The organism is Mesorhizobium sp. B2-6-1, assembly GCF_006440475.1.
Taxonomy (GTDB): Bacteria; Pseudomonadota; Alphaproteobacteria; order Rhizobiales; family Rhizobiaceae; genus Mesorhizobium.
This window is the reverse complement of the sequence record NZ_VFUH01000003.1, coordinates 229165-284467: the sequence shown is the minus strand read 5'-3', so window position 1 is coordinate 284467 and position 55303 is coordinate 229165. Positions and strand designations below refer to the sequence as shown.

The window sequence follows — 55303 nt, the reverse complement described above, 5'->3', positions numbered from 1 at the left end:
GTAGGGTGGACAACAAGACGACAAAAGGAGGAATGCCCAATGAAACCAATGAACATTGCCAAGCTTTTCATCGCCGGCCTCGCACTGGCCGGCCTCACCGCCGCCGCCAGCGCCGGATCGCTCGACGACATCACCAAGCGCGGCGAACTGCGTGTCGCCGTGCAGACACAGGGACCGCCCTTCTCGCTGGTCGGCGCCAATGGCGAACGCACCGGCAGCTCGGTGGAACTGGCCGAACTGATGGCCAAGGAAATGGGCGTCAAGATCACCTTCCTCGACTTCGACTGGGACGGCCTGATCCCGGCGCTGCTTTCGGGCAAGGCCGACCTTCTGGTCGCCGACATGACGCCGACGCTGGCACGCGGCATGAAGGTCGCCTTCACCACGCCTTACATGTATACGGGCAGCACCGTCTTCACCAAGGCCGACGGCAAGTTCAAGACCGCCGACGACTGCAAGGCCAAGGGCACCAAGATCGCCGTGCTGCTCGGCGCCACCGGCGAGAAGGAAGCCAAGGCAGCCTTCCCCGATGCCGACATCAAGAGCTACAAGGGCGGCGGTCCGCTGCTGCTCGACGCCGTCAACAACGGCCAGGCCGATTGCGGCGTCAACGACGTCTCGGCGGTCAAGGGCCAGTCGACGGCTTATCCGGCCGGGACCTTCACAATCATGCCGGACCTCCTCTCGAAGGAGCCGCTTGCCTTCGCCACCCGCTATGACGAGCCGGATCTCCTGATCTGGATGAACCTGTTCCTCAACCAGGTCACCATCGACGGCCGCCTGCAGAAGAACCTCGACTACTGGGTCAATTCGGAAGACTGGAAGAAAGATCACTGATTAGGGATTAGGGAATTAGGGATTAGTGAGTAGCGAATTAGTGAGTAGTGAATAGGGAATTCCGGATCCGCCTCACTACTCACTGCTCACTACTCACTACTCCCTAATCACCATTCACGCCCATGCTCGAGAATTTCAGCTTCCGCACCATCGTCGAATACCTGCCCCTGTTCGGGCAGGGCCTGGTCACGACCGTGTGGCTGTCGGCGCTGTCCTTTTTCGGCGCGCTCGCGGTCGGCATCCTGCTGTGCGCGATGAACCTGCAGCGCGGCTGGCTGTTTCGGGTGCCGGCCAAGGCCTATATCGACGCCGTACGCGCCACGCCCTTGCTGGCGCAGCTCTATTTTCTCTATTTCGGCCTGCCGCGCCTCGGTTTCGTGCTGCCCGAACTCGTCGTCGGCATCCTCGCGCTGTCACTGAACAGCGGCGCCTATGTCGCTGAAATCATTCGGGCCGGCATCCTGTCGATCCCGCGCGGCCAGGTTGAGGCCAGTGTTGCTTCGGGCATGACCTATGTCCAGCGCATGCGCCTGGTGGTCCTGCCGCAGGCGTTCAAGGTGACGATCCCGCCGCTGCTGGGACAAGCGATCGTGCTGGTCAAGGATTCGGCGCTCCTGTCGCTGATCTCCGTTGCCGAGCTGACGCGCGCCGGCCAGTTGCTCGCCTCCGACCGTTTCATGCCGGCGGAAGGATTTCTCACCATCGCCGCCTTCTACCTCATGCTCTATTACGGCCTCAAAGGGCTGGCGGTTCTCTCCGGCCGCTGGCTCGGCTCGGCGGGAGCGCGCATATGATCTGGCAGCAGTTGCAAAGCCTTGCGGGCAGCTATCCGCTGGCGCTGCGCGGCCTCGGCATGACCGTGGTGCTGTCGCTGATCAGCCTGGTGCTGGGCACCCTGCTCGGCTTCGGCCTCGGCATCTTGCGGACTGGCGGCAACCGGTTGATCGCCGGCGTGATCGGTGCCTGGGTAGACCTCATCCGGGGCACCCCGTTCCTGGTGCAGATATTCCTGATCTTCTTCATCTTGCCGGAGCTGGGCATCGAGCTCGACGCCTTCACCGCCGGCATCATCGCGCTGACCAACCTCGCCGCCTGCTTCATCTGCGAGATCGTCGCCGCCGGTATCCGCTCGGTGCCAACAGGCCAGGTCGAGGCGGCGCTGGCGTCCGGCCTGTCGCGCTGGCAGCGCATGCGCCAGGTGGTGCTGCCGCAGGCGATGCGCATCGTGCTGCCGCCGCTGGTCGGGCAATATGTGCTGCTGATCAAGGACTCTTCGGTCGTCTCTGCGATTGGCCTGACCGATCTCACCCGCGTCGGCTGGCTGGTGGTGCAGCGCGTGCCGAACGGCCTGCTGGTGTTCTTCCTCGTCGGCGTCGGCTATTTCATCGTCTGCTATCCGCTGATCATGCTCGCCCGCCGGCTCGAGCGGCGCATCGGTGCCGCCCATGGCGAGGTGCAGATATGACATCGAACCCAAAGGTTCCGACCACATGACCAAAACGGGCATGATCGATTTTCGCGGCGTCAACAAATGGTTCGGCACGCTCAACGTGCTGAGGGACATCACGCTCAGCGTCGAGCCGCGCGAAGTGGTCGTCGTCTGCGGCCCGAGCGGGTCGGGCAAGAGCACGCTTATCCGCTGCATCAACGGGCTGGAGACGATCAAGGACGGCGACCTTGTCGTCGACGGCCAGCGGCTCGGCCACCCCGCCACCAACATGACGAAGCTGCGCACCGAGATCGGCTTCGTCTTCCAGTCCTTCAACCTCTACCCGCACAAGACCGCGCTCGAAAACGTCACGCTGGCGCCGATCCATGTCCGCAAGATCCCGCGCGCGGAGGCCGAGCAGGCCGGCCGCGAACTGCTGGCCAAGGTCGGGCTTGCCGACAAGGTCAACGCCTATCCTGCGCAGCTTTCAGGCGGCCAGCAACAGCGTGTGGCGATCGCCCGCTGCCTCGGCATGCGCCCCAAGATCATGCTGTTCGACGAGCCGACCTCCGCCCTCGACCCCGAGATGATTTCGGAAGTGCTCGACGTCATGGTCGCGGTTGCCGAGGAAGGCATGACCATGATGGTGGTGACGCATGAGATGGGCTTTGCCCGCAAGGTCGCCCAGCGCGTGGTGTTCATGGATGCTGGCGCCATCGTCGAAAGCGGCACGCCCGACGAGTTCTTCTCGCACCCCAGGACCGATCGCAGCCGCGCCTTCCTGAGCAAGATCCTGCGGCACTGACCGGCGCCGCCGCCTCAAGTGACCGCCAGCACCTTGCCCGTATCGTGCTGGCGCACGAAATCCACGTGGCGGCCGTCCCAGTGGTAGCTGTAGTGCCTCCCCTGGACGGGAACAGTTATTGCATCCGGCCAGAAGATGCCGATGCACTGCCCGCTCGGCATGCGCACGCTGCTCCACACCAGCCCGTCGCTGCCGGCCGCGCGCAAGGCGCGGCCTTCGGCCTGCGAGGCGGTGTAGTCGTCCGGGTCGAGCGCGCCGGGCACCGCGTTGACGTCATCGAGGTCGCGATCGACGCTGCCGATCAGCACGCGGAAATCCGCGGTCCAGCCCGGCTCCTCCTTGGTGGCGCGCATAAAATTCTGGTGGTGGTGGATGGTTTCGGCCAGCGCCACCTCCTCGCTGTCGCCGGCATAGTAGATGCCGTAGCTGCCATCGGAAAACCGCCCGGGCCGCAAGGTCGAGCAATGCACGAAGGGCGCCATCACGAAACTTGCGCCGGGTCCGGACACCCGCCTTTCGGCAGGAACCTTGCCGAGGTCGCCGAGTTCCAGCCGGATGCGTGGATTGGTCTTCTCCTCGACGGCGGCCAGCGCTTCCCAATCGCGCGGGTCGGCAATGTCCTCGAAGAGGTCGATAGGCGGATGGATGGAGCGGATGATGCGGAAGGTCTGGGGCCAGTGGACGCGGCGCCGGACCGCGAGCCCACTCACCATGCACCACGCTCCGCGTCGAGCCATTCACGCATCGCGGCAAGGTCGGAGATTTCGCCGCGCAGCATCAGGTCGAGCGCCGATTGGCCGCCGAACGTGGCATTGGGCTTGCGGATCCAGGCATAGCCGCGCGCCGGCTCGGTGAAGAGGTAGCGCAGGCCCTTGTGGATGCCCATCAGATGCGCCATGCGGGTGCGCAGATCGCGGTCGATCCGGCCGATGCCGCCTTCCTTCCAGCGCGCCCAGGTGCGCGCCGACATGCCGCCGAGCAGGATGCAGGCCTCGAGGTCGGTGAGGCCCCACGCCTTGAACAGATTGACCGTGGTGCGCGCCAGGGCGCCCGCCTCTTCATCCGAGATGGCGCTGCCGACCGCGGCCGGCGTGGTGACGATGGACTGAAGCTGCATTTTCTGCTCCCGCTACTGGCAGACATATAGCATGCATTTGCCAATTGGCAAGGAAACAGGACCAGAGCGGTCACCTAGGTGGTGCGGCATAACAGAACCAGGGTTCCTCGCCCCCACGAAGGTGGGGGAGAGGTGGCTCGGCGAAGCCGAGACGGAGCGGGGGAATGGCGCGGCGTGGATATGCCGTGAAAACCTTCCATCGCCGCAGCCCCCTCTCCGACCGCTTCGCGGCCACCTCTCCCCCGCTTTGCGGGGGAGAGGAACCCACGTTCTGTAAGGGCGGCTCTTGTCCGCCTACTCCGCCGCCTCATACCCCGCTATGCCCTTGATCTCCAGAAAATCCTCCAGCCCGTATTCGGCGTATTCGCGGCCGTTGCCGGATTGCTTGTAGCCGCCGAAGGGCAGGCCGGCGTCCCATTGGGGATAGTTGATGTAGACGTTGCCGGAGCGCATGCGCGCCGCGACGTCGCGCGCCTTCTGGATATCCTTGGCCTGGATATAGGAGGCAAGGCCGTAGACGGTGTCGTTGGCCTGCTCGACCGCCTGCTCGACCGTGTCGTAGGGCATGATCGCCAGCACCGGCCCGAAAATCTCCTCGCGCGCGATGCGCATATCGTGGGTGACATCGGCGAACACGGTCGGCCTGACATAGTAGCCACGGTTGAGTTCGGCCGGACGGCCGGGGCCGCCCGCGACCAGCGTGGCTCCCTCGTCGATGCCGCTCTGGATCATGTCCTGGATCTTGTCGAACTGGGCCTGGCTGACGACAGGGCCGAGCTTGGTGCCGGGAGCGTCGGCCGGACCGACCACGAACTTTTCCGCCGCCGCCTTGGCGTAGGAAGCCGCCTCGTCATGACGGTCGCGTGGCACGAACATACGGGTTGGCGCGTTGCAGGACTGGCCGCTGTTGCTGAAGCAGCCGGCGACACCCTTGGTCACGGCGGTGGCGAGGTCGACATCCGGGAACAAGATGTTGGCCGACTTGCCGCCAAGTTCCTGGTGCACGCGCTTGACGGTGTCGGCGGCGGCCTTGGCCACCAATATGCCGGCCCGGGTGGAGCCGGTGAACGACATCATGTCGATATCGGGATGGCTGGACAGCGCCTGGCCGACGCCGGGGCCGTCGCCATTGACGAGGTTGAACACGCCCTTCGGCACGCCGGCCTCGTCGAAGATCTCGGCGAAGACGATGGCGTCGAGCGGCGCGATCTCGGATGGCTTCAGCACCATGGTGCAACCGGCGGCAAGCGCCGGACCCACCTTGCAGGTGATCTGGTTCAGCGGCCAGTTCCATGGCGTGATCAGGCCGACGACGCCGATCGGCTCCTTGACGATCAGCGAGGAGCCCTTGACCTGCCGGAACTGGAAGCTCTTCAGCACTTCCGCCATCTTGGCCAGATGCGCGAGCCCGATGCCGACCTGGCTGTCGAGCGCCATCCGGCGCGGCGCGCCCATCTCGCGCGACACGGCGAGCGCAAGGTCCTGGCTGCGCTTCTTGTAGACCTCGATGACGCGGTTGAGGATGTCGAGCCGTTCCTCGACCGAGGTGAAGCCGAATGTGCCGAAGGCCCGCTTCGCGGCGGCCACCGCCTTGTCGACGTCGGCCTTGGAACCAAGCGAAATCTGCGCGAAGCTATCTTCGTTCGACGGATCGATGACATCGAGCGTGTTGGGCACGACAGGATCGACCCACGCGCCATCGATGTAGAACTGCAGATTGTGTGACATGATTTCTCCTGAGGGGCGCCGCACAGCCGTCCGGCGTGATATCTGGTTAGAAATAACGATGCGCGACCGGCACTGTCAAACGCAACCCCGAACTGGTGAGCGAGCCGCGAGCGGTTGAACCAGCCGGGCGGGCGATAGCTGGAGCAGAACGAATTACAGCAGAGTATGCCCGGCTTCGCCTAGAAGCCGTGTCGCCGCGACCCGATCGGCGGCTTTCACCAGCAGGTGATCGCCGTCGAAAGTCGAAACCACGAAAATGCCCAGCTCGTTTTCCGACAGCGGCCTGATGACCGACAACACGATGCCGGTTTCATCGAAAGCGAAAGGCCCTTGGAGCTTGAAGGCGACCCACTCGTCATCCCGCTTGACGGCATCTGGAACGCGATCCTGCAGACAGACGATCGAAAGTTCATCCTCGGTTCTGGTGATGCTGACGAAGCCTGGCCCGTCCGCCCAACCGGGAATGCTCGCTCCAGGCTCGAGCCGCGAAATCGCGTACAGCCCGGGCAGTTGCTTCAGCCTGATTTTGGCAGCCATTGTCGAACTCCGATTGCGGTCTATCCAGCGAGCCTCTTGCTCATATAAACAGTCGTACCGTTCATGAACGGCTCCTCCCGGTCGATCCTATAGCCGTGCCTCTTGTAAAGCGACACATTGGCCGCGAAGGCGCCATTGGTCAGCAGGCGAAGTTCGTTGCGGCCCGCTTCGCCCGCCTTGCGTTCAGCCCGCTCCAGCAACAGCCGGCCGATCCCCCTTCCCTGCGCATGCGGCGCCACGCAGACATTCTCGATCCAGACATGATCGTCGGCTGGCATGGTTTCGATCACGCCGACGATTTCGCCCTGCTCGGTCGCAAGGTCGAACTCATGCTCTGCAACCGCTATGTCGTAGTCGGCGCGCATGGGCAGCGGTTCGCGGCCGATTAGCGGCACCCATTTGGCATAGGCCAAGCGCACGATGTCCCGGATGGCGGTGGCGTCCGCCGGCCCGGCCTGCCGGAACTGGATGGAAGGATTGATGCTCATCGAGAGGCTCCAGACATGAAAAGCCCGCCGGCGGTTGCGCGAGCGGGGCTGGGAAGAACGAACCGGAATTAACGGGCCACTCCTCGTCGTCGCGCAATCATGCCGCCTCGCAGTGTACAGGTTCGGCGTCGCATGACATTGGCGCGGGAAGAACGAACATGGCGCCAAGCTGGCGCAGCATGAGTGGCCCGTCAAGCCAACGCCAAGCCACTTTCTGGCGGTGCCCAGCCCCTTTGCCGCGCTGCCTCACCAACCCTGATTGGGGCATGCCGTCTCGGCCCTTGGCCGACGACGGCATTTTTGGTCACGCAAGCCTGAAAACCGTCCTGAAAAATCGATCATTCTAACGAAAATAATTCATTGGAAAGATTAGTTGGGGAATGGCATTCCCCGGGCGAAGTCGCCTGGAGCATGACGTTGTCTTCCTTATCCCACATTGCGAACGATATTCCAAAAAGCCTGATTTCCGCCGAACCCGCGCAGCGCCGCAAGGCGCTCGACTCGACCAAGGCCGGACCCGTGTCCGGTGTGATATTGGTCGCGATGATCACTGCGGTGGCCTTCTCGGCCCACAACGTCTCCGGCTTTGCCCTGTTCAGCCCGATGATAATAGCCGTCGTCGCCGGCATGATCTACTCCAACGTGCTCGGCACGCCGGCGCACGCCAAGGCCGGCATCGCGTTTTCGCAGCGCCGGCTGCTGCGCTTCGCCATCGTGCTGCTCGGTTTCCAGCTGACGCTCGGCCAGGTGGTGTCGATCGGCGCCGGAGGTGTCGGCATCGTGGCAGCCACCCTTGGCGCCACCTTCGTCTTCACCATCACACTCGGCCGGCTGATCGGCGTCGACGCGAAACTGGCGCAGCTGATCGCCGCCGGCACCTCGATCTGCGGTGCCTCGGCAATCGTGGCCACCAACATCGTCACCGACGCGCGCGACGAGGACGTCACCTACGCCGTCGCCTCGATCACCTTGTTCGGCACCGTCGCCATGCTCGGCTTCCCGCTGCTGGCGCCGCTGCTCGGCCTCGACCAGCATGCTTTCGGTCTGTGGGCGGGCGCCTCGATCCATGAGGTGGCGCAGGTCATCGGCGCCGGCTTCCAGAACGGCACCCAATCGGGCGAGATCGCCACCGTCGCCAAGCTCACCCGCGTCGCCATGCTGGCGCCGATGGTCATCGCGCTGGGCCTGATGGCGCGCCGCAAGAGCAGCAGCGACCAGCAGGCGGCGCGCCCGCCCATGCCATGGTTCGTCGCCGCCTTTGTCGCCGTCGTGGCTCTGAACAGCCTTGTCGCGATACCCGCCGAAGTGAAATCGGCGATGGCGCTCGCCACCACCATCATGCTGACCATGGGGCTGGCCGCCATGGGCCTGCAGGCCGATATCTCGCAGCTGCGCTCGCGCGGCCTGCGCCCGCTGGCGCTCGCCTTCTCGGCCTTCCTATTCATCGGCGGCTTCAGTCTGATGCTGGTGAAGTTGGCCTAGGCCCCAAAGGTAGCGCTCTACGGCGCCCCTTCTGTCCGGCAGGAAAGCGCCTAATCCTCGAACGAACTCGCCGCCACATAGATCGCGGCCAGTGTTTCGATGCCGGCCTGGTCCGCCTTGTCGAAGCGGCCGGGCAGCGGGCTGTCGAGATCGAGCACGCCGAAGACGCCTTCATCGTCTTCGAGAAGCACGACCAGTTCCGAACGCGAATCGGCGTCGCAGGCGATGTGGCCGGGGAAATCGTGCACGTCCTTGATAAGCATCGAGGTGCCGAGTTCGACCGCCGTGCCGCATACGCCCTTGCCTACGGCAATGCGCACGCAGGCCGGCTTGCCCTGGAACGGACCCAGCACCAATTCCTCGTCCGAGGCCAGGAAATAGAAGCCCGCCCAGTTGAGATCGGGCACCATCTGGAAGATCAGCGCCGCGGTGTTGGCGGCATTGGCGATCGAGTCGCCCTCGCCCTCGAGCAGCGCCTTCAGTTGCGCGGCAAGATCGCGGTAGAACGCGGCCTTGTCCGAAGTGTCGATGGCTTTGGCTGCGAACATGGCTTGTCTCCGAACTGAGAATCGCGGTTCCGTTTTCCGCAGGCGCTCTGCACCAAACGACCACCGGAACAGTCTACCGTGAATCCTACCCGCCACGAAAGCCGCAAGATCAGGATCGCTGCCGGCGTCATCGCGGATGCGTCGGGCCGGCTGCTTTTGGTGCGCAAGCGCGGCACCAGCGCCTTCATGCAGCCCGGCCGCAAGATCGAGCCGCGCGAGGCCCCGCTCGACACCCTGGTGCGCGAACTGCGCGAGGAACTCGGATTGGCGGTCGACCCCGCCACCACCTCCCGGCTCGGCCTGTTCTCGGCCACGGCCGCCAACGAGCCGGACAGCACGGTCGAGGCGGAATTGTTCGCGCTCTCCATCGACGGCCAGCCGATAGCCGCCGCCGAGATCGAGGAGATCATCTGGCTGGAGCCCGGCTCGACCAATTCCGTCGAACTTGCGCCGCTGACGCGCGATGTGGTGCTGAGGTTGAGCGGAATGTAGCGGCGGCGGCGCCGCTATTACATCGGACGCTTGGGGTCGCCCTTTTGTGGCGTTGCCGGGTCGGGCTCGGATTTCTTGTGCTTGTCGGCGGCAATCCTGCGGATGCGGTCGAAGCGGCTTTCCTCTGTCGTTTCGGTCGTGACGACCGTCTGTGGCTTCTGCACGAACACGATCATGGATCGATCTCCTGGGCCAGAGGCCTGCGCGCCGGGGGAGAATCCCCCGGCGATAGTCGTCTCGCCTGCGGCAAAGGCCGGTTCGGCGAGATACGGATTAGGTCTGAAAGACGGCTTTTATGAAACCACCTTCGCGAGCCGGCCGAATCCTAGTAGCCGCCCATGCCGCCACCGCCGCCCGCAGGCGCGGCATCCTTGGCCGGAATGTCCGAGATCATCGCTTCGGCGGTGATCAAAAGCGCGGCGATCGAGCCGGCATCCTGCAACGCGGTGCGCACCACTTTCGCCGGATCGACGATGCCCGCCTTGATCATGTCGACATACGCCTCGTTCTGGGCATCGAAACCCTGGTTGTGATCCTTGCTGTCGGAGAGCTTGCCGACGACAACGGAGCCTTCAACGCCCGAATTCTCGGCGATCTGGCGGAGCGGCGCTTCGAGTGCCCTGAGCACGATCGAGATGCCGGCGGTGACATCGGCATTGGCGCCGTTCAGGCCGGCAAGCGCCGTCCTGGCACGCAGCAGGGCCACGCCGCCGCCCGGCACGATGCCTTCCTCGACCGCCGCGCGCGTGGCGTTCAGCGCGTCGTCGATGCGATCCTTCTTTTCCTTGACTTCCGACTCGGTGGCGCCGCCGACGCGGATGACGGCAACGCCGCCGGAGAGCTTGGCCAGCCGCTCCTGCAGCTTCTCCTTGTCATAGTCGGAGGTGGTTTCCTCGATCTGGCCCTTGATCTGGGCGACACGCGCCTGAATGGTCGCCTTGGTGCCGGCGCCGTCGATGATCGTGGTGGTGTCCTTTTCGATCAGCACGCGCTTGGCGCGGCCGAGCATCTCGATGGTGACGTTCTCCAGCTTGATGCCGAGATCCTCGGAGATCATCTGGCCGGATGTGAGCACCGCGATGTCTTCCAGCATCGCCTTGCGGCGGTCGCCGAAGCCCGGCGCCTTGACGGCCGCGACCTTGAGGCCGCCGCGCAGCTTGTTGACGACCAGCGTCGCCAGAGCCTCGCCTTCGACGTCCTCGGAGATGATCAGCAGCGGCCTGCCGCTCTGCACCACCGCTTCGAGGATCGGCAGCATTGCCTGCAGATTGCCGAGCTTCTTCTCGTGGATGAGAATATAGGGCTCTTCCAGCTCCGCGCGCATCTTGTCGGCATTGGTGACGAAATAGGGCGAGAGATAGCCGCGGTCGAACTGCATGCCTTCGACGACGTCGAGTTCGGTGTTCGCGGTCTTGGCTTCCTCGACGGTGATGACGCCGTCATTTCCGACCTTGTCCATCGCCTTGGCGATCATCTCGCCGACGCTGGTATCGCCATTGGCGGCGATTGTGCCGACCTGCGCGATCTCGGCCGACGATTTGACCTTCTTGGCCTTCGCCTTGATTTCCACGACGACGGCCGCGACGGCCTGGTCGATGCCGCGCTTGAGGTCCATCGGGTTCATGCCGGCGGCAACCAGCTTGGCGCCTTCGCGCAGGATCGAGGCGGCCAGCACCGTGGCAGTGGTGGTGCCGTCGCCGGCGAGGTCGTTGGTCTTCGAGGCCACTTCGCGCACCATCTGCGCGCCCATGTTCTCGAACTTGTCGGCAAGCTCGATTTCCTTGGCGACGGTGACGCCGTCCTTGGTGATGCGCGGCGCCCCATAGGCCTTGTCGATGATGACGTTGCGGCCCTTGGGGCCGAGCGTGACCTTGACCGCATTGGTGAGGATCTCGACGCCGCGCAGCATACGGTCGCGCGCATCGGTGGAGAATTTGATTTCCTTGGCAGACATGATTTTATCCAGTTCGCATTTGGAGTGGAGCCGTCACCGCGCAGAGGCGCGGCGCTTCAGTCAGGCGGCCTTCTTGGCTTCGACGCTCTTTTCGATAACGCCCATGATGTCGGCTTCCTTCATGATCAGAAGATCCTCGCCGTCGATCTTGACCTCCGTGCCCGACCATTTGCCGAACAGGATCAAGTCGCCGGCCTTGACGTCGAGCGGAACAAGTGCGCCGTTTTCGTCGCGGGCGCCGGGACCAACCGCGATCACTTCGCCTTCCTGCGGCTTTTCCTTGGCATTGTCGGGAATGATGATGCCGCCCTTGGATTTGATATAGCCTTCGGCGCGCCGGATGACGACGCGGTCGTGGAGTGGCCGAAATTTCATGAGAACTTCTTTCTGGGGCCGGCATAGGCGGCCGCCCCCTTCTATAGGCTCTTTGGCACTCGATAGATAGGAGTGCCAAAATTTATTCCGAGCGGATATTGAATAATCATAGTATTATTTCGGCGCCCGGTTTCATCGGGTCGGAAAACGACCAAATATTTCAAAAATTTGAATTTTCCCGGCAGAGTGCCTATTTATCGGACAAGTTCATTTTCACGATTTCAGACGCAAGGGAGATTTCCTCGATGGCCGACGGCAACCAGACGATCATGGAAAAAGCTGAAGCGCGCTTTGTCGACAAGCAGAAGAAGACGGCGGAGCGCAACAAGGCAACCGCCGAATATATGTCCGAAGCGAGGGCCAGGGAGATCAAGACGGCAAGGCTGAGGCAATTGCGGCTGGCCAAGGAAGAAGCCGACCGCGTGGCCGAGGCCCTGAACTCGACGCCGAAGAAGAAACGCGCGGTGAAGAAAACGACGGAGGCAAAATCATGAGCCTGACCTTCCCCAACCGCAGCCGCAGCTACGACGAGGCCGGCAAGCGCATCCGGTTCGTCGGCTATGACGGCATGTTCCAGATTTCCTTCTCGGTCGCCGCCGATGCCATGACGAGGATGCAGCCGGCGACGGCAGCCAATGAAGCCGGCTATCTCGCCACCTTCGACACCGAGAGCAGTGTCATCCGCGACGTAGCGTCAAAGGCCTATGACCGCACGCGCAAGAGCATGTATGTGCTGACGGCCGACGACTTCCGCTGAGACGACAGGCGGACGGCGCTGGATCAGGATTTACGCTCCGCCTTCTCCCGGCGCTTGACGTCCCGGACATTCATCTGATCGACCATGGCGTTGGCGTCGCGCGGGCTCATGCCGACCATCGCCCTTTGCCTGACGACGACGGGCTGGCCGGTGAAGACGTCGATGATGGCCCAGCTTTGGGGCAAGTCCATGCGCAGTGCGTAGCGGTTGGCCATTTGCCTCAGCCCTGCAACATGAAGAAGACCATGCCCAGGACCGATATCGTCCAGGCGACGACCGACAGCTTCAACACCATGCCGCCATGGGCGGCCAGCGCCTCCCGCAGCCGCGGGGCGATACCTGCCGACGGGACCGGTTCCACCGTAACGGCACGGGGTCCCTTGGCGCCAAGTTTTCCAAAGACGGGCAACAGCGACGGTTCACGCACGAAAATGGCCTCGAATGTCGGGGAAAGTCGGAGCGGGCAAGCTCTTGCCCTTCCATAGCACTCTTTTGGCGAGTGCCCTGCATGCCAAATGCAAATAGGCTGCTTTAACGCCGGCCGCATGCCACGTGACCCCGATCGTCAGATGCTGAAAGCGCGCAAGTCGGCTGGGTAGCAGTCTTCTTGCCGGCACATCAGCGTCACAACGAAGACGAGGACCTGTCCGGCCCAGGTCGCAAATGCAAGCTGGCAAGACCCATCGCCCTTGATGGTCCGACGCAGGCTCTACGTCATATGATTTTTTGGAGGCCTCGCCTCGGGATCGAACCGAGGCTTCAGAGATTTGCCGTCTCCAGCGTAGCCGCTCCGCCACGAGGCCATGACTAGCGAACTAACCGATAATATTTGCGCAAGCGTTAAGACCGAAGAGTCGTTTGTAGACATGTCGCCGATTGCTGCTTTGGCCGGCTCGCGCCGTGGGCAGCACTGACGGCTGCCGATCAGGAATTCGCCTGATGAACTCACCGGGCGCCGAGCCCGTGAGCCCGCCCTCCGGCGGCCACTTCGCACCACCGGAGGACCAGCCACTTTTCCTCTTGAACAGCCTCTGGATCTGGCCTAGTTTGGGTTGAGAAAAGGTTTTTCCAAACATTTCCGAGCGGGCTCGGCCATTGGCCGGGTCATTCCGGCCTGTAAGAGAAAACCTTTTCCCAATCGGGATTTTCGCCGCAATGGCATTGGACGATCAGCCAGCCTTTCCCAAGCCCGTCACCTTGCGTGACGTGGCAGCCGAGGCTGGCGTCAGCGTCGCCACCGCCTCGAAGGCGCTCAACGACCAGGGCCGCATGACCGCCGAGACCCGCGAGCGCATCCGCGAGACCGCGCAGCGCCTCGGCTTCCGGCCCAACAGCCTGGCACAGAGCCTGCTGCGGCGACGCTCCTTCACCGTTGGCCTGCTCACCAACGATACCTATGGCCGCTTCTCGCTGCCGCTGATGTCGGGCATTTCCGACGCGCTGGTCGACGCCGGCGTTTCGGTGTTCCTGTGCAATGTCGAGGAGGATCCGCGTCTCGGCCAGCTCCATGTCGAGGCCATGCTCGACAAGCGCGTCGACGGCATCATCGCCACCGGCAAGCGCATCGACCGTCTTCTGCCGGTCGATCTGTCCAATCTGCGCATTCCGGTGATCTATGCCTTCACCCAGCCCGATCCCGACGCCGTCGCCTTCGTCTCCGACGACGCTGGCGGCGCGCGGCTGGCAGTGGAGCATTTCTGTCGGCTCGGCCGCAGGCGCATCGCCCATGTCTCGGGACCGGCGAGCTTTGCCGTGGTGCACGCCAGGGCGCAGGCCTATCGCGATGTTCTGACCGAGAACGGCCTGTCGGTCACCGAGCCGCTGCTCGGCTCGTGGTCGGAGGCCTGGGGACACGAAGCCGTGGCGAGGCTGTTCGACGGCGCGGCCGACGACGCAAGCGAAAGACCGGACGCCGTCTTCTGCGGCAACGACCAGATCGCGCGCGGCGTCATCGATGCCTTGCGCGAACGCGGTCTCGACGTGCCCGGCGATGTCGGCGTCATCGGTTTCGACAATTGGGAGATCGTGGCCGAAGCGACGCGCCCGCCGCTGACCTCGGTCGACATGAACCTGGCTGCGCTCGGCCGCGAAGCGGGGCTGACCTTGCTTTCCCTGGTTGGCGGCAAGCCCGCCGCGCCAGGCATCCGGAAACTGCCGTGCCGGCTGGTGGTGCGTCAGTCCTGCGGCCGCCTGCCGGACGGCTGAAGAACCAAACGCCGCAATCGGCGGCAAGCCGCGCGTCGCGGCCAAAACGTGGAGGAGGAGAATATGAGGACTTTGATTGCCAGGCTGGCCTTGACGGCCGCCGTATTCGGCTGCGGGCTGCAATTTGCCGCCGCCGAGACCGCCAACATCTGGGTGCGCGCCGACGGCTCGAACTTCATGCCGCGCATCGTCGATGCCTACAACAAGGGCCACACCAACCAGATCAAGCTCGACATCATCCCCAACGCCGAGATCATTCCGAAATACGGTGCTGCCGCCGCCGGCGGCACGGCGCCCGACGCGCTGTCGCTCGACCTGATCTACACGCCCTCCTTTGCTGCCGCCGGCCAGTTGGAGGACATCACCGACTGGGCCAAGTCGCTCCCCTATTTCGCCAGCCTGTCGCCGGCTCATGTGAAGACCGGCACCTACAAGGACCGCATCTACGGCCTGCCCTTCTCCGCCGACGCCTCGGTGCTGATCTGGAACAAGAAGCTGTTCAAGCGGGCCGGCCTCGACCCCGAAAAGGGCCCAGCCAATTGGGCCGAGATCGAAGCCGACGCCGAAAAAGTCAACGCGCTCGGCGGCAACATCAAGGGCTTCTACTTCTCCGGCAATTGCGGCGGCTGCAACATCTTCACCTTCACGCCGCTGGTCTGGGCCTCGGGCGGCGACATCCTCTCGCAGGACGGCTCCAAGGCGACGCTGGACAGCCCGCAGCTGCGCGGCGCCATCGATCTCTATCGTTCGATGGTCAAGAAGGGCCTGGTGCCGGAAGGCGCCCAGACCGACACCGGCGCCAATTTCTTCGCCGCCTTCGCCGGCGGCAACATCGGCATCTCGCCTTCGGGCGCCTTCGCCATCGGCGCGCTCAACACCCAGTATCCCGACATCGACTACGGCATCACCTTCCTGCCGGGCAAGGATGGCGGCTGGTCGTCCTTTGCCGGCGGCGACAATTTCGTCGTCACCAAGGGCACCAAGAAGATCGATGTGGTGAAGGAGTTCCTCGACTTCGCCTATTCGCTGGAGGGCCAGACGATCCTGGCCAAATATGGCAGCCTGCCGGTGCGCGGCGACATCGCCAAGGACGCGCTGAAAGACCTCGACCCGCGCTACCAGGTCGCAGCCGAGGCCATGGCCAAGGGCAAGACGCCCTATTCGGTGGTGTTCAACGACCTGATCAACTCCGCCAACGGCCCGTGGACGCAGATGGTCAACGAGGTGTTCTTCGGCGACGACGTCGACGGCGCCATCGCCAATGCGCAGGAGACCATGCAGTCGATCATAGACCAGGCGCCGCAGAAATAGGCGCCTGCCGGCCGCCCGCCTGTCTCCCTGAGCGGGTGGCCGGATATTGTTTGGTTCAGATACAGGGCTATCGCGTTGAGAAGACTCACTAGCATCGACAGCTTGGGACCTAGCGCACTTCGCCTCCCCTTCTCCCCTTGTGGGGTGAGAAGCGGTCCGCGCAGCGGACGAAAAGCCAACTGCTTGGCTTTTCGAGCTTCGAACGCCCTGAGCCTGCGAAGGGCCGGGTGGTGGCCGATCCACTCTGCCGGGTCCCCGCTGCTTCGCAGCGTCCCGGTGTTCGCCGGCCTTTCATCGTGCCACTGGCACGATGAATTCGCCTCCGGCGAACCGGCCGCTCACCCCACAAGGGGAGAAGGAAAAGCGGGCCAGCCATGACCACCATCACAGCAACCACCGCCCCGCCCCGCGCCCGAAAACTCGTCGGTGCCGGTCGCCGGCAATGGATCGGTCTCATCTACGTCGCGCCGGCCGTGGCGCTGGTCATGGTGTTCTTCGTCATCCCGCTCGGCATGACGGCCTGGATGTCGCTGCACAACTGGCCGCTGATGGGCGGGCACTCCTTCATTGGCCTCGACAATTATGTCGCAATCTTGCGCGACACCAGGTTCTGGAACGCACTGAAATTCACCGGCTACTACACGGTGATCGTCACCATCGCGATCTTCGCCGTCGCCTTCCCGCTGGCCATCTTCATCGAGCGGCCGCGCCCGTTCACCAATCTATACCGCACCGCCTTCTTCATGCCGGCGGTGGTCGGTTTCGCCTCGGCGAGCCTGCTCTGGTCATGGCTGCTCAACGTCGATTCCGGCCTGTTCAGCCCGGCCGCCTACAACCTCGGCCTGATCGACAGGAAATTCAATCTTCTGGCCACCTTCCAGCCGGCCTTCTGGTCGATCATCGCCATGGTGGTGTGGAAGGTCGCCGGCTTCACCATGATCATCCTGATGACCGGCCTGCAATCGATCCCGCAGGATTTGCAGGAGGCCGCCGTCATCGACGGCGCCGGCCCGTTCGCGAGGTTCCGGGCCATCACCTTGCCGCTGATGCGCCGCACGCTGGCGCTGGCGCTGATCCTGTCGGTGGCCGGCTCGGTCCTCGCCTTCGACCAGTTCTACATCATCCTGCGCGGCGGCCCGCGCAACCAGACGCTGACGGCGGTGTACTGGATTTTCAACCAGTCCTTCGTGTCGTTCAAGCTCGGCTATGGCGCGGCGCTCTCCATGGTGCTGCTGGTGATCCTGGTGGCGCTCAGCCTCGTGCAGCTCTGGCTGCTGAGGAAGCCCGAGGGCCTCGACTGATGGCGCAGGCAATGTCCGCTCAAGGCAAGCTCGCCGCCAGCGTCGTCAGGCACTCCACCGGCATCATCGCCTCGGTGCTGTTCGTGGCGCCGATCGTGTGGACCGCGCTGTCGGCTTTCAAGCCGGCGCAGGAGGCGCGCCAGCCACCGCTACCGCCCTGGCCGACGACGGGTTTCTCGCTGGAGAACTACGCCACGCTCAACACGTTCGGCGACGGGCTGTGGGTCTCGGCGCAGAACAGCATCTACGTCTCCGTTATGACGGTGCTGGTCTCGGTCGTCGTCTCCGTGCTCGCCGGCTATGGTTTCTCGCGTTTCCGATTTCCGCTCAAGGACCTGTTCTTCGTCCTCATCCTGTCGACGATCATGATCCCGTTCCAGTCGATCCTGACGCCGATCTTCCTGGTGCTCACCAAGCTCGGCCTGCACAACACGCTGACCGGGCTGGTCGGCGTCTATGTAACGCTGCAACTGCCGTTCTCGATCTTCATGATGCGCAACGCCTTCGACGCGGTGCCGCGCGAGATCGAGGAGGCCGCGCGCATGGACGGCGCCGGAAACGCCACCATGCTGTTGAAGGTGATGCTGCCGCTGGTCTGGCCGGGCGTCGTCACCATCGCGCTGTTCGCCTTTCTCGGCGCCTGGAACGAGTTCCTCGCCGCTTTGGTGCTGATGACCGACCAGTCCAAGTTCACGCTGCCGGTGATGATGACCGCACTCCAGTCCGGCCGCTTCGGCGCCATCGACTGGGGCGCGGTGCAGGCGGGCGTCACCGTGATGATGGTGCCGTGCCTGATCCTGTTCCTGGCTTTGCAGCGCTTCTACATCCGCGGCCTGATGGCCGGGGCCGTCAAGTGATCGATCGAATGGAGTAAGTTCATGACCGCATCGTCTTCTGCCAGGCCTGCCAGCGCCTCCAGGCCCAAACTAGCCTTCCGGCCGCTACCGGTGCCGCAGGTCGACGTGCACGGCTTCTGGGGCGACCGTGCCGATGCCGTCGCCGCGCGCACCGCCGATATCCTCTACGACCGCTGCGTCGAGGCGGGCATGCTGGAGCAGATCGATCCGGACCGGCCCTCGCCCGGCGTCGTCATCCCGTTCCATTCCCCTTCGCCCGACGAGGCGGCTTCCCCCGGCTTCACCGGCTCGACGGTGACGACGCAGATGTTCTGGGACTCCGACTGGGGCAAGACGATCGAGACGGCGGCCTATTCGCTCTACCGCGCCAAGAACCCGGAGCTGGAGAAGAAGATCGACGCCGTCATCGACCTCTACGAAAAGCTGCAGCAGCCGGACGGCTATCTCTCGAGCTGGTACCAGCGCATCCAACCCGGCCTGCGCTGGACCAATCTGCGCGATTGCCACGAGCTCTATTGCGCCGGCCACCTGATCGAGGGCGCCGTCGCCTATTACCAGGCGACCGGCAAGCGCAAGCTGCTCGACGTCATGTGCCGCTATGCCGACCATATCGCCTCGGTGCTCGGGCCCGAGCCGGGCAAGAAGAAAGGCTATTGCGGCCATGAGGAGATCGAGCTGGCGCTGGTGAAGCTCGCGCGGGTGACTGGCGAGAACAAATACATGGAGCTGGCGAAATACTTCATCGACCAGCGCGGCCAGCAACCGCATTATTTCGACGAGGAGGCGCGCGCCCGCGGCACCGATCCCAAGGCCTATCATTTCAAGACCTATGAATACAGCCAGTCGCACATTCCGGTGCGCGAGCAGGACAAGGTCGTCGGTCATGCGGTCAGGGCGATGTATCTCTATTCCGGCATGGCCGACATCGCCACCGAATATGGCGACGACAGCTTGCGGGTGGCGCTCGACCGGCTGTGGGACGATCTCACCAGCAAGAACCTCTACATCACCGGCGGGCTCGGACCGTCGGCGCACAATGAGGGCTTTACCAGCGATTTCGACCTGCCCAATGAGAGCGCCTACGCCGAGACCTGTGCCGCCGTCGGCCTGGTGTTCTGGGCCAGCCGCATGCTCGGCATGGGGCCGAACGCCCGCTACGCCGATATCATGGAGCGGGCGCTCTACAACGGCTCGATCTCGGGCCTGTCGCTCGACGGCTCGCTGTTCTTCTACGAAAACCCGCTGGAAAGCCGGGGCCGGCACAACAGATGGAAATGGCACCGCTGCCCGTGCTGCCCACCCAATATCGGGCGCATGGTGGCCTCCATCGGCAGCTATTTCTACAGCCTGGCGGACGACGCGCTTGCCGTCCATCTCTATGGCGATTCCACTGCTCGTTTCGACATAGCGGGCGTGCCGGTCACGCTGACGCAGGCGAGCCGCTACCCCTGGGACGGGGCGGTCGCCATCACCATCGAGCCGCAGGCGCCGGTCGCGTTCACCCTGCATCTGCGCGTGCCGGCATGGAGCGCCGGCGCGGCGCTCAAGGTCAATGGCGAGACGGTGAAGCTCGAGGACGTCACCAGCGATGGCTACGCGGCGATCTGGCGCATATGGAAGAAGGGCGATAGCGTCCGCCTCGATCTCGAAATGCCGATCGAACGGCTCTACGCCAACCCGCAGGTGCGCCAGGACGCCGGCCGCGTGGCGCTCTCGCGCGGCCCGCTGATCTACTGCGTCGAGGCGACCGACAATGACGGCAGCCTGCACCGCATCGCATTGCCGCGCACCGCAAGCATTGAGGCGCATGACGAGCCGGACCTGCTGGGCGGCGTGGTGGCGCTTTCAACCACAGCGCTGGCCGATACCGATGAGGGCTGGCAAAACGGGCTTTACCGCACCGATCCGCCCGCTGCCAGACAGACGCGGCTGACCGCCATTCCCTATTTCGCCTGGGACAACCGCGAGCCCGGCGAGATGCTGGTGTGGCTGAGGGACGGATGAGGCCAGAAGGGCGCGAAGGAGCGCGACAGGCTTCGTTCTGCCCGCCGCGTTCTTCGGTGCCAGTCACACGGACCCTATCGCCGGGCCTTTGACTTGTTCAGAGCGACGGCGGCGTGGATAAGCGCCTTGAACGCTTCCTCGTCGACCTCCTCGCCCTCTTGGAAATCGATGGCGCGCCTGGTGTTTCCTTCCAGGCTGGAGTTGAACAGGCGCGACGGATCGGGCAGCGCCGCACCCTTGGCAAAGGTCAGCTTGACGACGTTCTTGTAGGTCTCGCCGGTGCAGATCATTCCGGCATGCTCCCACACCGGGACTCCGCGCCATTTCCACTCCTCGACGATCTCGGGGTCGGCTTGCCGGATCAGGCCGCGCAGCCGGCTCAGCATCTCGCCCCGCCAGTCGCCGAGTTCCTCGATCCTGCCGTCTATGAGCTGCGAAGGAGATCTGCCTTCTGGCGACCCGCTCTTCGTCATGTCCGTTCTCCTTCAGCCTTGAGGGCGGTCACCGCCCGTCCGCCCGATCATAGGCGCTCTGTTGCGCGCGGCAAATCCGGGCCCGGCGCGCAAATCTCACATCCGTTCGCCGGGCAGTCGGCTCGCCTGCTTCACCCACTCGGTGAACTGGGCCTCGTCGAACTGGTCGTCCTCATGAATGTCAAGGTAACGCGTGTCCTTGCTTTTGGACTGGCCAGGCGGCACCGGGTCCAGCGACATGCCGCGAAAGAAGGCCACCTTTATGTATTTCGTGAAGCAATGAAAGCTGAGGAACCATCCCTCGCCTTCCACGCCATAGAAGGGCGAGTTCCATTTGACGGCCTTGCGCACATCAGGCACGGCACGCTCGATGAGCGCGTCGAGGCGGCCCCCGACCTCGCTCTTCCAGCCCGGCATGGCCGCGATATAGGCCTGGACGGGCGCGTTGCCTTCGCCCTTGGCGATCTGCGGATTGCCGCCAGAAAGCAGGACCGGACCGGCGGTTGCAGGCCTGGCGGCGCCTTTGGCTGATTGTCCCTGCGTCTTCGCCATCCATCCCGTCCTTACTGGCTCGCGCGCTGCCGCCCGTTAAGCCGCTTGGCGGCGTATGGCAGCACGAACATGTAGAGGCCGCTGAACAGCAGCAGGAAAAGCGGCAGCAGCGGCGAATAGACCACCCAGGCAGGCGGCTGCCCCAAGCCCATGGCGACGAAGTTGGCGAGGACAGTCCCCGTGAAGATGATCGATAGCCAGCGATGCGTTTGCCGGACCCATTTGTTCCAATCCATGCTATCTCCTCTTGAAAAATGAACGAAACGCCGCTTACCAGCGCGCCAGCTGCGTGATCTGGATGAGGTTACCGCAGCTATCGTTGAGCTGCGCTATGGTCGAGCCGGTCACTTCGGTCGGTGCCATGGCGAAGGCCGCGCCCCGCGCCTTGATGCGCTCGTGATCGGCCTTGATGTCGTCGGTGAAGAGCATCAGCGCCGGCTGGCCCTGCTTGAACAAGGCCTGCTGGTAGGCCTTGGCCGCGGGGTTGTCGCTCAGCGCAAGCTGCAGCTCGGTTCCCTCAGGCTCGTCCGGCGAAGCCACGGTCAGCCAGCGAAACGGCCCGTTGCTGAAATCGGCCTTCTTGGTGAAGCCCAGCACGTCGGTGTAGAAGGCAAGCGCCTTCTCCTGGTCGTCCACATAGACGCGGGTCAATTTGATCTTCATCGCATGTCCTCCATAGGTTTTGTTGCGGCGGCCGTCTTCGAACAGCCTTGCCATGAACCCCGCCTGGCGGATTTCAGTCCGTCCGTGCCAGGAGCTCTTCCAGCTTCTCCAGGAATTTCGGCCATCCCATCTTGGCGCCGCCATAGGCCCGCCTCTGCTCGGGCCGGAAACCGGACTGCTCCATGCGCAGATGGGTTCCGGCAGGCGTCGGGGTGAGCGTGAAGGTCACCACGCTCCTGAGATCGAAGGTCGGGTCCTGGTGCGCGAGGTTCCAGGTGTAGGACAGCGTCTTGTGCGGCTCGACGGCAAGCACCTCGCAATCCAGCACGCCGCCCCAGGCGGTGCTGAGGTTGAAGCGATGGCCCACGACCGGATTTAAATCGTTCTTCATCAGCCACTCCTCAATCAGATGCGGTTGCGTCAGTGCGCGCCAGAGTTTTTCCGGCGGATGCGAAATCTGCCGCTCGACGACGACAGTGCGGGTCTCGGCGGCACTGTCGTTCACTGGTCCATCCTTTTGAGCAGATCCTCGAGATTGTCGAACCGGCTTTCCCAGAACCCGGCCATCTCACGCGTCCAGTCCATCAGCGGCGCCAGTGCGCCGAGCTGCGCGCTGTAGTGCGTCTGGCGGCCTTCATGGCGGTCGCGCACCAGCCCGGCCTGCTTCAGCACGCCAAGATGCTTCGACACGGCCGGCTGCGAGACCCCCGACTGGATCGTCAGCGCTCCCACCGTCTGCTCTCCCTGGCGGCACAGCCGTTCGAAGATGGCGCGCCGTGTCGGGTCGGCGAGCGTCCTGAAGAGCGCATCATGAGCATCCGGCATTTAATCGATAACCCGTTGGCTATTGATTAACGTATAACTGTCGGGATATGTATTCGTCAAGCGGAAGATTTGGAGGGGCGGGAAAGCGTCCGGAAACTTTCGGGTCGCGCTGCGCTGGGAACGCCGATCGCTAAACCGTGGCGTGGACGCGGTTGATCTCCTCGGCCACCAGCGCCTGCAACTGCCAAAGGTTGCGATCGCGAATGCCGCAGGCGTCAAGGTGGCGGATGGTCTCGAACAGATATTGCGCGCCCGAGCCCCAATGGCCGGCGGCCCGGGCCAGCGTCGCCGCGATCGCCCGTTTGTCCAGCCTGCCGACATAGCGCGTATTGGCGGGATCGACGACGAAGCCGAGCGCGCGGCACATGCCGCCCTCGGTCCTGACCCGCAGCCAGCGCGGCACGTTGACGGCGGGCAGGATGGTCATCTCGCGGCGCAGCAGCGCCTCGAGATTGTCGGCAACCGGCTCCGCGATCTCGAACACCATGCCCTGGCATTGGCCACCACGGTCGAGCGCCATCATCAGGCCGGGCTGCTCGATCGTGCCGCGAAACCGCTGCACGGTGAAGCAGAAGGAGCGGTGCCAGCCGGTCGCCACCGCGCGCTCACCGCCCCTTACCTCGCCCGCCGGCTTCCACAGCAGCGAGCCATAGGCGAACAGTTTCAGCGGCCCGGCCGGCGCATCGGCCAGGATTTCGTCGCTGAAACGCGCATAGTCGGCGTCGGTCATGTAGACCATGCCCGGCGTCGGCCCGGCATCCTCGACCGCGCGCAAGGTGCGGGCGACCAGCGCCTCCGTCAGCGCCATCACCGCCTTGCGCGGCGATGCGGTGGAAATCGGCTTGTTCATGTTCGCCATGTTGCCCAAGGCAAAGGGATTCTCAAGAGCCAGAGCCACTCGGACGCTGACTCAGAAGCTGAGCGGACCTGCCCAAGCGTTTGAAAAGCCTCGGCGCACCGCCGTCGCGACAGAAGTGGCCGCAAGTCCGCCTGGGTCGGCGCCATCCGCCGTCGGCGGAACGAGATCGCCTTCCACGCGTTTCATTGGGTTGGGAGGGAACTATGAACGATGCGCCGGCAACGCCCGTCGGCAGGACGCTTTCGCCCAGCGAAATGGTCACCGTGATGTCGCATTTCCATCGCGCCGAGATTGCGCGCATGGCGGGATGGCGCGACCGTATCGACAGGACCAGCAACTGGGCGATCACCGTTGTGGCCGCGATGCTGTCGGTGTCGCTGTCGACGGCCAGTGCCCATCACGGCGTGCTCCTGTTCGCCATGCTGCTGGTGCTGCTGTTGCTGTGGATCGAGGCGCGGCGCTACCGCTTCTTCGACGTCTACCGCGCCCGCGTGCGCCAGTTCGAGCGCCACTATTTCGCGCAGATCTTCTCGCCGCAGCCGGACTTCGCCTCGGACTGGCTGCTGATCGTCGGCGAAAGCCTGCGCACGCCGAAATTCCTGGTCTCGCAGCGGGTGGCGCTGGCGCGCCGTTTGCGCCGCAACTACATCCATATGATGCTGATCCTGCTGCTCGCCTGGATCCTCAAACTATCGACGCCCAGCCTGCTCGACAAGGCCGCGCCGGTGGGTTTCGTCGGCACATTGCGCGAGGCCGTCAGCGCCGCCGCCCTGGGTCCCGTGCCCGGCCTGGTCATCGTCACGCTGGTCGCCATCCTCTTTGCCGGCCTGCTGGCCGTCGCCTTACTGACGCCCGACGACAACGGCGAACTCTCCTTCGGCGACGTGCATGTCTAGTCCGCGATGGACAAAAACGCTTTGCGAACAACCGGGTGAGACGCCATCCTGAATCAAACCGCGAATGAGCGCCTGTGTGCCGGCTTGGAAAATAGCCGCATGGATGCCATCTAGAGGGAGAGAGAGCCGGTCCTCGGCCGGCCGGCCACGGAGCATCGAAACAAGTGACGCAGCGAAGCGGCAGCGCCGACCTGCCGCTGCATGGCGGACGGGTCCCGAAATGGCTGGGCGACCGCATGACGCGGCTCGGCGCGGTGCTGTGCCAGGCGATCATCCACCATTATGGCCGCGACGAGCTGCTGCGCCGGCTGGCGCATCCCTTCTGGTTCCAGTCCTTCGGTGCGGTGATGGGCATGGACTGGCATTCGTCCGGCATCACCACCAGCGTCATTGGCGCGCTGAAGCGCGGGCTGACGCCGCTGTCGGGCGAGCTCGGCATTCATGTCTGCGGCGGTCGTGGCGCTCATTCGCGCAAGACGCCGCACGAGCTGGAGATGATCGGCGAACGTGTCGGCTTCGACGGCGCGGCCCTTGCCACCGCCAGCCGCCTGGTCGCCAAGGTCGACAGCGCCGCCGTGCAGGACGGTTTCGATCTCTATCTGCATGGCTTCATCGTCACTGACGACAGCCGCTGGGTGGTCGTCCAGCAAGGCATGAACGGCGACAGAAGGCAGGCGCGCCGTTACCACTGGCTGTCGGAAGGGCTGAAGAGTTTCGTCGACCAGCCGCACGCGGCCATCGAGGGCGAGCGGCAGGGCGAGATCGTCAACCTCACCGACCATCGCGCCGAGGCCTCGCGCAGCGGCCAGCTCGATCTTCTGCGCCAGCTCGGTCCCGACCGGATCGTGCACGAATTCGCCGCCATCGAGCCCGCGACGGCTTCGGCAAAGCGCGACAACGCACAGCCAATGCTGCCCAATCTGGTCATGCCGGCGCACCATGACGTGCGCGAAAGCGACATCGTCATGCGCCGGCTGCACGGCAACATCTCCGCCGCCATCGAGAGCGGCCCGACAGATTTTCCCGAATTGCTGCTGGTGCCGGGCGTCGGCGCCCGTACGGTGCGGGCGCTGGCAATGGTGGCGGAGGTGGTGCATGGCGCGCCGTGCCGCTTTTCCGACCCGGCGCGCTTCTCGCTGGCGCATGGCGGCAAGGACCGGCATCCCTTTCCGGTGCCGCTGAAGGTCTATGACGAAACCATCGCCGTCATGAAGTCGGCGGTCGCCAAGGCCAAGCTCGGCCGCGAGGAGGAGCTTGCCGCCTTGCAGCGGCTCGACGGCCAGGCGCGGCGACTGGAGCGCTACGTCACCGGCCCGAGCCTGAAGGAGATCGTCGCCGGCGAGTTCGACCAGTCGCACCTGCTCGGCGGCCGCAGCGTCTTCGGCCCGGAGCCGCCGCCTGAGGGTGCTTTGCCGGAGCGCGCCAAGAAGTCGGGCTAGATCGCCGATCGCGGCCAGCGACGATTGGCGAAGCAATCCGCGGGCAGCGTCCAGCCGGTAGATGGGCCTTTCTCCCCGTCACTATACGGGGAGAAATGTCCGGCAGGACAATGAGGGGCGGCGCCAAGGTTTCGGCAAATACCGTCTGGATCCTGTATTTTTCCCATGTCGGCGCTGCCCTCATCCGTCTGCCGGCACCTCCTCCCCGTATAGCGACGGGGAGAAGAGCGCTGTCTCCTATGTCGGCACTTACCCAGACAGATTGGCCCGAACAGATTGGCCCGACCTGCCGCAACCTTGCGCGGCATTGCACGTTTATGCGCAGCGGACTTGATCCGCGTTGAGGGGTTGGATGACTAGGCACTGGCCGCAAACGAGATTTCTTCCTGCCATTCTCATCCCTTCCGCCGTCCTTGCCTTAGCAGGCCCGGCCTGGGCAGCCCAGGCAAGCAGCCACGCCGCGGGCATGGGCGGCTCGGCGGAGGGCGTTTTCGTCGCCGAGATCGTGCTTCTGCTTCTGGTCGGGCGCGGCCTGGGCGAAATCTTCCAGCGCTACGGCCAGCCGGCGATCATGGGCCAGCTGATCGGCGGCATCCTGCTCGGGCCTTCGCTGTTCGGCTGGCTCTGGCCCGGCGCGCAGCAGCTGATCTTCTCGACCGACCCCGCGCAGAAGAGCATGATCGAGGCGGTCTCCCAGCTCGGCGTCCTGCTGCTCCTGCTGCTCACCGGCATGGAGACGGACCTGCGCCTGGTGCGCCGGGTGGGCGCGGCGTGTTTTTCGATCTCGGTCACCGGCGTCGTTGTGCCCTTTGCCTGCGGTTTCGCGCTGGCGCAGTTCCTGCCAGACACGCTGCTGCCCGACCCCGGCGAGCGCGTTGTCGCCGGGCTTTTCCTCGGCACGGCCCTGTCGATCTCCTCGGTCAAGATCGTCGCCATGGTGGTGCGCGAGATGAACTTCATGCGCCGCAATCTCGGCCAGGTCATCATCTCCTCGGCCATCATCGAGGACACGATCGGCTGGCTGATCATCGCCGTCACCTTCGGCATCGCCACCAATGGCAGCCTCCAAATCGTGCCGCTGGTGGTAACGGTGGCCGAAGTGGCGCTGTTCATGGTGTTCTCCTTCACCATCGGGCGCCGGCTGGTGTTCACGCTGATCCGCTGGAGCAACGACTCCTTCCGCAGCGAATACGCCGTCATATCGGTCATCCTGATCATCATGGGCGTGATGGCGTTGATCACCAACCTGATCGGCGTCCATACCGTGCTCGGCGCCTTCGTCGCCGGCATATTGGTCGGCGAATCGCCGATCCTGTCCAGCCACATCGAGAGCCAGTTGCGCGGCGTCATCACGGCGCTCTTCATGCCGATCTTCTTCGGCATGGCCGGGCTTTCGGCCGACCTCACCGTACTCGCCGACCCGACGCTGGCGCTGCTGACGCTGGCGCTGGTGCTCATCGCCAGCATCGGCAAGTTCGGCGGCGCCTTCATCGGCGGCCGCTTCGCCGGCATGACGCTGAAGGAGGCGACCGCCGTCGGCAGCGCCATGAACGCGCGCGGCTCGACCGAGGTCATCGTCGCCTCGATCGGCCTGTCGATGAACATCCTCTCCCACAACCTGTTCACCATGATCGTCACCATGGCGGTCATCACCACGCTCGCCATGCCGCCGATGCTGCGCTGGGCGCTCGGCCGGCTGCCCGTCGAAGATGCCGAGAAGCAGCGCGTCGACCGCGAGCTGCTCGACGAGCGCGGCTTCGTCTCCAAGCTGGAGCGGCTGCTGCTGCTGGTCGACGACAGCCCGGTCGGCAAGTTCACCGCCTATCTCGCCGGCCTGGTCGGCGGCGGCAGCGGCATGCCGACCACGCTTCTCCACCTCAAGGACGGCAGGCTTGCCGGCCCGGCCCGCGACAAGGGCCCGGAGCGTGCCTTGAAGGAGGTCAAGAAGGGCGCCGCCAGAAGCGCCAAAGCGGTCAGCAAGGCCGAGGACACGCCGGTCGAGAAGGTGCATCTCACCGCCCGCAGCGAACGCGAGGCGACAGCACGGACGATCGCCGAGGAGGCGCGCAAGGGCTATGGCCTGCTGCTGGTCGGGCTCGAGGCCATGTTGACCGAGAAGGGATCGTTCACCGAAGCGCTGAACGACATGACCAGCGGCTTCGACGGTCCGCTCTGCCTGGTGCTGAATGGTGCCGGCGCCGGGGGCAAGATGCCGGTGCTGCGCGCGGGCACCACCATCCTGGTGCCCGTCAACGGCACGGAAGTGTCGCGCCGCGCCGCCGATTTCGCCCTGGCGCTGGCAAGGCCGCACCGGGCGCGGGTCAAGGTGCTCTATGTCTCGCAGGCGCGCAAAGGCGCCCGGCAAGGCACCGTTTCGCATCGTCGCGAGGAGGCGGTGCTCAAGGACGTCGTCGACCTCGCCGACCGCTACGGCGTCGCCGTCGACACCGCCATCCGCGCCCGCGCTACCCCCGACAAGGCGATCGCCAGGGAAGTGGCCAAGGGGGCGGCGATGGTGGTGATGGGCGTCACGCAGCGGCCGGGCGAGGAACTGTTCTTCGGCGACACCGCCATGGCGGTGCTGGCCGCCGTCCCCTGCCCGGTCGTGCTCGTGGCAAGCGACCGCATCCGCGCCGAAGCAAGGCCCGAAGCCGCGGCCGAAACCGGTGCCTGATGGCCGAGCCTATAGGCCGAAGAACTGCCTGCCGATCACATAGCCCAGCGCCACCACGGCCAGCGGAAACAAGGCCGGCGCGACCTTGCCGAGGGCCGAGCCTTGCGGCTCCTTTGGCGGCACATAGCGTGCATTGCCGAGATTCTTGGTCATTGCGTACCCCCGCGCGAACCAGTTCATTAGCAGATGCTCATTAACAGCACGGCCGAATTAACGGTTCGCGAAGAAATTCGCTCGAAAGCCGGCCATTTGAGTGGAGAGCTGGCGAATGCGGCTTGGCTCAGCCTCGTTCTCTGAACCGGTTTTGCCTGCGGCTCGCGCACCCGCCCGCGGCTTCCGCCGTCGTGGCGGAGCGCTATGTCCGGCAAACCGCCATGACGAAGAACTCGCGGTAGCAGAAGTCCGGATCGTCGAGCAGGCGATCCGGCCGCTGCTTCAGCTCCCGCCAATAGGCCTGGTCGGCATCAGGCAGGGCATAGCTCGGCGCGACGCTTGCAAAATAGGCCAGCAGGTCGGCAACATAGTCGCGCGTGAAGCGAGGCGCGGGCGCCCAGCGCTCGACCAGCCAGCCCTTGCGGCTGACGACCTCCAGGCCAGCCTGGCGCAGGCGCGCCGGAAGGGTCGAACCGCAATCGGTGCCGAGCACGCCCCGCTCGCGAAATCCCTGGAGCCTGGCCGCCATGAAGCGCGCCAGCAGCGCCCGGTCCATGGGCAGGATCTGCAAGATGGTCGAATCGAAGTCCTTGACCGCCAAGATGCCGCCCGGCTTCAAAACGCGCCTGGCCTCGCCGACGGCAAGCTCGAACTCGGCCGGCGTCAGATACTGCATGACATTGCCGGACCAGACGCAATCGAACGATGCGTCGGCGAAGGGCAGCGACAGGATGCTGCCGACATGCGTGGCCATTTCCGGCGGCTCGGACAGCGTGCCCGCGAGCGCCTCGACCCGGGCGATGTTTTCGGGCGCGAGGTCGAGCGCGGCGATGAAGCCGGAGGGGCCGACGGCGCTGGCGATGAGCGGCAGGAAGCCGCCGCTGCCGCAACCGGCATCGAGCACGCGCCAGCCCGGGCGGATGCCGGCATCGAGCAAGGCCGCCTCATATTCGGGGCGCGACGATTCGAAATGAAGGTCGAGCCAACCGGCCGCGCTCGCTTCATGGCCGGTGGACGTTTCGTTCCTGGCAGACAATTGATGACCCCCCTATTGGCGGCACGGATAGAAGCGCACCGAGCGGCCTCACGCAATGCCCACGAAGCTAAGTGGGACCAACGCTGGTGATTGCCCCTGTCATTTGAAGGCTGGATGAACAGAATTCGGCGCAAGCCGGCCGCAGGACGTTAATTGCGCCTACCCAAAAGCAGACATCTGAATGCGGCATCGCGTTGTAGGCGCTACAAGCGATCCGCAGTCTGGACCGGCAACTCGCACGGCCTGAGCATCCACCGCCATGCGGCGCACCCATGGCTAAGTCGGTCGAGCCGGGCCATGTCATAGCCTGCTGGAAACGCGCCGACTGATCACGGCTACAGACAAGATCTTCGTGCTTCGGCTAGAGTTTCGCCAGGCATCAGGCGAAGGGAGTATCGGGATGGACAGAGCCAGTTCAACGCCGGCCGGGCAGCCCAGGCCGCTCGCCGAGATCGCCAGCTACCACGCCCACATCTACTATGACGGGGAGGCCGAGCGGCAGCACGCCGAATGGCTGCGCCAGCGCATCGGCGAACGCTTCCGCGTGCGCCTCGGCAACTGGCGCGACGAACCGGTCGGCCCGCATCAGCAGGCCATGTACCAAATCTCCTTCGCCACCGAGATCTTCGCCACGCTGGTTCCCTGGCTGATGCTGAACCACGGCGGCCTGAGCATCCTCGTCCACCCCAACACCACCAACCCCAAACGCGACCACCTGGTCGACCCAATCTGGATCGGGCGGCCGCTTGCGGTGAAGGGTGAGGTGCTTGGCGAGGAAGATGAGGGGAGGAGGCGCTGGAGGTGAATACGGAGCCGACGTTGAGAGCGTAGCAGGTCAAATCCTGAACGGCTGCTTTGCGCCGCATGTCGGTCATCCACTATCCACGGCCAGCTCCTGAAAGCTGCCGCTTTATGCCCACACCAGCTTCACAATGTCGCTTGCGTTCAGTAGCAAGTCCGTTGGACCAGTCCCACGGGGTTTGAACGCGGAAGTCGGCGAGCCCTGGCACTGGGAAATTGGGTAAGGCACCCGGTCTGTGGATTACGCCCCAACAAAGACACACGTGAAGTAAAACGCGTATATTGTTGCACAACGCGGCGCCAACGGGACGGCAATGTCAGACAGCGACGAGTTTTACTTTTGGAGCCGGGTTCCTAACCGAACCTACTATTCCAAACGAATTGACACCATCTTCGGACGGCCGGTCGTGCCGCGCCGCTTCTTCCATCGCATAATCGAAGGCAAAGGAGGCGTCATCGCCATGAAGTTCGGCAAGGAAATAGTCCTCCAAGAGCCTCCGAGTGGCCGGTACCAGATGAAGGCTACGGTGTATGAAAACCCGCAGCGGGTGACGTGCCTCACCTTGCAGAAATGGAACGCCAAGGGCGGTCCGAACAAGGACGTTGCCATCTCCCTCTACGGAAGCGAAATCCAGGACCTGCTGCAATTCATCACTTCCGCCGAAACGATGATTTTCACGGACGATCTGAAGAACAAGATACCCGATCGGACGCTGGTCCAAAGCACGTTCGACAAAAAGCAGATTGCCAAGGTGTTACTTGAGGATCCCGCCCTCCTCAACGCGGTGCTCGAAACAGACGTTCAGGCCCAGGACATCTTTGGGTTGGCCCGACGTAAACGCGAGCTTGCTCACTTCAGAAAGATGTTGGACGACCCCGGTCTGCGCGCAGCCGAGGCCGAGAAGCATGGTGGCCCAGAACTGGCGTGGCAAGCTTTCTTCGAACGCAACACCTGGATATTCGGGTACGGTCTCTCGTACGTGGCTTTGGCTAGCCTGCACGGACGTGCGCTAAGGGCCAAGGTCGCCGGGTACAACATTACCGGTCGTGGCAAGGAAGTGGATGGCCTAATGAAGACCGTCGCGGCCATCAACTCTCTCTGCTTCGTAGAAATCAAAACGTCGGAGACGGACCTAGTCAGGGCCTACAGGCCTGGCGTGTCCGCTCCCAGCGCAGAACTTGCCGGTGCGGTGTCGCAGATACAGGTCACAGTGCAGAGGGCGTTGGAGGAGCTAACGGAGGTCTATCGTCCTGCCCATCCAGAAACCGGCGATCCCACGGGAGAGACTCTGTTTCAGTTCCAACCGCGATCCTTCCTTATCATCGGCAACCTTGGGGAGTTCCAAGCCTCCAACGGAACCAACAAAGATAAGTTCAGGTCGTTTGAGCTGTTCCGGCGCTCCCTCCGGTGGCCGGAGGTCATGACATTCGACGAGGTCTACGCGCGGGCGAAGTTCATCGTGGATGATGCGGAGCCGGAGAACAAACAGGCTTAGGACATCATGTCCTTAGATTTTCCTTAGATTTAGAGGCGCCCATAGCACGAAGCTTGTGCAGCAATGGCGCGCGACAACAGCTCAGTCGAGATGCCAGCAGGGGTCATTAAAATCGGCATGGCAAAACCAGGGTGTGTTAGCAAGCGCAGCGTAAAGCGTACGATTCCAACCATTGAGATCGAAGCCGGCACTTCCTGCGCTCTCGAGCAGGTACTCACTGAAATCGGCGTTAGTCAGTCGCTTCAGGCTGTTGCTCCTCAGGCCCACAACTCGTGCAGTTTCGGCACCGGACTGCAGTGCGAAACGGTAGGCTAGGCCATAGGTCACGAAGTGCTGGTGAGCGCGCTGCCGGTCAAGTAGGCCCCAATTGGCGGGCGGAGAGCAGGAGAAGGTGACCACGATCGGGTCTGTGCGCGACGCCCTGGCGTAGATCCAGCGGTCCGTGAAGAACTTGTCGTCGTCGAGGTAAGGATGGAGCGTCTGCTCGCAAAGCTGAGTGCCAATGCTGGTGCCCTTCCCGGTGTTGCAATCCCGGCAGCATGGCACCAGGTTGGCCGGCGACACCGAATAGATCGGGAAATTAGCCTTTGGCAGGTAGTGATCGAGGGTGTGCACTTGCCCAAGTCCGCCGCAAAAAGGGCAAAGCCCTCCTGGAGTCAACAGCAGGTCGTCGTATATCTTCCTGGGCGTGCCGGAAGCGCCCACCATATACTCCGAATAGAGAGCCATGAGGTTCTTCTTCGTAAGGGTGCCCGCGATGATCCTATCAGGGTTCCCCCTTAATACCCGGGGCAAGTTTACCCACGACGTCGTAGCCGTGGCGGCAGTGAAGTCCAGCGCCGCCTGAGCCATATGGGCTCGGTTCGCTGCATACGCTTGACGGACCGCGACATCCGGGATGGCTGCCACGCAGGTGTCGAAGACAACCACAGGATCATAGGCTGGAGCGGCGATCTTCCTCAAGCTTGACGAACCCTGCCGTCGCGATCGGCAATCATTGCTCGGAGGATGCCGCGAGCCTCCATCCCAAGCTGGTCGTTATACTCCGCCACAATCGCGTCATACGTTTCGCCCTGGGCGACATCCTCGGTGAGTAGTCGGTGAAAACCGGACTTCACCACTTCGAGGCCGAAGACCTCGCGCGTGAGGACGCCAACGTTCTCGCCAAACGTCTCGACCGTCGGGGGATCCGCCCGCATCGACAATTGCGAACGAGTAATCACCCAAGCGCAGGACCTTGGCACCTCCTGCAAGACCACCGGGGAATGAGTGGCGATGATCGCGACGCCGTTGCGGTTGTGCAGCAACTGGCTCAAAGCCCGAGTGAACGCCGCTAGCAATGGCGGATGCAAATGGCTCTCCGGTTCGTCCAACAGGATAAGGCTTTTCTCCTCGACTTTAGCCACAAGCCTCGAGATGGTCATGAGCACGATTGCATGCCCGGAGCTCATGTTCTTGACCAGCAGGCCAGCCCTTTCCTTGAGGGCTTCGCCGGACAGCTCGACCAGAGCCTTGAGGTTCATCCTGGCGAAGTTCTCGTCGGACTCAAGCGTAGCTATGGCCTCTGTCCAGCGAGCTCGCTTGCCCCGATCGGAGAAGCACTCCGTCAAGCTCGTCACGCATTCCTGCCGCATGGTGGTGAGCGATTTGAATAACGTTCCCGATGCGTCCTCTATGTCCTTCAGGCCCACGTAGTAGTAGCAGGTGCCGCGTTCCGGATCGGACTGCTCCTGCGGCGGCGTGAAGGGATCGAAGGCGCTGAAGGCCACAGAGATGAGGCTGCTGAAATAGGAGCGCTGGATCTCGGTCCTGCCGAACATTGAGACGCCGTAGAACCGTGCAGCTGTGCTAGCAGGCGTCATGATCGACGCGGTCATTTCATTCAGAAGCGTAGTCTTCCCCACGCCGTTCCGGCCGATCAGAGCATGGACATTGGTGCTCGGCTTGGAGCCGGCAATCACCTTGAAGACGAGATCAATGCCGGCCACCTCTTCCGACTGCGGCCTGTTAAAGCCGAAGTCGAAATCGTCGAGCGGTGCCCCGCCATTAAGGACGCGGCGGAACTGGCCTTCGATGGTGGGCGTGCTGATCGACCGCAGAAGCGACACCCGGAAGACCTCCTCTCCCGAGGCTCGTCCGAAGTTGCTCTGAGCGATCACGACATCCCGAAGCCCATCGAGCACGGCGTCGCGAAGACCCGGAGATACGCTCTGCCCCAGAACGCGGTAGTAGCTCTCGTCCTGGCCGACGGAGAAGTAAGTGTCAGGCAGTTCGTCAAACGTGCGGTCCAGGGTCGAGTACGTGCTAATGCTGGTGGTCTGACCGACAAAGCCGATCTTAACATTGCCCAGTTCGAAACTGGTGCCCTGTTCGTCGAACAGCAGCACGTCGAACATAGTGATGAACGAATAGTCGTTCCAATGGTCGATCCTGAGAAAGACCGCGTTCTGACCGCTCTTGGGGAAGGTATCCGATCGCGGAATGACAGTGAAAATCAAAGCAGAAGCTCTCCTAGACTGGAGGCATTTAACCAGCGCCAAGATTCAATGCAACTGTGGGAGATTGCATTAACGGCTGAAACAAGGAGCGCATTGAGGTCCATCGTTAGCTCGTCGATGTCTCGTGATGAGGTCGGTGGTTTCTTGAAAGACAGCAATTCCTTGGTCCGCTCCAAGAGCGGGCAGTCTGCTGGCGGCCCCCAGCAAGACGTTCGGACCTTGAGGCCAAAGCGGTGCCCGCTTACCCCCCAGCCAATCTCGGCAGCAAAAAAATCTCCGCGTCCTCCGGCAGCTTCTTCGACCACGTATCCCTGTAGATCGTCCCGTCGATCGCCACCGCGATTCCTCGGTCAATCAGCGGTTCAAGCCCGGGATACTGTTCAGCCAGTTTCCTGAACAGCTCCCTTATGTCCTTGGCCTCGATCTCGACCTTGCTCTTGCCCCCGGCGGCGGTGCCCAGCGCCCCCCAGAGCGTCACTTCGACCATTAGCCTTCCCGTTCCGCCTCGATCGCCGCCAGGATGCGCGGGGGCGACATCGGGATGTGGGTCATGCGCACGCCGGCGGCGTTCGACACCGCGTTGGCGATTGCCGCCAGCGGCGGCACGATCGAGGTCTCGCCGACGCCGCGCACGCCATAAGGGTGGTTGGGGTTGGGGATTTCCAGGATCTGCGTGTCGATCATCGGCAGGTCGGAACAGACCGGGATGCGGTAGTCGAGGAAGCCGGCGTTCTGCAGCCGCCCGTCCTTGCCGTAAATATACTCCTCGTTGAGCGCCCAGCCGATGCCTTGCGCGGCACCGCCCTGGTACTGGCCCTCGACATAGGTCGGGTGCACCGCCTTACCGGCATCCTGCACCACCGTGTAGCGGATCACCCTGGTCGAGCCGGTCTCGGGATCGACCTCGATGTCGCAGATATGGGTGGCGAAAGAGACGCCGGCGCCGTCCGCGACGAGCTCGCTATGGCCGGCGATCGGCCCGCCGGTCTTGCCGGATTGCGCCGCGATCTCCTTCAGCGACAGCTTGCCGAGATTGCCGTGCTTCTCGCCCTTGGCCACCGCATGGCCCTGTTCCCAGACCACGTCGTCGACGGAAATGTCCCACATCTGCGCGGCGCGCTCCCGCAACACCTTGATGGCGTTGCGGGCAGCCGAGATGGTCGCCATGGAGGAGGAGAAGGTGCCGCGACTGCCGTCGGTCATGTCGTTGTAGCCGAGGCTGGACGTGTCGGCGACGACGGCCTTGACCTGCGAATAATCGATGCCCAGCTCCTCCGCCGCCACCAGCGACAGCGACGCGCGGGAACCGCCGACATCGACCGTGCCGACGGCAAGCGAGACCGAACCGTCCATGCCGATGTTGAGGTCGGTACAGGTCTGGCCGCCGAAATTGAACCAGAAGCCGCAGGCCATGCCCCTGCCCTGGTTCTTACCAAGCGGCGCCTTCATGTGCGCATGGTTCTTCACCGCCTCCAGCGTCGGGCCGATGCCGATGGGGCCATAGACCGGGCCGTAGGACGATCGCGTGCCTTCCTGCGCCGCGTTCCTGATGCGGAAGTCGACCGGGTCCATGCCGATCTCCTTGGCGAGCTCGTCGACGGCGCTTTCCACCGCGAAGGCCGCCATCGGCGCCGACGGCGCGCGGTAGGCCGCGGTCTTCGGCCGGTTGACCAGCACTTCGAAGCCGACGGTCTTGACGTTCTCCAGCCGGTAACAGGCAAACGCCGTCATGGCGCCGATCTCGGCCCAGGTGCCGGCATAGGGGCCGCTTGTGTAGCGCAGCGTCGCTTCCGCCGCGGTGATCGTGCCGTCCTTGCGGGCGCCGATCTTGACGTCGATCGAGGTGGCGCTGGTCGGGCCCGAGGCGCGGAACACCTCGTCGCGGGTCATCACCAGCTTCACCGGGCGGCCGGCCTTGCGCGACAGGGCCAGCGCCACCGGCTCGGCCCAGACATGGGTCTTGCCGCCGAAGCCGCCGCCGATCTCCGAGGAGGTGACGCGCAGCTTCGAGGCTTCCATGCCCAGCAGTTGGGCGCAATGCTGGCGGTAGACGAAATGGCCTTGAGTGCAGACCCACAGGTCCGCCGTGCCGTCGGAGCTGACATTGGCCACGCAGGCATGCGGCTCGATATAGCCCTGGTGCGTCTGCTCGGTCTTGAAGGAGCGCTCGACGATGAAGTCGGCCTGGCCAAAGCCCTGATGCACGTCGCCATGGCCGAACTGGCTGCGCTTGGTGACGTTGGACGGCTTGACCGGCTTTTCCTCCAGCCCCTCGGTGAAGATGGCGTCGTTGATCAGCGGGGCGTGGTGCTGCATCGCCTCGTCGACATCGGTGACATGCGGCAGCACCTCGTAGTCGACCTCGATCAGCTTCAGCGCCTGCCTGGCGGTGCGGGCGTCGATCGCGGCGACAGCGGCCACCGCATGGCCGTCATAGAGCGCCTTGGTGCGCGCCATGCAATTGTCGAGGATGTCGTACATGGCGGCATCGCCATCGGTGAGGTCGGGCAGGTCGGCCGCGGTGATCACCGCCTTCACGCCGGCGAGCTTTTCCGCCTTCGAAGTGTCGATCTTCCTGATTTTGGCGTGCGCGTGCGGGCTGCGCAGCACACGCCCGACCAGCTGGCCGGCCATGTTGAAGTCGGCACCGTAGCGGGCGCGGCCGGTCACCTTGTCGACGCCGTCGGGACGGATGGGACGCGTGCCGACCGAAGCGAAATTGCGATTGGAAAAACGCGGATCGAAATTCATCGTCAGGCTCCCTTCATCACGCTTGCCGCGTCCTGGACGGCGCGCACGATCTTGTCATAGCCGGTGCAGCGGCAGAGATTCCCGGCGAGGCCGAAGCGGATCTCCTCCTCGGTCGGGTCGGGGTTCTTGGCCAGAAGATCCTTCGCCGCGATCAGGAAGCCCGGCGTACAGACGCCGCATTGCAGCGCGGCGTGCTCCAGGAATTTCTGCTGGAGCGGATGCAACCGCTCGCCATGCGCCATGCCCTCGACGGTCTCCACGCGGCGCCCTTGCGCCTCCGCGCCCAGCACCAGGCACGAGCACACCAGCCGGTCGTCGAGGATGACGCTGCAGGCGCCGCAGTCGCCGGTGCCGCAGCCTTCCTTGGCGCCGGTCAGCCCGAGCCGGTCGCGCAGCACGTCGAGCAGCGTCTCGTCGGGCTGGCAGAGATATTCGACGCTGTCGCCGTTGATTGTGGTTGAAACTGCTACACCGGCCATCACTTGCCTCCTGCACGCTTGTAGGCTGACGTGGCTGCCCGCCTGGCCAGCACGCCTGCGACTTTCCGTCTGAACTCGATCGTGCCCCGCTTGTCGTCGATGGGCCGGCAGGCCCCGGAGCAGACCTTGGCGAGCCGCTCGAGCGCGGCTTCGTCCAGCGTCCTGCCGATGAGGGCCTCGGCGGCCTCCTGCACCAGAAGCACCGTGGGCGCGGCGGCGCCCAGCGCCACGCGGGCCGCCTTGACGACACCTTGCTCGTCGAGCGTCAGGTTCACGCCGGCGCTGACCACCGCGATATCCATCTCGGTGCGGGGAATGAATCTGAGATACGCGTCGCCCGAGCGCGGCGCTTGGCTGTCGAGCAGGATCGCCTCGATGATCTCGCCCTTGGCGAGCGACGTCTTGCCCGGTCCGGTCGGCACCGCCTCCACGGCAATGGTGCGCCGGCCCGCGGGCCCGACGATCACCGCCCTGGCGCCGGCCGCCACCAGCGCCGGCACGCTGTCGGCCGCCGGCGAGGCGTTGCACAGATTGCCAACGATGGTGCAGCGTCCCTGCACCTGCTTCGAGCCGATCAGCTTGGCCGCCTCGACGACGCCGGGCCAGGCCTTCTTCAGGGCCGCGTTCTCTCCCAGCACCGCGCAGGGCACCGCCGCACCGATGCTGAAGCCGTCGGCCGTTTCCCTGATTTCGCTCAAGGCCGCGATCGCCTTGATGTCGACGATCAGTTCGGGTTCGATGAAGCCGCCCTTCATCCTCACCAGCAGGTCGCTGCCTCCGGCGAGAATGGCCGCCGTTCCGGCCGATCCGGCCAAGTGGCCAACGGCATCTTCGATTGAAAGTGGACGTATGTAGCGCATCGTCTCCCCTTGGTCACAGCGATTTCAGCGACCGTTATAAACAGTCTCCTCATAATGGCTATCCGGTTCGTCATTTTCGACGATTGGGCCAGCCGCCGCAAAATCGAGTCCCAAAGCGGGCTGAACTGGCGTAGGCCAGTCGCGCAGGCCGCGGCCGAGGCTCTGAAAAAATTCCAGGAGCCGGTGTCGGACTGGCCGGGCCCCGCTCGTCCTTGGGGCATCGAACAGGCATTATGAAAGGATATGATATGCCCGGCACCGTACGTTTGCACCGTGTTCTCACCACCAGCCCGGAAAAAGTCTATCGCGCCTTCGTCGAGGCCGACGCGCTGGCGAAGTGGCTGCCGCCGAACGGCTTCACCTGCACGGTTCATCACTTCGAGGGCAAGGTGGGCGGCACGTTCAAGATGTCGTTCCGCAACTTCACCACCGGCGACAGCCATGCCTTCGGCGGCGAGTATCTCGAACTCGTTCCCGGTGAGCGCCTGCGCTACACCGACAGGTTCGACGACCCCAATCTGCCGGGCGAGATCCAGGTGACCGTCACCCTGAAAAAAGTGTCTGTCGGCACCGACATCGACATCACCCAGGCCGGCATTCCCGATGTCATCCCGGTCGAGGCCTGCTATCTCGGCTGGCAGGAGTCGCTGCGGAACCTGGCAAAGCTCGTCGAGCCCGAGATAAATCAATAGGCCAGACGGTGGCGGTTTCAGCCATTTGCCGCTAGCTATCCTTCCGACGCGCCCGGTCGATCGGGCGCGTCGTGAGCGATACAGCGGAGGCCAAAATCATGACTCTCACCAACCGGGACATCGTCGAGCTGACCGAATGGCGGCGCAAGTTGCACCAGCAGCCGGAAATTTCGAACGAGGAGGAAAAGACGGCGAAAGCCGTCGTCGACTTCCTCGCCGATACGGGTCCCGACAAGGTGCTGACCGGATTGGGCGGGCATGGTGTCGCGGCCGTCTACGACAGCGGCAAAAACGGACCAACCGTCCTGTTTCGTTCGGAACTCGACGCGCTGCCCATCGAGGAACTGTCAGGCGTGCCGCATGCCTCGCGCGTGCCGGGCAAGTCGCATATGTGCGGCCATGACGGACACACCGCGATCCTGGCGGCGCTCGGACGCCAGCTCGGGCGCGAGCGGCCTGCAAGCGGTCGCGTCGTGCTGATGTTCCAGCCGGCGGAAGAAACCGGCAATGGCGCCGCCGGTGTCGTCGCCGACCCCCGTTTCGGCGAGATCGCGCCCGATTTCGCCTTTTCGCTGCACAATCTGCCCGGCGTGCCGTTCGGCGAGGTGCGGCTCAAGCCCGGCGTGGTCAACTGCGCCTCGCGCGGCATGCGCATCGTGCTGGAGGGCAAGACCGCGCATTCCTCCATGCCCGAGACCGGAATTTCGCCGATGCCGGCGATCAGCGCGTTGATGCCTGCCCTGCCCGCGCTCGGGCACGGAACGTTCGCCGACGACGATTTCGGCATGGTCACCGTCACCCATGCCGAGATGGGCGAAGCCGTGTTCGGCATCGCGCCCGCCCACGCCGAGGTCTGGGCGACGCTGCGCACCAGGCGCGACGAGCGCATGGCGGATCTGTGCGCCGCCGCGGAAGTGCTGGTCACGAAGATCGCGGGCCAGCATCGCCTGTCCGCAAGCTGGGACTACCACGAGATCTTCGTCGCCAGCGTCAACGCGCCGGACGCAGTGGAGCATCTGCAACGCGCCCTCGACGAAGAGGGCGTCGCGCACACGCAAGAAGCCCTGCCGATGCGCGCCTCGGAGGATTTCGGCTTGTTCGGCCACAGCGCGACGTCGGCCATGTTCTTCCTCGGCGCCGGCGAGCGCCACCCTGCCCTGCACAATCCCGACTATGATTTCCCCGACGACTTGATCCCGATCGGGTCGAAGATCTTCATGCGCACGGCGCGCAACTTGCTGGGGTGAAATAGGCCGGATGGCCGATCGGGGCGAGCCGGCACGCCACGCCCGGGCTGTGGTGGCATGGCTCGCTAAACGTCGAGAACGACCGTCATTCCACGGACCTCGGCCATCTCGAGCAGCAGGTCCTGCAGGCTGTCCTCGGTCACCGTCTCGCCGGTTCGCTCCAGCAATTCCTCGATGCTTTCCTTCATTGAAAGGGCGGCAACCCCGGTTTTTTCGGAGAGCAGCCGCCCTATGGCAGCGCGGATCAGGGCATTCTGGTCCCCCCTTTCATGCTGGAGCGGCGGCATGAGTTTTCTTCAATGCATGCTTCTGCCGCAACTTCTGCGAGCTTCAGCTTAAGCTTGCAAGTCGCCTTGAGGGACGGATATTCACTATTTGGCGAATAGTTGCCCAAGGACGACACCAGAGGCGCAACTCCTCGTTGCCGGATCCGGACCTCGCCATTCCAGAGGGCACCTGACGCGCCGTCTCTATTAGAGGTTGCATCGGTCAGCCGCTTTTTGCCAACCGGGATATGCAATCGCGGCACCGCGCCCGACCCGCCAGGACCACCGTCAATCGCGATTGGCCCTTGCCGAAGCCGGCGGCCTCGCTCATCCATGCCTGGAAACGACCGCCAGGGGCTAGAAGATGACGGATGCCAGCTTTCACATCGTCGAAGCGACGATCGAACAGTTGCGGAGCGCGCTTGAGGAGGGCCTTGTCACCAGCGTCGAACTTGTCGGTGCTTATCTCAGGCGCATCGCGCATTTCGACCGGCACGGCATCAGCCTCGATGCGGTGCCGGTTCTCAATCCTGATATGTTCGAGGACGCCGCGGCTTCGGACCGGCGCCGCAGCCAGGGCAAGACGCTCGGCCCGCTCGATGGCATTCCCTACACCGCCAAGGACAGCTACAAGGTGTCTGGCTTGACTGTTGCCGCCGGCTCTCCGGCCTTCGAGCATCTTATCGCCAACGAGGACGCCTTCACCGTCGCCCGGCTGCGCGCCGGCGGCGCGGTGCTGATCGGCCTCACCAACATGCCGCCCATGGCCAATGGCGGCATGCAGCGCGGCGTCTATGGCCGCGCCGAAAGCCCTTACAATGCCGATTACCTGACCGCCGCCTTCGCGTCCGGCTCCTCGAACGGCTCTGGCACCGCTACGGCGGCGAGCTTCTGCGCCTTCGGGCTTGGGGAGGAGACCTGGTCGTCCGGCCGTGCGCCGGCCACCAATAACGCGCTGGTAGCCTACACGCCGTCGCGCGGTGTCATTTCGGTGCGCGGCAACTGGCCCCTGGTGCCGACCATGGATGTCGTCGTGCCGCACACGCGCAGCGTGCCCGACATGCTCGAATTGCTGGATGTGATCGTCGCCGACGATCCCGAGACGCGGGGCGATTTCTGGCGCGCGCAGCCCTGGATCGCGCTGCCGAAGAGTTCCGAAATCCGACCGCCGCGCTATACCGATCTGGCGCTAGCGGGGTCGCTGAAAGGCATGCGGCTTGGCGTACCCAGAATGTATATCGGCCGCGACAGCGGCGCCGACCGGCGGATCGAAACCCGCGCCTCCGTGCTTGATCTCTGGGAGCAAGCGGCGGCGGACCTGAGACGGCTTGGAGCCGAGGTGATGGAGGTCGATTTTCCTGTCGTCTCCAACTACGAGCGCGATCGCCCCGGCGCGCGCACCATGGTCGACCGCGCTCTGGTGCCGCCGGACTTCGCCGATCGCGAGATCTGGGACCTCTGCATCTCAGCCTGGGATGATTTTTTGCGCGCGAACGATGATCTGAACATTCCCGATCTCGTTTCGGTCGACGGCCCGAAAATCTTTCCGCAGCCACCGGGCACGCTGCCCGACCGTTATGAAGGCGGTTTCGACTTGGCACAGTATGTCGAGCGCGCGAAATCAGGCGTCACGCCGTTCCGGGCCATTCCGACGATGGAGGACGGGCTGAAAGGGCTGGAAGCGACGCGGCGGCTCGATTTCGAGGACTGGCTGGACGCGAACAGGCTTGATGCCGTCGTGCTGCCTGCCGTCGCCGATGTCGGGCCCGCCGATGCCGACATCACTGAGGCCTCCGCGGCGCTTGCCTGGTGCAACGGCACCTGGGTCGCCAACGGCAATCTGGTGTGGCGGCATTTCGGCATCCCGACCGTTACCGTGCCGATGGGCACCATGGCCGACATCGGCATGCCGGTCGGCCTGACCTTCGCCGGCAAGGCCTATGACGATGAAAGGCTGTTGCGCATGGCCGGCGATTACGAGCGCTCCACGCGGCGCCGCACACGCCCGCCGCGCACGCCCGAACTGGCCGATGACGTGTTTTCGCGCCGGCCCACTCAAGCCGGCAATGGCGAGGCGCCCGCGCTCGCAATCAAGCTTGCGGCCGAGACGCGCGACAGCGGCGATCAGGACGAGATCGTCATCACGCTCGACCTCCCCGTCGACGCAACCGAGACGGAGCACGCTTGCATCAAGGTGCATGTCAACGGAGAGGCCGTAGCGATGCGGCGAGCCGGCGCGCGTTTGACCGGCCGGGCGTTTGTCCCGGCCGCGGAGCATCAACGGATCCACAGCGTCTGGCGCGGCCCCTACGGCTCGATCGTCACGGCGGTGATGCGGCTGCGGGATGGACGCAGCGCGGGCGCCTATGTGGTCACCGGCGGGATTGAATGACGATGAGCCCACGCGGGCCAATTTCGCGCCGGGCTATGTGAACCTGCGAAATTATGAGGAGCCAGCCATGATCAAGGTCAAACAACTCGCCCATGTCTGCATCTTCGCCAATGATCTGGACGAGACACGGCGCTTCTACGAGGATGTCCTGGGCATTGATATCCAGTTCAATTTCCTGCGCGACGGAAAGATTTTCGGTTTCTACCTTAATTGCGGCGGCCGCAGCCATATCGAGGTTTTTCACAAAGAGGGTGCGCGGTTCAGCGAGACGAACCAGATCAACCATTTCTGCCTGGAGGTGGAGGATATCGACGCCGCGATCACGCATATCGCGTCCAGGGGCGTGGAGGTCACCGCGAAAAAACTCGCCTGCGACGACACCTATCAGGCTTGGCTGCGCGACCCCGACGGCGTGAAGATCGAACTGTTCGAATACACCGGCAAGAGCGCGCAATTCACAGGCGGCGATCGCGTCGCCGATTGGTAGGCTGTCGCGGTTTCAGTGGGCAGCTACCCCCGCGCGGCCCAGAGCAAACCACGCTCGACGATGACAGCCATTTCCGGCATCGCGAACTCATCCGCCGTGTGTCCGAGCGAACTGTAGAAGACCTTGCCTGCGCCATATCTTCGCTTCCAGACAACCGGCATGTCGACGCCGCCGATGCCCGGGAAATGCTCGTCGGTGAAGGTGGTCGTCGCCAGCACCTCGTTGCTCGGGTCGACATGCATGTAGTACTGCTCCGACCGGTAGGCGAAGTCGCTAATGCCTCTCGTGATCGGATCGTCCGGTTTGGTGATGACCACGCGATAGTCGATGATGTCGCCGGGATGCGCGACCCATTGGCCGCCGGTCATGAACTGATAGTCCGGCTCGTTGCGGAAACTGTCGCCCATCGTGCCGTGGAAACCGCCGAGTCCCGTTCCCTGTCGAACCGCGCGCATCAGATTCTGCAGCTCGGACTTTTCGATCTTCGACATGGTGATGACGGGCACGATGAGATCGAATGAGTTCAGCTCCGGATCGGCAAACATCCCCGTGCCCTCGCCGAGCGTGACCGTGTATCCATTGCGCTCCAGCATGTCGCGCACCACAGTGGCGCTGCGCTGGGGCGTATGGCCTTCCCACCCACCCCAGGCAATCAAGGCCTTCTTTGCCATGCAGTGAACCTCCTGAACTGTCCGCAGCAGCGATGGTTACACGGCTCGGCTGTCAGCGCCAACCCAGCGCCGGCGCGACATGGGTCAGGATCGCCTCGATGACATGGGCGTTGTAGTCGACGCCGAGTTGGTTGGGCACGGTGAGCAGCAGCGTGTCGGCCTCGGCGATCGCCTCGTCCTCGGCCAACTCCTTGATCAGCACGTCCGGTTCGGCGGCATAGCTGCGCCCGAAGATTGCCCGCGTGTTCTCCTCGATGAAGCCGATCTGGTCGCGGCCCTCATTGCCGCGCCCGAAATAGGCGCGGTCCCGGTCGTCGACCAGCGCGAAAATGCTGCGGCTGACCGAGACGCGCGGTTCGCGTTCATGGCCGGCCGCCTTCCAGGCCTCGCGATAGATCCGGATCTGCTCGGCCTGCTGGATATGGAAGGGCTTGCCGCTTTCGTCGAATTTGAGGGTCGAGCTCTGCAAATTCATGCCCAGCTTCGCCGCCCACTCCGAAGTGGCGTTGGTGGCGGCACCCCACCAGATGCGCTCGCGCAGGCCCTCCGAATGCGGTTCGAGCCGCAACAGCCCGGGGGGATTGGGGAACATCGGCCGCGGATTGGGCTGGGCGAAGCCCTCGCCGCGCAGCGTGTCGAGGAAGACCTCGGCGTGATGCCGCGCCATGTCGGCGTCGCTTTTGCCTTCCTGCGGCGCGTAGCCGAAATAGCGCCAGCCATCGATCACCTGTTCGGGCGAGCCCCGGCTGATGCCGAGCTGCAGGCGCCCGCCTGCGATGATGTCGGCGGCACCCGCGTCCTCCGCCATGTAGAGCGGATTCTCGTAGCGCATGTCGATGACCGCCGTGCCGATCTCGATGTGGCTGGTCTTGGCGCCGACCGCCGCCAGCAGCGGAAATGGCGAGGCGAGCTGTCGGGCAAAATGGTGGACGCGGAAATACGCGCCGTCAGCGCCGAGTTGCTCGGCCGCGACGGCGAGATCAATGGATTGCAACAGCGCGTCCGACGCCGAGCGCACCTGCGATTGCGACGAGGGCGTCCAGTGCCCGAATGACAGGAAACCGATTTTTTTCATGGCCCTGACGTATATACCGGCGACACGTGCTTCAATGCCAAAAGAGCAGGGTTACACACCGTCGCCCCTGCGTGACAGCAAAAGTGTGCCTTACCGAAAGTTTGAATGCCGTGGAGGGTGGGATGCTCAGGGGAATCCGCATCGTCGAGATCGAGGCGTTGGGGCCGGCGCCCTTTGCCGGCATGCTGCTCGCCGATCTCGGCGCCGACGTGATCGTCGTCCACCGCAAGCATGCATCCGTGCCGGGCCTTCCCGAGCGCTCGCTGCTCGATCGCGGCAAGCGCTCTATCGCGCTCGACCTCAGGGATGCCGAGGACGTTGCCGTGCTGATGCGCCTGATCGCCACCGCCGACGGCCTGATCGAGGGCTTCCGGCCGGGCGTGATGGAGCGTCTCGGGCTTGGTCCAGATGTGTGTCTGGCCGCCAACCCTCGCCTGGCCTATGGCCGCATGACCGGCTGGGGGCAGGAAGGCCCGCTCGCCCGCACCGCCGGCCACGACATGAACTATACCGGCGTGTCGGGCGCACTCTGGTATGCTTCCCTGCCGGGCGAGCCGCCAATGGCGCCGCCGACGCTGGTCGGCGACATAGGCGGCGGCGCGCTCTATCTGGTGATCGGCATGCTGGCCGCCATCATGAACGCCCGCGCCGGTGGTGAAGGCACGGTCGTCGACGCGGCGATCGTCGACGGCTCGGCCCATATGATGAACCTGTTGATGTCGCTCGCACCATCCGGCGGGCTTGCCGCCGAGCGTGGCCGGAGTCTTCTGGACGGACCGCATTGGTGCCGCGTCTACCGCACGTCTGATGGCGGCTTCATCAGCGTCCAGTGCGTCGAGCCGAAATTCTATGCGCTGTTCCTCGACAGGCTTGGTCTGGGCGGCGATCCGCAGTTCGCCGCTCAGTTCGACCGCGGCCTCTGGCCTGAGCTCGGCAGCCGGCTGGAAGCGATCTTTGCCGAAAAATCCCGAGACGAGTGGATGAAATTGTTCGAAGGAACGGATGCCTGCGTCGGGCCTGTGCTCAGCCCGCATGAGGCGGCGCTGCATCCGCACATGGCCGCACGCGGCTCCTGGTTGGTCGAGAATGGCGCCCTCCAAGCTGCCTCCGCCCCCCGTTTTTCCAAACGGACGGCAAAGGCACCGGCGAAAAGTCCGGCACGCGACGAACATGGTGCGGAGATTCGTGCCGAACTTGCGGATTCAGCCGCAAGTCGTTGAATAGGCTACCCGCCTTTGCTGAGGAAATCGCCGACTGGCCTGCGCCCGGCTCGGACCGAAGACGATATCGGGGCGGCACTTGCGGCAGTCGTGGGCGGCATACTTGAAAAGCATCTCGTATACGAGTATACGAGATGCTTTCATTGGGAGGAGGCTGCGCTCCATGTCCTTCAACTCGACTCGCGTCCAGACACCAATGGATGCCGTGGTCATCGGCGGCGGCATCGCCGGCTGCACGCTCGCCTATGAACTGGCCCGCCACGGTCTCAAGACGACGATCCTCGAGCAGAGCATGATCGCCGCCGAGTCCTCAGGACGAAACACCGGCACCTTGCTCACCGGCCCGCAGAAAGAGGTCGTCGAACTGCTGGACGCCAGCGTCGCGATCTATGCCGAGCTTGCCGACGGACCCGTTCCCTTCGAATTCGCCGCCATCGCACATCTGCTGATTTCCGAAGACGAGGCGAGTTTCGAGGCGACTGCCGCCGTGGCCGACCGCTACAGGGAAGCCGGCGTGGCGATGGAAAAGATCACGGGCAAGGAACTGGCGCGCGACCACCCGCGTGTCGGCTTCAACGTGGCAGGCGCCTATTCCGTCGGCCGTGCATGGACGCTGGAACCCATGGGCGCGACACATGCCTTCGCCCACGCCGCCCGTGAGGCCGGCGCGACGATCCGCACCGGCCTGCGCGTCGCCCAGATCTTCTCCAGGGGCGGCAAGGTCCAGGGTATCTTGACCGACCAGGGGATCGTTCCCGCCGATCTCATCTTCATCGCCAACGGATTGTGGATGTCGGACCTTCTGCGCCGCACCGTCGGCGACGGACCGCTGCCCGGCCTGCCCTTCACCGCCGGCCGCGGCTGGTTGATCCAGTTGGGAAAACTCGACTTCGAGCTGCCTTGGATCGTCGAGGAATTGACCTGGCCGGATCAGGAAGAGCTCGGCCGGCGCATGAGGCTCGACGGCCTTGCCGATGTCGCCGCGCAGCGCGACGACCAGCCGGCGGTGGAAGCCATCTGCCTCAACCCCATGGGCGGCGGCGATGCCAGGCTTGGCGCCTCCGTCCAGCCGGCCTTCCGCGATCTCGTCCGCAACACTGACATGGCGAGCCGGATCGCCAGCCGCACGCTGCGCATGCTGCCGGGCCTCGGCGCGCCGCAGGTCAGGAACGTCTATCCCGGCAACCGCCCGATGCTGTCCGATGGCTTGCCGGTCGCTGGCAGGACGGCCGTCGAGGGCCTGTTCGTGCATGGCGGCATGGGTTCCATCGGCATGCATGCCGCCCCCGCCACCGCGCGCTGGCTGGTTGACGCCGTGTTTTCCGGCAATGGCAGCCCAGCCCAGACATGGCTGCGGCCGGACCGCTTTCCCGGATGGGAAGCGTCATGAGCCTGCTTGCGGAGCGGTCGGCCCGCTATTTTCCGCAATGGTGATCGTTGATCTTGTTCAGCGCATTCGCATCCGGCCCCACCCGGTGGTAGGAACAGGCGCCGGCGGCCGTCGTGACAAGCTGCCGGTCATAGTAGCGCGGGCCGCCGAACAGTATGTCAATAATATCGCCGTCAGCGGGAACATAGCGTTCGGGTTCGCCCTGGTGGTGGCGGTGCCTGGCCCCGGCGGACGCCGAAGAGACGATGCCGCAGCCCATCACAAGGGCGAGAGCGCAGATCGCGAAGCGTTTCGTCGTCATCGACAACACCTTCCTAGCCAACCGGATTTCATCTTATATCCAAAAATCGCCGGATAAAGAAAAGTTCCTGAGAACGGGCGCCGGTTGATTTGCAGCCGGCGTGCATGAGCGGCAGCGTGAGAACCGGCGGCGCAGGCCGGCTCGCCTGACAAACCGACAAAAGCCTTAGTCGGTCTGGATCCACACCGACTTGGTCTCCAGATATTCGTGCAGATGTTCGATGCCGCCCTCGCGGCCATACCCGGACATTTTCATGCCGCCGAACGGCACGGCGGGGTCGATGGCGTGGTACATGTTGACCCAGACGGAACCCGCCTTGACCCGGCGGGCAAGCTTGTGCGCCGTGCCGAGATGGGTGGTGAAGATGCCGGCGGCCAGCCCATAGGGCGTCGCATTGGCGCGGGCGACGGCTTCGTCAAGCGTATCGAAGGGCATTGCCGAGATAACGGGCCCGAAGATCTCTTCGCGCGCTATGGTCATCGTGTCGGACACCGCGCCGAAGACGGTTGGGGCGATGAAATTGCCGCCGTCATAGAGGCCGCCGGTCAGCCGCGATCCGCCGGCGACCAGTTCCGCGCCCTCCTCGCTGCCCGCCTTGATGTAACCCTCAACCTTGCCGGCCTGCCGCGCATTGATGAGCGGCCCCATTTCGGTTTCGGCCTCGATGCCGTGGCCGATGCGCAGCCTGCCGGCGAAATCGGCGAGCCGGCGCACGAACTGGTCATGGATTTCGCGTGCCACGAACAGTCGCGAACCGGCGATGCAGACCTGGCCCGAATGCACGAAGACAGCCATCGCCGCGATCGGAACGGCCTTGTCGATATCGGCGTCGCGGCACACGATGAGCGGCGACTTGCCGCCGAGTTCTAATGAAACGCGCTTTAGATTGGCAACACCCGCCCGGGCGATCGCCTGGCCGGTGAGCGTCGAGCCGGTGAAGACGATCTTGTTGACGTCGGGATGTTCGGCAAGCCGCGCGCCGGCTTCGGCCCCGGTTCCGGTGACGATGTTGACAACGCCGTCGGGAACGCCCGCTTCCTGCATCAGCCGCGCGATCAAAAGCGGCGTCAGCGATGCATCCTCGGAAGGTTTCAGCACGATCGTGCAGCCAGTAGCCAGCGCCGGCGCGATCTTCCAGATCGACGCGGCGGTCGGCGCGTTCCAGGGAATGATGGCGCCGACCACGCCCACCGGCTCGCGCCGGGTGAAGGTGACGATCTCGCCCGGGATCGAATTGTCGATTGATTCGCCATGCAGCGCGGTCGCCATCCCGGCATAGAAGCGCAGCATGCCGATGACCCGGCGCCGGTTGGCGAGCGTGCGCGTGATCGGCAGCCCCATGTCGAGGGTGTCGGAGACGCAGAGCTCTTCCCAGTTCTTCTCGAAGAGATCGGCGATCCTGAGCAGCACGCACTGCCGTTCGTAAGGCGAAAATCCGGACCACGGACCTTCGAAAGCGGTGCGCGCAGCCACCACCGCCGCGTCGATGTCGGCGGCGCCTCCGCGCGGCACCGTCGCCAGCACCTGCCCCGTCGCCGGGTTGAGCGCCTGCATCTCCTGTCCGGACTGCGCAGCGACCCATTTGCCGCCGATGAACATCGGCCGGAATTCGCCATGGTAGAGCGTCGCGGCCTTCGCCCTCGGGTCGAAGTTCAGCGTCATCTTCTCCTCCTCGCAATTCCGCCGCGACTATTACTCCGGCGCCGGCACACCTCAAGCAGGAAGCCGACAAGTCGTCGGAACGATCGGACGGAGACCCCGTTTGCACGCTCCCGGATATCGTCCGCCTCACCCGCTGCAGGCGAAGCGGTAGCCCTCCAGCGCCTGCTGAACCGCGGCCACCAACACCGCCTCCGGATCGAGCGGCTGCCCGGCGAAGCGGTCGAGCGCAGGCAGATGCTGATGGAACAGCGTCACCGGCACGGCCTTGCCCGACAAGGCGGCCGTCAATCGCTGGACAGCTTCCATCGCCTCCTGATGGTTCCAGTAGTAACGTATGCGGTCCGACAGCGAATAGTGCCGCTGCACGCGCTGTTGCGCCGCAGAGCCGTGGTAGTGGCTGTGCCAGTCCTTGGCATCGGCCGTCATCAGCGCTTCCATGGTCTGATAAAGCGGGCGCGCGCCGTAGTCAGGCAACAGGTCGGAGGCGATCAGGTCCAGCCCATAGAGCGCTTGGCGCAGTTCGAAAGTCAGCTGCGGCCCCACCTTGAGGATGGCAAAGCCGTCCTCGACCAGTTCGCGTAGGGCCGCTTGCGTCTGATAGTCGGTGGAATGGGCTTCGTAGACCAGGCCCGCTTCCTGGTCGAGCAATTCGCGCAGATGCAGCGCCTTGGCGCGATCGTAGAAGACCACGTTCTCGTTGCCGAACTCCACGCCCGGCTGCACCACCACGGCGATGACCCGCGAGAAGGCGTCTGCGAGGCCGTTCTCGTGGAAGATCTGCCGATGCACCGCCAGTGTGTGCTGGACCGCGGACAGGCTTGTGGGGCTGATTTCGCCGATGAGATGATCCGCTCCGCCCGGCGGCGGGACCTCGGTGCCGATCACGTAGAGTGGCCGGTCGGTCCCGCTGGCGGCGTCCTCGGCCTTGCGCGCCAGGCGGGCGGCGCGCCTGGCAATCGTAGCGTCATCCAGCGCCGCCGGCTCGCCCGCGCATCCCATGGAGGCATCGAGATGGATCTTGCGGAAACCGGCCCGGACATAGGCGGACACCATGTCCTCGGCCTTCGCCATGGCCGCGCCGGCATCTTCCTTTCGCCATGGATTGGGACCGAGATGATCCCCGCCGAAGATGACCCGCTCGGGCGCAAGGCCTTCGGAGCCGGCAATAGCGGTCACCGCCGCGACGAAGTCGGCGGGCTGCATGCCGGTATAGCCGCCGAACTGGTTGACCTGGTTGCAGGTCGCCTCGATCAGCAGCGGCCGCGAGAACAGCGCGGCGTCGCGCACTGCGGCCCGGATCACGACCGGATGGGACGAGCAGACGGAGGTGATGCCTTCCGCCGCGCCCCGCCGCCGGGAATTTGCAAGTTTCAGCAATGGATCGGTCACGGGCGTCGCCTCGGCGTGTTGGCAATGAACAGATCGAGTTCAGCGCGCGTACCGGCTCCTTCCATCGGGCCTTGCCGCGTGACGTTGCGCGCGCCTGCCGCATTCGCGTAATCGAGGGCGGTCACGGCAGGCATGCCGAGCCTGCGGCAGGCGATGTAGGCGCCGCCAAAACAGTCGCCCGCGCCGGTCGGATCGATCTCCTCGACCAGGAAGCCGGGCGACTCGACGCGGCTGCCGTCGGCGCCGAACAGGGACGCGCCCAACGCGCCGCGCTTGACGACGACCTCGCCGGCGCCGCGGGCGAACAGCGAAGCGAGCGCGTCGGCTTCATTGTCGTTGCCCGAAGCGGTGTGGAGTTCCTCGCCTGATGGCAGGATCAGATCCGCAATGTCGAGAAGCCGTGCGAAGCGCTCGCGCGTCTGGCCATGGCCGAGCAGTTCCTTGCGAAGATTGGGATCGAGCGAGATGCTTCCGCCACGTCCCTTGACCACATCGATGGCATGGTCGAGCACCTCCCAAATGACGGGAATGCTGAGTGCCGTGCCCATGACGTGCAAATGGCCCGAACGCGCCAGCAGCGCCCTGGCCTCAGGGGTCAAGCCGACCCGCGCCGCGGCCGATTTGCCGATATTGTAGACGAAGTCGCGCGAACCGTCCTCACGGTAGCGCACGAAGGCGCTGCCCGTCGGATAGTCTGGGCTGACGGCGATGGCCGAGACATCCGCACCGTCCCGGCGCAGGCGCTCGACATTGATCCTGCCGAAATCATCGTCGCCGACGCAGGCGATGATGCCGGCCCGCCCGCCAAGCCTGGCGCATTGGTCGACGAAGATCGCCGGCGCCCCGCTCGGATAGGGTCCGGTCAGCGCGATGGGCTCGAGAAAGCCGTTGCCACGGCTGGTGGCCATGATCTCCACCAGGATCTCGCCCACGGTGACGGCCGGCCCGAGTCCATCGGGCGCCAGTGTCTTCAATGGGGATTTGCTTGGCATGGCGAAGGCCCCGTGTGAAAGGCAAGGGAAATGCGGATTCCAAAAAACGGATAGAGCGGTTCCGCGATTCTATCAAACGTTGGACGGCCCTGGCTCCGGCCTTCCAAACGCCCCGGGCGTCGGCGTCGTCACGATGACGGCGTCGCCGGCCTGAAGCACCGTCTGGTCGCAGGCTTTCAGCACCTCGACCGTGCCGTCCTTGCGGCGCACCTTGGTCGAGCCGGCCTCGCCATCGCCACCGCCGTCCAGCCCTTGCGGCGGCCGGTTGCGATGCGAGGACAGGATGGCGCATTCCATCTTCTCCAGGAAGCGGATGGTGCGCTTCGTGCCGTCGCCGGCATTCCACCTGCCCTTGCCGCCGGAGCCTTCGCGGATGTGGAAATCCTCCAGCATCACCGGAAACCGCAGCTCCAGTATTTCCGGATCGGTAAGGCGCGAATTGGTCATATGGGTGTGAACGCCCGACGTGCCGGCAAAGCCGCGGCCGGAATTCATCTCGCCGGCGGGCGAACCGGAACAGATCGTCTCGTAATACTGGTACTTGCTGTTGCCGAAGGTCAGATTGTTCATGGTGCCTTGCGCATTGGCCATAGCGCCCATGGCGCCGAACAGCGCGTTGGTGACGTGCTGCGAGGTCTCGACGTTGCCCGCGACGACGGCGGCGGGATAAGCGGGTTTCAGCATCGAGCCGTCCGGGATGATGATGTTGATCGGCCTCAGGCAACCGGCATTCATCGGGATCATGTCCTCGACCATGACGCGGAAGGCATAGAGCACCGCCGCCCGGGCGACAGGCTCTGGCGCGTTGAAATTGTTCTTCATCACCGGCGACGTGCCGGTGAAGTCGACCGTCGCCTCGCGCTTTTGCCGGTCGACCGATATCTTCACCTTGATCACCTGGCCGGTGTCGGTGGGATATTCATAGGCCGATGTATCCGGCAGCCGCTCGATCACGCGCCGCACGCTCTCGGCCGCATTGTCCTGCACATGGCCCATATAGGCCTCCACGACATCGAGCCCGAAATGCGCCACCATCTTGCGCAGCTCCGCCACGCCCTTTTCGTTGGCGGCGAGCTGCGCCTTGAGATCGGCGATATTCTGGTGCGGATTGCGGGCCGGATAGCGGTGATCGGTGAGCAGCGTCTGCAGCTCATTCTCGCGGAACTTTCCGCGATCGACGATACGGAAATTGTCGAACAGCACGCCTTCCTCGTCGACCGTGGTGGCAAGTGGCGTCATCGAGCCCGGCGCGGTGCCGCCGATATCTGCGTGGTGGCCGCGCGAGGCCACCCAGAAGAGGATCTTGGGCGATTGGCCAATCTCCCCTCTTGTCCGGGAAATCGGCTGCTCTTCCTCGAAAACCGGCGTGACCACCGTGATATCGGGCAGATGCGTGCCGCCATTATAGGGAGCATTGAGCGCAAAGACGTCGCCGGGATGAATGTCGCCGGAGTTCAGCCGGATGATGGTCTCGACCGAGCGGTCCATCGAGCCCAGATGCACCGGCATATGCGGCGCGTTGGCGACCAGCGCGCCGTTCCGGTCGAAAACGGCGCAGGAGAAATCCAGCCTTTCCTTGATGTTGACGGAATAGGCGGTGTTCTGCAGCGTCACGCCCATCTGCTCGGCGATCGACATGAACAAATTGTTGAACACTTCCAGCATCACCGGATCGGCCTCGGTGCCAAGTGCCGCCTGCCGGCCTTTCTTGCTGGTGCGCCGCATCAGCACGTGGTTCCTGGCCGTGATCTCGGCCTGCCAGCCCGGCTCGACGACGATCGTCTGGTTGGGCTCGATGATCAGTGCGGGGCCAGCGACCCGATCGGACGGCCGCAACGCCTCGCGCCGACAGACGTCGGCTTCGTGCCATTTTCCTTCCGTATAGATCCGCCGGACCTCCTCGGCTCTGGCTTTTGATGGCTGCCCCGCCGGCGCATAGGCTTCGGCATTCAGCTCGCCGCCCGCCTCCATCCCCTCGACGCTCACCGCTTCGACGATCATCGGCTTGTCCTCATAGACGAAACCGAATTGCGCCTTGTGGGCGGCCTCGAAATCGGCCCTCGCCCGCAACATCGAGCCATGGTCGAAATGCACCGGAAGTGCGGTGTCGGTGCCGTCATAACGGATCTGCAGCGCCGGTCTGGCGGTCACCGCGTCCTCGGCGATGCCTTGTGCGGCGAGTTCCGCGACAACGGCGGTTTGCAAGGCCGCGATCAGGCCTTCGATTGCCCGTCTGGATTCTTCCGCCAGCGGTGCAAGCAAGGCCTGCTGGCGTGAGGCAAAGACCGAAGACAGGCCGATGCCGTAGGCCGACAGCAGGCCGGAAAACGGATGGATCAGCACCGCCTCCATGCCGAGTGCGTCGGCGACCAGGCAGGCGTGCTGGCCGCCTGCGCCGCCAAAACAGTTCAGGAGATATTCGGTGACATCGTAGCCGCGCTGCACCGAGATCTTTTTGATGGCGTTCGCCATGTTTTCGACCGCGATGGTGACGAAACCTTCGGCGACCGCTTCGGCCGAGCGGCCGTCGCCGATTTCGGCGGCGAGCGCGGTGAATTTCTGGCGAACGGTGTCCACATCGAGCGGCTCGTTCTGGCCGGGGCCGAAGATGGTCGGGAAAAAATCCGGCTGCAGCTTGCCGAGCATGACGTTGGCGTCGGTGACGGCGAGCGGGCCGCCGCGCCTGTAGGCGGCGGGGCCTGGATTGGCGCCGGCGGAGTCCGGGCCGGTGCGAAAGCGGCCTGCTTCGTAGTGCAGGACCGAGCCGCCGCCGGCCGCCACGGTGTGGATGCGCATCATCGGCGCGCGCACGCGCACGCCTGCGACCTCGGTATCGA

Annotated in this window: 57 protein-coding genes and 1 pseudogene (1 of these 58 cut by a window edge); 24 read left to right on the top strand and 34 right to left on the bottom strand. The window is 64.3% G+C overall.

Going from position 1 to position 55303, the window contains the following annotated elements:
- Positions 1 to 48: 48 nt before the first annotated feature.
- The 4 genes from FJ443_RS09075 (at position 49) to FJ443_RS09060 (ending at position 3071) form a co-directional block, all read left to right on the top strand.
- Complete coding sequence (locus FJ443_RS09075; protein ID WP_140516312.1) at positions 49 to 837, top strand: ABC transporter substrate-binding protein; 789 nt, start codon at positions 49 to 51, stop codon at positions 835 to 837.
- 122 nt (positions 838 to 959) lie between these two features.
- Positions 960 to 1631 carry an amino acid ABC transporter permease gene (locus tag FJ443_RS09070; RefSeq protein ID WP_140499162.1) on the top strand — a complete coding sequence of 224 codons (672 nt, stop codon included), beginning with the start codon at positions 960 to 962 and terminating at the stop codon, positions 1629 to 1631.
- Complete coding sequence (locus FJ443_RS09065) at positions 1628 to 2302, top strand: amino acid ABC transporter permease (RefSeq protein ID WP_140521399.1); 675 nt, start codon at positions 1628 to 1630, stop codon at positions 2300 to 2302. Before FJ443_RS09070 ends, FJ443_RS09065 begins: the two co-directional genes overlap by 4 nt.
- Positions 2303 to 2327: 25 nt before the next feature.
- The gene (locus tag FJ443_RS09060) at positions 2328 to 3071 is read left to right on the top strand and encodes an amino acid ABC transporter ATP-binding protein (RefSeq protein ID WP_140521398.1); all 744 of its coding nucleotides are present in this window, start codon (positions 2328 to 2330) and stop codon (positions 3069 to 3071) included.
- Positions 3072 to 3085: 14 nt separating this feature from the next.
- On the opposite strand, the gene FJ443_RS09055 is transcribed toward FJ443_RS09060, so the two are convergent.
- The 5 genes from FJ443_RS09055 to FJ443_RS09030 form a co-directional block, all read right to left on the bottom strand.
- The gene (locus tag FJ443_RS09055; RefSeq protein ID WP_140663588.1) at positions 3086 to 3784 is read right to left on the bottom strand and encodes an RES family NAD+ phosphorylase; all 699 of its coding nucleotides are present in this window, start codon (positions 3782 to 3784) and stop codon (positions 3086 to 3088) included.
- Positions 3778 to 4188 (bottom strand): MbcA/ParS/Xre antitoxin family protein, encoded by a 411-nt coding sequence (locus tag FJ443_RS09050; protein ID WP_140499170.1) that lies wholly within the window; start codon positions 4186 to 4188, stop codon positions 3778 to 3780. Before FJ443_RS09050 ends, FJ443_RS09055 begins: the two co-directional genes overlap by 7 nt.
- A gap of 294 nt (positions 4189 to 4482) precedes the next feature.
- A complete protein-coding gene (locus tag FJ443_RS09040; protein ID WP_140663584.1) occupies positions 4483 to 5916 on the bottom strand; it encodes an aldehyde dehydrogenase family protein in 1434 nt (477 codons plus the stop codon).
- 153 nt (positions 5917 to 6069) lie between these two features.
- A complete protein-coding gene (locus FJ443_RS09035; RefSeq protein WP_140582600.1) occupies positions 6070 to 6453 on the bottom strand; it encodes an ACT domain-containing protein in 384 nt (127 codons plus the stop codon).
- A 20-nt stretch (positions 6454 to 6473) separates the two neighbouring features.
- Entirely contained in the window at positions 6474 to 6941 is a 468-nt protein-coding gene (locus FJ443_RS09030; protein ID WP_140663582.1) for a GNAT family N-acetyltransferase, read from the bottom strand.
- 417 nt (positions 6942 to 7358) lie between these two features.
- Here FJ443_RS09030 and FJ443_RS09025 point away from each other — a divergent pair, with 417 nt between their 5' ends.
- Positions 7359 to 8423 (top strand): YeiH family protein, encoded by a 1065-nt coding sequence (locus tag FJ443_RS09025; protein ID WP_140663580.1) that lies wholly within the window; start codon positions 7359 to 7361, stop codon positions 8421 to 8423.
- A 50-nt stretch (positions 8424 to 8473) separates the two neighbouring features.
- On the opposite strand, the gene FJ443_RS09020 is transcribed toward FJ443_RS09025, so the two are convergent.
- Entirely contained in the window at positions 8474 to 8971 is a 498-nt protein-coding gene (locus FJ443_RS09020) for a GAF domain-containing protein (RefSeq protein WP_140499180.1), read from the bottom strand.
- Positions 8972 to 9049: 78 nt separating this feature from the next.
- Here FJ443_RS09020 and FJ443_RS09015 point away from each other — a divergent pair, with 78 nt between their 5' ends.
- Positions 9050 to 9463 (top strand): NUDIX domain-containing protein, encoded by a 414-nt coding sequence (locus FJ443_RS09015; protein ID WP_140663578.1) that lies wholly within the window; start codon positions 9050 to 9052, stop codon positions 9461 to 9463.
- 17 nt (positions 9464 to 9480) lie between these two features.
- Here FJ443_RS09015 and FJ443_RS31115 read toward each other — a convergent pair whose 3' ends face one another.
- The 3 genes from FJ443_RS31115 to FJ443_RS09005 all read right to left on the bottom strand — a co-directional run bounded on the left by FJ443_RS31115 (position 9481) and on the right by FJ443_RS09005 (position 11792).
- Complete coding sequence (locus tag FJ443_RS31115) at positions 9481 to 9639, bottom strand: hypothetical protein (RefSeq protein ID WP_181167223.1); 159 nt, start codon at positions 9637 to 9639, stop codon at positions 9481 to 9483.
- Between the two features lie 149 nt (positions 9640 to 9788).
- Complete coding sequence (gene groL, locus FJ443_RS09010) at positions 9789 to 11417, bottom strand: chaperonin GroEL (RefSeq protein WP_140663576.1); 1629 nt, start codon at positions 11415 to 11417, stop codon at positions 9789 to 9791.
- Between the two features lie 60 nt (positions 11418 to 11477).
- Complete coding sequence (locus FJ443_RS09005; protein ID WP_140663574.1) at positions 11478 to 11792, bottom strand: co-chaperone GroES; 315 nt, start codon at positions 11790 to 11792, stop codon at positions 11478 to 11480.
- 245 nt (positions 11793 to 12037) lie between these two features.
- On the opposite strand from FJ443_RS09005, the gene FJ443_RS09000 reads away from it, so the two are divergent.
- Together FJ443_RS09000 and FJ443_RS08995 are read left to right on the top strand one after the other, a co-directional pair.
- Positions 12038 to 12286, top strand: a complete 249-nt coding sequence (locus FJ443_RS09000; RefSeq protein ID WP_140663572.1) for a hypothetical protein — start codon at positions 12038 to 12040, stop codon at positions 12284 to 12286.
- Positions 12283 to 12549, top strand: a complete 267-nt coding sequence (locus FJ443_RS08995) for a DUF1488 domain-containing protein (RefSeq protein ID WP_140499190.1) — start codon at positions 12283 to 12285, stop codon at positions 12547 to 12549. Before FJ443_RS09000 ends, FJ443_RS08995 begins: the two co-directional genes overlap by 4 nt.
- 23 nt (positions 12550 to 12572) lie before the next feature.
- Here FJ443_RS08995 and FJ443_RS08990 read toward each other — a convergent pair whose 3' ends face one another.
- Together FJ443_RS08990 and FJ443_RS08985 are read right to left on the bottom strand one after the other, a co-directional pair.
- Positions 12573 to 12764: a hypothetical protein gene (locus FJ443_RS08990; protein ID WP_140521391.1), complete on the bottom strand. Its 192-nt coding sequence runs from the start codon at positions 12762 to 12764 to the stop codon at positions 12573 to 12575.
- A gap of 5 nt (positions 12765 to 12769) precedes the next feature.
- On the bottom strand, positions 12770 to 12976 hold the full coding sequence (locus FJ443_RS08985) for a hypothetical protein (RefSeq protein WP_140521390.1): 207 nt from the start codon (positions 12974 to 12976) through the stop codon (positions 12770 to 12772).
- Positions 12977 to 13704: 728 nt separating this feature from the next.
- Between FJ443_RS08985 and FJ443_RS08980 the strand changes: the two genes are divergently transcribed.
- The 5 genes from FJ443_RS08980 to FJ443_RS08960 all read left to right on the top strand — a co-directional run bounded on the left by FJ443_RS08980 (position 13705) and on the right by FJ443_RS08960 (position 20227).
- Complete coding sequence (locus tag FJ443_RS08980; RefSeq protein ID WP_140622839.1) at positions 13705 to 14754, top strand: LacI family DNA-binding transcriptional regulator; 1050 nt, start codon at positions 13705 to 13707, stop codon at positions 14752 to 14754.
- A 63-nt stretch (positions 14755 to 14817) separates the two neighbouring features.
- Entirely contained in the window at positions 14818 to 16065 is a 1248-nt protein-coding gene (locus FJ443_RS08975; RefSeq protein WP_140663570.1) for a sugar ABC transporter substrate-binding protein, read from the top strand.
- Between the two features lie 374 nt (positions 16066 to 16439).
- Positions 16440 to 17366, top strand: a complete 927-nt coding sequence (locus FJ443_RS08970; protein ID WP_140582619.1) for a sugar ABC transporter permease — start codon at positions 16440 to 16442, stop codon at positions 17364 to 17366.
- Complete coding sequence (locus FJ443_RS08965; protein WP_140663568.1) at positions 17366 to 18223, top strand: carbohydrate ABC transporter permease; 858 nt, start codon at positions 17366 to 17368, stop codon at positions 18221 to 18223. Before FJ443_RS08970 ends, FJ443_RS08965 begins: the two co-directional genes overlap by 1 nt.
- A 21-nt stretch (positions 18224 to 18244) precedes the next feature.
- Entirely contained in the window at positions 18245 to 20227 is a 1983-nt protein-coding gene (locus tag FJ443_RS08960; RefSeq protein ID WP_140657462.1) for a glycoside hydrolase family 127 protein, read from the top strand.
- Between the two features lie 74 nt (positions 20228 to 20301).
- Here FJ443_RS08960 and FJ443_RS08955 read toward each other — a convergent pair whose 3' ends face one another.
- From FJ443_RS08955 to FJ443_RS08925, 7 genes are all read right to left on the bottom strand, one after another.
- Positions 20302 to 20700 carry a DUF1801 domain-containing protein gene (locus FJ443_RS08955; protein WP_140499206.1) on the bottom strand — a complete coding sequence of 133 codons (399 nt, stop codon included), beginning with the start codon at positions 20698 to 20700 and terminating at the stop codon, positions 20302 to 20304.
- 96 nt (positions 20701 to 20796) lie between these two features.
- Positions 20797 to 21252 carry a DUF1801 domain-containing protein gene (locus FJ443_RS08950; protein WP_140559865.1) on the bottom strand — a complete coding sequence of 152 codons (456 nt, stop codon included), beginning with the start codon at positions 21250 to 21252 and terminating at the stop codon, positions 20797 to 20799.
- An 11-nt stretch (positions 21253 to 21263) separates the two neighbouring features.
- Positions 21264 to 21488, bottom strand: coding sequence for a hypothetical protein (locus FJ443_RS08945; RefSeq protein ID WP_140499210.1), 225 nt, complete (start codon positions 21486 to 21488; stop codon positions 21264 to 21266).
- Between the two features lie 34 nt (positions 21489 to 21522).
- On the bottom strand, positions 21523 to 21915 hold the full coding sequence (locus FJ443_RS08940) for a VOC family protein (RefSeq protein WP_140559866.1): 393 nt from the start codon (positions 21913 to 21915) through the stop codon (positions 21523 to 21525).
- Between the two features lie 73 nt (positions 21916 to 21988).
- Positions 21989 to 22420, bottom strand: a complete 432-nt coding sequence (locus FJ443_RS08935) for an SRPBCC domain-containing protein (protein WP_140663566.1) — start codon at positions 22418 to 22420, stop codon at positions 21989 to 21991.
- A complete protein-coding gene (locus tag FJ443_RS08930; protein WP_140663564.1) occupies positions 22417 to 22740 on the bottom strand; it encodes a metalloregulator ArsR/SmtB family transcription factor in 324 nt (107 codons plus the stop codon). Before FJ443_RS08930 ends, FJ443_RS08935 begins: the two co-directional genes overlap by 4 nt.
- A 130-nt stretch (positions 22741 to 22870) precedes the next feature.
- Positions 22871 to 23590, bottom strand: a complete 720-nt coding sequence (locus tag FJ443_RS08925; RefSeq protein ID WP_140663562.1) for a gamma-glutamylcyclotransferase — start codon at positions 23588 to 23590, stop codon at positions 22871 to 22873.
- Between the two features lie 212 nt (positions 23591 to 23802).
- On the opposite strand from FJ443_RS08925, the gene FJ443_RS08920 reads away from it, so the two are divergent.
- The 3 genes from FJ443_RS08920 to FJ443_RS08910 all read left to right on the top strand — a co-directional run bounded on the left by FJ443_RS08920 (position 23803) and on the right by FJ443_RS08910 (position 28608).
- Positions 23803 to 24495, top strand: a complete 693-nt coding sequence (locus FJ443_RS08920) for a DUF2270 domain-containing protein (protein ID WP_140663560.1) — start codon at positions 23803 to 23805, stop codon at positions 24493 to 24495.
- A gap of 164 nt (positions 24496 to 24659) precedes the next feature.
- Positions 24660 to 25934 (top strand): DUF763 domain-containing protein, encoded by a 1275-nt coding sequence (locus FJ443_RS08915; RefSeq protein ID WP_140663558.1) that lies wholly within the window; start codon positions 24660 to 24662, stop codon positions 25932 to 25934.
- A gap of 466 nt (positions 25935 to 26400) precedes the next feature.
- Positions 26401 to 28608: a cation:proton antiporter gene (locus FJ443_RS08910; protein WP_246681207.1), complete on the top strand. Its 2208-nt coding sequence runs from the start codon at positions 26401 to 26403 to the stop codon at positions 28606 to 28608.
- Positions 28609 to 28617: 9 nt separating this feature from the next.
- On the opposite strand, the gene FJ443_RS31110 is transcribed toward FJ443_RS08910, so the two are convergent.
- Both FJ443_RS31110 and FJ443_RS08905 read right to left on the bottom strand, forming a co-directional pair.
- Entirely contained in the window at positions 28618 to 28761 is a 144-nt protein-coding gene (locus tag FJ443_RS31110) for a hypothetical protein (protein ID WP_181170906.1), read from the bottom strand.
- Between the two features lie 202 nt (positions 28762 to 28963).
- Positions 28964 to 29797 (bottom strand): methyltransferase domain-containing protein, encoded by an 834-nt coding sequence (locus FJ443_RS08905; protein ID WP_246681206.1) that lies wholly within the window; start codon positions 29795 to 29797, stop codon positions 28964 to 28966.
- Between the two features lie 400 nt (positions 29798 to 30197).
- On the opposite strand from FJ443_RS08905, the pseudogene FJ443_RS08900 reads away from it, so the two are divergent.
- Positions 30198 to 30628 (top strand): annotated as a pseudogene (locus FJ443_RS08900) (DOPA 4,5-dioxygenase family protein).
- A gap of 284 nt (positions 30629 to 30912) precedes the next feature.
- On the top strand, positions 30913 to 32094 hold the full coding sequence (locus FJ443_RS08895; protein WP_140663554.1) for a Shedu immune nuclease family protein: 1182 nt from the start codon (positions 30913 to 30915) through the stop codon (positions 32092 to 32094).
- 81 nt (positions 32095 to 32175) lie between these two features.
- Here the strand turns inward: FJ443_RS08895 and FJ443_RS08890 are convergent, their stop codons facing one another.
- The 6 genes from FJ443_RS08890 to FJ443_RS08865 form a co-directional block, all read right to left on the bottom strand.
- Positions 32176 to 33057, bottom strand: a complete 882-nt coding sequence (locus FJ443_RS08890; RefSeq protein ID WP_140663552.1) for a hypothetical protein — start codon at positions 33055 to 33057, stop codon at positions 32176 to 32178.
- Complete coding sequence (locus FJ443_RS08885) at positions 33054 to 34592, bottom strand: AAA family ATPase (protein ID WP_140663550.1); 1539 nt, start codon at positions 34590 to 34592, stop codon at positions 33054 to 33056. The genes FJ443_RS08890 and FJ443_RS08885 overlap by 4 nt, the downstream gene beginning before the upstream one ends.
- A gap of 241 nt (positions 34593 to 34833) precedes the next feature.
- On the bottom strand, positions 34834 to 35079 hold the full coding sequence (locus FJ443_RS08880; protein ID WP_140663548.1) for a MoaD/ThiS family protein: 246 nt from the start codon (positions 35077 to 35079) through the stop codon (positions 34834 to 34836).
- Positions 35079 to 37343, bottom strand: a complete 2265-nt coding sequence (locus FJ443_RS08875; RefSeq protein WP_140663546.1) for a xanthine dehydrogenase family protein molybdopterin-binding subunit — start codon at positions 37341 to 37343, stop codon at positions 35079 to 35081. Before FJ443_RS08875 ends, FJ443_RS08880 begins: the two co-directional genes overlap by 1 nt.
- 2 nt (positions 37344 to 37345) lie before the next feature.
- Positions 37346 to 37822, bottom strand: coding sequence for a (2Fe-2S)-binding protein (locus tag FJ443_RS08870; RefSeq protein ID WP_140499230.1), 477 nt, complete (start codon positions 37820 to 37822; stop codon positions 37346 to 37348).
- Positions 37822 to 38682, bottom strand: coding sequence for a xanthine dehydrogenase family protein subunit M (locus FJ443_RS08865; protein WP_140499232.1), 861 nt, complete (start codon positions 38680 to 38682; stop codon positions 37822 to 37824). Before FJ443_RS08865 ends, FJ443_RS08870 begins: the two co-directional genes overlap by 1 nt.
- Before the next feature lie 248 nt (positions 38683 to 38930).
- Here FJ443_RS08865 and FJ443_RS08860 point away from each other — a divergent pair, with 248 nt between their 5' ends.
- Positions 38931 to 39374, top strand: coding sequence for an SRPBCC family protein (locus tag FJ443_RS08860; RefSeq protein ID WP_140663544.1), 444 nt, complete (start codon positions 38931 to 38933; stop codon positions 39372 to 39374).
- Positions 39375 to 39472: 98 nt separating this feature from the next.
- Entirely contained in the window at positions 39473 to 40621 is a 1149-nt protein-coding gene (locus FJ443_RS08855) for an amidohydrolase (RefSeq protein WP_140663542.1), read from the top strand.
- A 65-nt stretch (positions 40622 to 40686) separates the two neighbouring features.
- Here the strand turns inward: FJ443_RS08855 and FJ443_RS08850 are convergent, their stop codons facing one another.
- Positions 40687 to 40908, bottom strand: a complete 222-nt coding sequence (locus tag FJ443_RS08850) for a hypothetical protein (protein ID WP_140663540.1) — start codon at positions 40906 to 40908, stop codon at positions 40687 to 40689.
- A 343-nt stretch (positions 40909 to 41251) separates the two neighbouring features.
- On the opposite strand from FJ443_RS08850, the gene FJ443_RS08845 reads away from it, so the two are divergent.
- Both FJ443_RS08845 and FJ443_RS08840 read left to right on the top strand, forming a co-directional pair.
- Complete coding sequence (locus tag FJ443_RS08845; protein WP_140663538.1) at positions 41252 to 43279, top strand: amidase; 2028 nt, start codon at positions 41252 to 41254, stop codon at positions 43277 to 43279.
- Positions 43280 to 43346: 67 nt separating this feature from the next.
- Entirely contained in the window at positions 43347 to 43766 is a 420-nt protein-coding gene (locus tag FJ443_RS08840) for a VOC family protein (protein WP_140499242.1), read from the top strand.
- 23 nt (positions 43767 to 43789) lie between these two features.
- Here the strand turns inward: FJ443_RS08840 and FJ443_RS08835 are convergent, their stop codons facing one another.
- Both FJ443_RS08835 and FJ443_RS08830 read right to left on the bottom strand, forming a co-directional pair.
- Positions 43790 to 44437, bottom strand: a complete 648-nt coding sequence (locus FJ443_RS08835) for a ThuA domain-containing protein (RefSeq protein WP_140663535.1) — start codon at positions 44435 to 44437, stop codon at positions 43790 to 43792.
- A 52-nt stretch (positions 44438 to 44489) separates the two neighbouring features.
- Positions 44490 to 45512, bottom strand: a complete 1023-nt coding sequence (locus FJ443_RS08830; protein WP_140517317.1) for an LLM class flavin-dependent oxidoreductase — start codon at positions 45510 to 45512, stop codon at positions 44490 to 44492.
- Positions 45513 to 45634: 122 nt separating this feature from the next.
- On the opposite strand from FJ443_RS08830, the gene FJ443_RS08825 reads away from it, so the two are divergent.
- A complete protein-coding gene (locus FJ443_RS08825) occupies positions 45635 to 46732 on the top strand; it encodes a CaiB/BaiF CoA-transferase family protein (RefSeq protein ID WP_140663533.1) in 1098 nt (365 codons plus the stop codon).
- 163 nt (positions 46733 to 46895) lie between these two features.
- Complete coding sequence (locus FJ443_RS08820; RefSeq protein ID WP_140663531.1) at positions 46896 to 48122, top strand: FAD-dependent oxidoreductase; 1227 nt, start codon at positions 46896 to 46898, stop codon at positions 48120 to 48122.
- A 25-nt stretch (positions 48123 to 48147) separates the two neighbouring features.
- Here the strand turns inward: FJ443_RS08820 and FJ443_RS08815 are convergent, their stop codons facing one another.
- From FJ443_RS08815 to FJ443_RS08795, 5 genes are all read right to left on the bottom strand, one after another.
- A complete protein-coding gene (locus FJ443_RS08815; protein ID WP_140517323.1) occupies positions 48148 to 48423 on the bottom strand; it encodes a hypothetical protein in 276 nt (91 codons plus the stop codon).
- A gap of 165 nt (positions 48424 to 48588) precedes the next feature.
- Positions 48589 to 50085, bottom strand: a complete 1497-nt coding sequence (locus tag FJ443_RS08810; RefSeq protein WP_140663529.1) for an aldehyde dehydrogenase family protein — start codon at positions 50083 to 50085, stop codon at positions 48589 to 48591.
- Between the two features lie 126 nt (positions 50086 to 50211).
- Positions 50212 to 51474, bottom strand: coding sequence for a D-tagatose-bisphosphate aldolase, class II, non-catalytic subunit (locus FJ443_RS08805; protein WP_140663526.1), 1263 nt, complete (start codon positions 51472 to 51474; stop codon positions 50212 to 50214).
- Positions 51471 to 52466 carry a sugar kinase gene (locus tag FJ443_RS08800; protein ID WP_140663524.1) on the bottom strand — a complete coding sequence of 332 codons (996 nt, stop codon included), beginning with the start codon at positions 52464 to 52466 and terminating at the stop codon, positions 51471 to 51473. Before FJ443_RS08800 ends, FJ443_RS08805 begins: the two co-directional genes overlap by 4 nt.
- Before the next feature lie 72 nt (positions 52467 to 52538).
- Positions 52539 to 55303, bottom strand: partial view of a hydantoinase B/oxoprolinase family protein gene (locus FJ443_RS08795; protein WP_140663522.1) — the 3' portion only. Its footprint extends 1045 nt past the window's final position; the window shows 2765 of its 3810 coding nt (coding positions 1046-3810); its start codon lies off the right edge, out of view; its stop codon occupies positions 52539 to 52541.

Bases quoted from the DNA above. Each gene is read 5' to 3' on its own strand.
- FJ443_RS08820 (WP_140663531.1), top strand. From the start codon at position 46,896: ATGTCCTTCAACTCGACTCGCGTCCAGACACCAATGGATGCCGTGGTC.
- FJ443_RS09005 (WP_140663574.1), bottom strand. From the start codon at position 11,792: ATGAAATTTCGGCCACTCCACGACCGCGTCGTCATCCGGCGCGCCGAA.
- FJ443_RS08870 (WP_140499230.1), bottom strand. From the start codon at position 37,822: ATGGCCGGTGTAGCAGTTTCAACCACAATCAACGGCGACAGCGTCGAA.
- FJ443_RS09055 (WP_140663588.1), bottom strand. From the start codon at position 3,784: ATGGTGAGTGGGCTCGCGGTCCGGCGCCGCGTCCACTGGCCCCAGACC.
- FJ443_RS09050 (WP_140499170.1), bottom strand. From the start codon at position 4,188: ATGCAGCTTCAGTCCATCGTCACCACGCCGGCCGCGGTCGGCAGCGCC.
- FJ443_RS09070 (WP_140499162.1), top strand. From the start codon at position 960: ATGCTCGAGAATTTCAGCTTCCGCACCATCGTCGAATACCTGCCCCTG.
- FJ443_RS08940 (WP_140559866.1), bottom strand. From the start codon at position 21,915: ATGAAGATCAAATTGACCCGCGTCTATGTGGACGACCAGGAGAAGGCG.
- FJ443_RS08975 (WP_140663570.1), top strand. From the start codon at position 14,818: ATGAGGACTTTGATTGCCAGGCTGGCCTTGACGGCCGCCGTATTCGGC.
- FJ443_RS08955 (WP_140499206.1), bottom strand. From the start codon at position 20,700: ATGACGAAGAGCGGGTCGCCAGAAGGCAGATCTCCTTCGCAGCTCATA.
- FJ443_RS08945 (WP_140499210.1), bottom strand. From the start codon at position 21,488: ATGGATTGGAACAAATGGGTCCGGCAAACGCATCGCTGGCTATCGATC.
- groL (WP_140663576.1), bottom strand. From the start codon at position 11,417: ATGTCTGCCAAGGAAATCAAATTCTCCACCGATGCGCGCGACCGTATG.
- FJ443_RS08815 (WP_140517323.1), bottom strand. From the start codon at position 48,423: ATGACGACGAAACGCTTCGCGATCTGCGCTCTCGCCCTTGTGATGGGC.
- FJ443_RS08895 (WP_140663554.1), top strand. From the start codon at position 30,913: ATGTCAGACAGCGACGAGTTTTACTTTTGGAGCCGGGTTCCTAACCGA.
- FJ443_RS31115 (WP_181167223.1), bottom strand. From the start codon at position 9,639: ATGATCGTGTTCGTGCAGAAGCCACAGACGGTCGTCACGACCGAAACG.
- FJ443_RS08835 (WP_140663535.1), bottom strand. From the start codon at position 44,437: ATGGCAAAGAAGGCCTTGATTGCCTGGGGTGGGTGGGAAGGCCATACG.
- FJ443_RS09065 (WP_140521399.1), top strand. From the start codon at position 1,628: ATGATCTGGCAGCAGTTGCAAAGCCTTGCGGGCAGCTATCCGCTGGCG.
- FJ443_RS08875 (WP_140663546.1), bottom strand. From the start codon at position 37,343: ATGAATTTCGATCCGCGTTTTTCCAATCGCAATTTCGCTTCGGTCGGC.
- FJ443_RS08990 (WP_140521391.1), bottom strand. From the start codon at position 12,764: ATGGCCAACCGCTACGCACTGCGCATGGACTTGCCCCAAAGCTGGGCC.
- FJ443_RS08800 (WP_140663524.1), bottom strand. From the start codon at position 52,466: ATGCCAAGCAAATCCCCATTGAAGACACTGGCGCCCGATGGACTCGGG.
- FJ443_RS08995 (WP_140499190.1), top strand. From the start codon at position 12,283: ATGAGCCTGACCTTCCCCAACCGCAGCCGCAGCTACGACGAGGCCGGC.
- FJ443_RS09030 (WP_140663582.1), bottom strand. From the start codon at position 6,941: ATGAGCATCAATCCTTCCATCCAGTTCCGGCAGGCCGGGCCGGCGGAC.
- FJ443_RS08830 (WP_140517317.1), bottom strand. From the start codon at position 45,512: ATGAAAAAAATCGGTTTCCTGTCATTCGGGCACTGGACGCCCTCGTCG.
- FJ443_RS08930 (WP_140663564.1), bottom strand. From the start codon at position 22,740: ATGCCGGATGCTCATGATGCGCTCTTCAGGACGCTCGCCGACCCGACA.
- FJ443_RS08840 (WP_140499242.1), top strand. From the start codon at position 43,347: ATGATCAAGGTCAAACAACTCGCCCATGTCTGCATCTTCGCCAATGAT.
- FJ443_RS09040 (WP_140663584.1), bottom strand. From the start codon at position 5,916: ATGTCACACAATCTGCAGTTCTACATCGATGGCGCGTGGGTCGATCCT.
- FJ443_RS08920 (WP_140663560.1), top strand. From the start codon at position 23,803: ATGAACGATGCGCCGGCAACGCCCGTCGGCAGGACGCTTTCGCCCAGC.
- FJ443_RS08880 (WP_140663548.1), bottom strand. From the start codon at position 35,079: ATGGTCGAAGTGACGCTCTGGGGGGCGCTGGGCACCGCCGCCGGGGGC.
- FJ443_RS08860 (WP_140663544.1), top strand. From the start codon at position 38,931: ATGCCCGGCACCGTACGTTTGCACCGTGTTCTCACCACCAGCCCGGAA.
- FJ443_RS09000 (WP_140663572.1), top strand. From the start codon at position 12,038: ATGGCCGACGGCAACCAGACGATCATGGAAAAAGCTGAAGCGCGCTTT.
- FJ443_RS08810 (WP_140663529.1), bottom strand. From the start codon at position 50,085: ATGACGCTGAACTTCGACCCGAGGGCGAAGGCCGCGACGCTCTACCAT.
- FJ443_RS08970 (WP_140582619.1), top strand. From the start codon at position 16,440: ATGACCACCATCACAGCAACCACCGCCCCGCCCCGCGCCCGAAAACTC.
- FJ443_RS08965 (WP_140663568.1), top strand. From the start codon at position 17,366: ATGGCGCAGGCAATGTCCGCTCAAGGCAAGCTCGCCGCCAGCGTCGTC.
- FJ443_RS08950 (WP_140559865.1), bottom strand. From the start codon at position 21,252: ATGGCGAAGACGCAGGGACAATCAGCCAAAGGCGCCGCCAGGCCTGCA.
- FJ443_RS09075 (WP_140516312.1), top strand. From the start codon at position 49: ATGAACATTGCCAAGCTTTTCATCGCCGGCCTCGCACTGGCCGGCCTC.
- FJ443_RS08925 (WP_140663562.1), bottom strand. From the start codon at position 23,590: ATGAACAAGCCGATTTCCACCGCATCGCCGCGCAAGGCGGTGATGGCG.
- FJ443_RS08825 (WP_140663533.1), top strand. From the start codon at position 45,635: ATGCTCAGGGGAATCCGCATCGTCGAGATCGAGGCGTTGGGGCCGGCG.
- FJ443_RS08850 (WP_140663540.1), bottom strand. From the start codon at position 40,908: ATGCCGCCGCTCCAGCATGAAAGGGGGGACCAGAATGCCCTGATCCGC.
- FJ443_RS08845 (WP_140663538.1), top strand. From the start codon at position 41,252: ATGACGGATGCCAGCTTTCACATCGTCGAAGCGACGATCGAACAGTTG.
- FJ443_RS09020 (WP_140499180.1), bottom strand. From the start codon at position 8,971: ATGTTCGCAGCCAAAGCCATCGACACTTCGGACAAGGCCGCGTTCTAC.
- FJ443_RS09060 (WP_140521398.1), top strand. From the start codon at position 2,328: ATGACCAAAACGGGCATGATCGATTTTCGCGGCGTCAACAAATGGTTC.
- FJ443_RS08855 (WP_140663542.1), top strand. From the start codon at position 39,473: ATGACTCTCACCAACCGGGACATCGTCGAGCTGACCGAATGGCGGCGC.
- FJ443_RS08980 (WP_140622839.1), top strand. From the start codon at position 13,705: ATGGCATTGGACGATCAGCCAGCCTTTCCCAAGCCCGTCACCTTGCGT.
- FJ443_RS08865 (WP_140499232.1), bottom strand. From the start codon at position 38,682: ATGCGCTACATACGTCCACTTTCAATCGAAGATGCCGTTGGCCACTTG.
- FJ443_RS08910 (WP_246681207.1), top strand. From the start codon at position 26,401: ATGGGCGGCTCGGCGGAGGGCGTTTTCGTCGCCGAGATCGTGCTTCTG.
- FJ443_RS09035 (WP_140582600.1), bottom strand. From the start codon at position 6,453: ATGGCTGCCAAAATCAGGCTGAAGCAACTGCCCGGGCTGTACGCGATT.
- FJ443_RS31110 (WP_181170906.1), bottom strand. From the start codon at position 28,761: ATGACCAAGAATCTCGGCAATGCACGCTATGTGCCGCCAAAGGAGCCG.
- FJ443_RS08960 (WP_140657462.1), top strand. From the start codon at position 18,245: ATGACCGCATCGTCTTCTGCCAGGCCTGCCAGCGCCTCCAGGCCCAAA.